The organism is Dyella sp. EPa41, from assembly GCF_016586165.1.
Classification (GTDB): Bacteria; Pseudomonadota; Gammaproteobacteria; order Xanthomonadales; family Rhodanobacteraceae; genus Dyella.
This window is the reverse complement of sequence record NZ_BCPR01000025.1, coordinates 1-54,941: the sequence shown is the minus strand read 5'-3', so window position 1 is coordinate 54,941 and position 54,941 is coordinate 1. Positions and strand designations below refer to the sequence as shown.

Annotated in this window: 54 protein-coding genes and 4 tRNA genes (1 of these 58 running past the window's edge); 30 read left to right on the top strand and 28 right to left on the bottom strand. The window is 67.0% G+C overall.

Annotated elements, in window-relative coordinates; all coding sequences use genetic code 11:
• The 5 genes from cheD to JMF82_RS10240 form a co-directional block, all read left to right on the top strand.
• Positions 1–45, top strand: partial view of a chemoreceptor glutamine deamidase CheD gene (cheD, locus tag JMF82_RS10260; RefSeq protein ID WP_201314425.1) — the 3' end only. Its footprint begins 615 nt before the window's first position; 45 of the gene's 660 nt are visible here — the last part of the coding sequence; its start codon lies off the left edge, out of view; the stop codon is at positions 43–45.
• A gap of 73 nt (positions 46–118) precedes the next feature.
• Complete coding sequence (locus JMF82_RS10255; protein ID WP_201314424.1) at positions 119–1,216, top strand: chemotaxis response regulator protein-glutamate methylesterase; 1,098 nt, start codon at positions 119–121, stop codon at positions 1,214–1,216.
• A gap of 15 nt (positions 1,217–1,231) precedes the next feature.
• The gene (locus JMF82_RS10250) at positions 1,232–2,419 is read left to right on the top strand and encodes a methyl-accepting chemotaxis protein (RefSeq protein WP_201314423.1); all 1,188 of its coding nucleotides are present in this window, start codon (positions 1,232–1,234) and stop codon (positions 2,417–2,419) included.
• 149 nt (positions 2,420–2,568) lie between these two features.
• Positions 2,569–2,871, top strand: coding sequence for an STAS domain-containing protein (locus JMF82_RS10245; RefSeq protein WP_201314422.1), 303 nt, complete (start codon positions 2,569–2,571; stop codon positions 2,869–2,871).
• Positions 2,872–3,288: 417 nt separating this feature from the next.
• Positions 3,289–3,666: a cupin domain-containing protein gene (locus JMF82_RS10240; RefSeq protein WP_201314421.1), complete on the top strand. Its 378-nt coding sequence runs from the start codon at positions 3,289–3,291 to the stop codon at positions 3,664–3,666.
• Positions 3,667–3,747: 81 nt separating this feature from the next.
• On the opposite strand, the gene JMF82_RS10235 is transcribed toward JMF82_RS10240, so the two are convergent.
• From JMF82_RS10235 to JMF82_RS10190, 10 genes are all read right to left on the bottom strand, one after another.
• Positions 3,748–4,803: a M48 family metallopeptidase gene (locus tag JMF82_RS10235; protein WP_236585398.1), complete on the bottom strand. Its 1,056-nt coding sequence runs from the start codon at positions 4,801–4,803 to the stop codon at positions 3,748–3,750.
• A gap of 5 nt (positions 4,804–4,808) precedes the next feature.
• Complete coding sequence (locus JMF82_RS10230; protein ID WP_201314419.1) at positions 4,809–5,990, bottom strand: YjgN family protein; 1,182 nt, start codon at positions 5,988–5,990, stop codon at positions 4,809–4,811.
• A 112-nt stretch (positions 5,991–6,102) separates the two neighbouring features.
• Positions 6,103–7,299, bottom strand: a complete 1,197-nt coding sequence (locus JMF82_RS10225) for a GGDEF domain-containing protein (protein WP_201314418.1) — start codon at positions 7,297–7,299, stop codon at positions 6,103–6,105.
• Between the two features lie 204 nt (positions 7,300–7,503).
• Positions 7,504–7,866 (bottom strand): hypothetical protein, encoded by a 363-nt coding sequence (locus tag JMF82_RS10220; protein WP_201314417.1) that lies wholly within the window; start codon positions 7,864–7,866, stop codon positions 7,504–7,506.
• A 96-nt stretch (positions 7,867–7,962) separates the two neighbouring features.
• Complete coding sequence (locus JMF82_RS10215) at positions 7,963–8,541, bottom strand: NUDIX hydrolase (protein WP_201314416.1); 579 nt, start codon at positions 8,539–8,541, stop codon at positions 7,963–7,965.
• Between the two features lie 85 nt (positions 8,542–8,626).
• Positions 8,627–9,592: a DMT family transporter gene (locus JMF82_RS10210; RefSeq protein WP_201314415.1), complete on the bottom strand. Its 966-nt coding sequence runs from the start codon at positions 9,590–9,592 to the stop codon at positions 8,627–8,629.
• A gap of 354 nt (positions 9,593–9,946) precedes the next feature.
• On the bottom strand, positions 9,947–10,771 hold the full coding sequence (locus JMF82_RS10205; RefSeq protein WP_201314414.1) for an AraC family transcriptional regulator: 825 nt from the start codon (positions 10,769–10,771) through the stop codon (positions 9,947–9,949).
• Positions 10,772–11,108: 337 nt separating this feature from the next.
• The gene (locus JMF82_RS10200; RefSeq protein WP_201314413.1) at positions 11,109–12,011 is read right to left on the bottom strand and encodes a 5'-3' exonuclease H3TH domain-containing protein; all 903 of its coding nucleotides are present in this window, start codon (positions 12,009–12,011) and stop codon (positions 11,109–11,111) included.
• The gene (locus tag JMF82_RS10195; RefSeq protein WP_201314412.1) at positions 11,999–12,568 is read right to left on the bottom strand and encodes a nitroreductase; all 570 of its coding nucleotides are present in this window, start codon (positions 12,566–12,568) and stop codon (positions 11,999–12,001) included. Before JMF82_RS10195 ends, JMF82_RS10200 begins: the two co-directional genes overlap by 13 nt.
• A gap of 72 nt (positions 12,569–12,640) precedes the next feature.
• Positions 12,641–13,054 (bottom strand): cytidine deaminase, encoded by a 414-nt coding sequence (locus JMF82_RS10190; RefSeq protein ID WP_201314411.1) that lies wholly within the window; start codon positions 13,052–13,054, stop codon positions 12,641–12,643.
• Positions 13,055–13,418: 364 nt separating this feature from the next.
• Here JMF82_RS10190 and JMF82_RS10185 point away from each other — a divergent pair, with 364 nt between their 5' ends.
• Positions 13,419–14,519, top strand: coding sequence for an NAD(P) transhydrogenase subunit alpha (locus JMF82_RS10185; protein ID WP_201314410.1), 1,101 nt, complete (start codon positions 13,419–13,421; stop codon positions 14,517–14,519).
• Between the two features lie 52 nt (positions 14,520–14,571).
• Here the strand turns inward: JMF82_RS10185 and JMF82_RS10180 are convergent, their stop codons facing one another.
• Genes JMF82_RS10180 through JMF82_RS10170 form a run of 3 tightly spaced genes read right to left on the bottom strand, consistent with a single transcriptional unit; the run spans position 14,572 to position 16,093 of the window.
• Positions 14,572–15,126, bottom strand: a complete 555-nt coding sequence (locus JMF82_RS10180; RefSeq protein WP_201314409.1) for a DUF3106 domain-containing protein — start codon at positions 15,124–15,126, stop codon at positions 14,572–14,574.
• Positions 15,127–15,128: 2 nt separating this feature from the next.
• On the bottom strand, positions 15,129–15,512 hold the full coding sequence (locus JMF82_RS10175) for a hypothetical protein (RefSeq protein WP_201314408.1): 384 nt from the start codon (positions 15,510–15,512) through the stop codon (positions 15,129–15,131).
• Complete coding sequence (locus JMF82_RS10170) at positions 15,509–16,093, bottom strand: RNA polymerase sigma factor (RefSeq protein WP_201314407.1); 585 nt, start codon at positions 16,091–16,093, stop codon at positions 15,509–15,511. Before JMF82_RS10170 ends, JMF82_RS10175 begins: the two co-directional genes overlap by 4 nt.
• Positions 16,094–16,231: 138 nt before the next feature.
• Here JMF82_RS10170 and JMF82_RS10165 point away from each other — a divergent pair, with 138 nt between their 5' ends.
• Both JMF82_RS10165 and JMF82_RS10160 read left to right on the top strand, forming a co-directional pair.
• Positions 16,232–16,537, top strand: a complete 306-nt coding sequence (locus tag JMF82_RS10165) for an NAD(P) transhydrogenase subunit alpha (protein WP_130620959.1) — start codon at positions 16,232–16,234, stop codon at positions 16,535–16,537.
• Positions 16,537–17,967 (top strand): NAD(P)(+) transhydrogenase (Re/Si-specific) subunit beta, encoded by a 1,431-nt coding sequence (locus JMF82_RS10160; protein ID WP_201314406.1) that lies wholly within the window; start codon positions 16,537–16,539, stop codon positions 17,965–17,967. The genes JMF82_RS10165 and JMF82_RS10160 overlap by 1 nt, the downstream gene beginning before the upstream one ends.
• Positions 17,968–17,974: 7 nt before the next feature.
• Here JMF82_RS10160 and JMF82_RS10155 read toward each other — a convergent pair whose 3' ends face one another.
• Positions 17,975–18,412, bottom strand: a complete 438-nt coding sequence (locus tag JMF82_RS10155) for a hypothetical protein (protein WP_201314405.1) — start codon at positions 18,410–18,412, stop codon at positions 17,975–17,977.
• A gap of 212 nt (positions 18,413–18,624) precedes the next feature.
• Between JMF82_RS10155 and sufT the strand changes: the two genes are divergently transcribed.
• From sufT to JMF82_RS10135, 4 genes are all read left to right on the top strand, one after another.
• Complete coding sequence (gene sufT, locus JMF82_RS10150) at positions 18,625–19,182, top strand: putative Fe-S cluster assembly protein SufT (protein WP_201314404.1); 558 nt, start codon at positions 18,625–18,627, stop codon at positions 19,180–19,182.
• 242 nt (positions 19,183–19,424) lie between these two features.
• Complete coding sequence (locus tag JMF82_RS10145; RefSeq protein WP_201314403.1) at positions 19,425–19,643, top strand: YdcH family protein; 219 nt, start codon at positions 19,425–19,427, stop codon at positions 19,641–19,643.
• Between the two features lie 69 nt (positions 19,644–19,712).
• Positions 19,713–20,843 carry a polyphosphate kinase 2 gene (ppk2, locus tag JMF82_RS10140; RefSeq protein ID WP_201314402.1) on the top strand — a complete coding sequence of 377 codons (1,131 nt, stop codon included), beginning with the start codon at positions 19,713–19,715 and terminating at the stop codon, positions 20,841–20,843.
• A gap of 759 nt (positions 20,844–21,602) precedes the next feature.
• Positions 21,603–24,248: a protease pro-enzyme activation domain-containing protein gene (locus JMF82_RS10135; protein WP_201314401.1), complete on the top strand. Its 2,646-nt coding sequence runs from the start codon at positions 21,603–21,605 to the stop codon at positions 24,246–24,248.
• Positions 24,249–24,323: 75 nt separating this feature from the next.
• On the opposite strand, the gene JMF82_RS10130 is transcribed toward JMF82_RS10135, so the two are convergent.
• From JMF82_RS10130 to JMF82_RS10110, 5 genes are read right to left on the bottom strand one after another with little or no spacing between them, the layout of a single operon-like run.
• On the bottom strand, positions 24,324–24,815 hold the full coding sequence (locus JMF82_RS10130) for an asparaginase domain-containing protein (protein WP_201314400.1): 492 nt from the start codon (positions 24,813–24,815) through the stop codon (positions 24,324–24,326).
• A gap of 57 nt (positions 24,816–24,872) precedes the next feature.
• Positions 24,873–26,519: an acyl-CoA dehydrogenase family protein gene (locus JMF82_RS10125; protein ID WP_201314399.1), complete on the bottom strand. Its 1,647-nt coding sequence runs from the start codon at positions 26,517–26,519 to the stop codon at positions 24,873–24,875.
• Between the two features lie 60 nt (positions 26,520–26,579).
• Positions 26,580–27,047, bottom strand: a complete 468-nt coding sequence (locus JMF82_RS10120; RefSeq protein ID WP_201314398.1) for a cupin domain-containing protein — start codon at positions 27,045–27,047, stop codon at positions 26,580–26,582.
• A 45-nt stretch (positions 27,048–27,092) separates the two neighbouring features.
• A complete protein-coding gene (locus JMF82_RS10115) occupies positions 27,093–27,851 on the bottom strand; it encodes a methyltransferase (protein WP_236585396.1) in 759 nt (252 codons plus the stop codon).
• A gap of 12 nt (positions 27,852–27,863) precedes the next feature.
• On the bottom strand, positions 27,864–28,862 hold the full coding sequence (locus tag JMF82_RS10110) for a transporter (RefSeq protein WP_201314397.1): 999 nt from the start codon (positions 28,860–28,862) through the stop codon (positions 27,864–27,866).
• Positions 28,863–29,031: 169 nt separating this feature from the next.
• On the opposite strand from JMF82_RS10110, the gene JMF82_RS10105 reads away from it, so the two are divergent.
• Positions 29,032–30,516: a PLP-dependent aminotransferase family protein gene (locus JMF82_RS10105; protein WP_201314396.1), complete on the top strand. Its 1,485-nt coding sequence runs from the start codon at positions 29,032–29,034 to the stop codon at positions 30,514–30,516.
• A 91-nt stretch (positions 30,517–30,607) separates the two neighbouring features.
• Here the strand turns inward: JMF82_RS10105 and JMF82_RS10100 are convergent, their stop codons facing one another.
• Together JMF82_RS10100 and wrbA are read right to left on the bottom strand one after the other, a co-directional pair.
• Entirely contained in the window at positions 30,608–30,955 is a 348-nt protein-coding gene (locus JMF82_RS10100) for a DUF2069 domain-containing protein (RefSeq protein WP_201314395.1), read from the bottom strand.
• Positions 30,952–31,554 (bottom strand): NAD(P)H:quinone oxidoreductase, encoded by a 603-nt coding sequence (wrbA, locus tag JMF82_RS10095; RefSeq protein WP_201314394.1) that lies wholly within the window; start codon positions 31,552–31,554, stop codon positions 30,952–30,954. Before wrbA ends, JMF82_RS10100 begins: the two co-directional genes overlap by 4 nt.
• A 133-nt stretch (positions 31,555–31,687) precedes the next feature.
• On the opposite strand from wrbA, the gene JMF82_RS10090 reads away from it, so the two are divergent.
• The 3 genes from JMF82_RS10090 to JMF82_RS10080 are packed head-to-tail and all read left to right on the top strand — an operon-like array spanning position 31,688 to position 33,710.
• The gene (locus tag JMF82_RS10090) at positions 31,688–32,965 is read left to right on the top strand and encodes a YihY family inner membrane protein (protein WP_201314393.1); all 1,278 of its coding nucleotides are present in this window, start codon (positions 31,688–31,690) and stop codon (positions 32,963–32,965) included.
• On the top strand, positions 32,962–33,441 hold the full coding sequence (locus JMF82_RS10085; protein ID WP_201314392.1) for a TlpA disulfide reductase family protein: 480 nt from the start codon (positions 32,962–32,964) through the stop codon (positions 33,439–33,441). Before JMF82_RS10090 ends, JMF82_RS10085 begins: the two co-directional genes overlap by 4 nt.
• A 2-nt stretch (positions 33,442–33,443) precedes the next feature.
• Positions 33,444–33,710: an acylphosphatase gene (locus JMF82_RS10080; RefSeq protein WP_201314391.1), complete on the top strand. Its 267-nt coding sequence runs from the start codon at positions 33,444–33,446 to the stop codon at positions 33,708–33,710.
• 13 nt (positions 33,711–33,723) lie between these two features.
• On the opposite strand, the gene JMF82_RS10075 is transcribed toward JMF82_RS10080, so the two are convergent.
• The 5 genes from JMF82_RS10075 to hemA all read right to left on the bottom strand — a co-directional run bounded on the left by JMF82_RS10075 (position 33,724) and on the right by hemA (position 42,253).
• Entirely contained in the window at positions 33,724–36,531 is a 2,808-nt protein-coding gene (locus tag JMF82_RS10075) for an EAL domain-containing protein (protein WP_201314390.1), read from the bottom strand.
• A gap of 206 nt (positions 36,532–36,737) precedes the next feature.
• Positions 36,738–37,514, bottom strand: coding sequence for a polyphosphate kinase 2 (gene ppk2, locus JMF82_RS10070; protein WP_201314389.1), 777 nt, complete (start codon positions 37,512–37,514; stop codon positions 36,738–36,740).
• Positions 37,515–37,654: 140 nt separating this feature from the next.
• Positions 37,655–39,763: a tetratricopeptide repeat protein gene (locus JMF82_RS10065; RefSeq protein WP_201314388.1), complete on the bottom strand. Its 2,109-nt coding sequence runs from the start codon at positions 39,761–39,763 to the stop codon at positions 37,655–37,657.
• Between the two features lie 60 nt (positions 39,764–39,823).
• Positions 39,824–40,903 carry a peptide chain release factor 1 gene (gene prfA / locus JMF82_RS10060; protein WP_201314387.1) on the bottom strand — a complete coding sequence of 360 codons (1,080 nt, stop codon included), beginning with the start codon at positions 40,901–40,903 and terminating at the stop codon, positions 39,824–39,826.
• 75 nt (positions 40,904–40,978) lie between these two features.
• Complete coding sequence (gene hemA, locus JMF82_RS10055) at positions 40,979–42,253, bottom strand: glutamyl-tRNA reductase (protein ID WP_201314386.1); 1,275 nt, start codon at positions 42,251–42,253, stop codon at positions 40,979–40,981.
• Positions 42,254–42,628: 375 nt separating this feature from the next.
• On the opposite strand from hemA, the gene JMF82_RS10050 reads away from it, so the two are divergent.
• The 8 genes from JMF82_RS10050 (at position 42,629) to ychF (ending at position 50,333) form a co-directional block, all read left to right on the top strand.
• On the top strand, positions 42,629–44,368 hold the full coding sequence (locus JMF82_RS10050) for a tetratricopeptide repeat protein (RefSeq protein ID WP_236585395.1): 1,740 nt from the start codon (positions 42,629–42,631) through the stop codon (positions 44,366–44,368).
• Positions 44,365–44,994 (top strand): lipoprotein insertase outer membrane protein LolB, encoded by a 630-nt coding sequence (gene lolB, locus JMF82_RS10045; RefSeq protein WP_201314385.1) that lies wholly within the window; start codon positions 44,365–44,367, stop codon positions 44,992–44,994. Before JMF82_RS10050 ends, lolB begins: the two co-directional genes overlap by 4 nt.
• Positions 44,995–45,173: 179 nt before the next feature.
• A complete protein-coding gene (gene ispE / locus JMF82_RS10040) occupies positions 45,174–46,568 on the top strand; it encodes a 4-(cytidine 5'-diphospho)-2-C-methyl-D-erythritol kinase (RefSeq protein WP_201314384.1) in 1,395 nt (464 codons plus the stop codon).
• 17 nt (positions 46,569–46,585) lie between these two features.
• Positions 46,586–46,662 (top strand) — tRNA-Gln (locus tag JMF82_RS10035).
• Between the two features lie 55 nt (positions 46,663–46,717).
• Positions 46,718–47,656 (top strand): ribose-phosphate diphosphokinase, encoded by a 939-nt coding sequence (locus JMF82_RS10030; protein WP_201314430.1) that lies wholly within the window; start codon positions 46,718–46,720, stop codon positions 47,654–47,656.
• 106 nt (positions 47,657–47,762) lie between these two features.
• The gene (locus tag JMF82_RS10025; RefSeq protein ID WP_201314383.1) at positions 47,763–48,413 is read left to right on the top strand and encodes a 50S ribosomal protein L25/general stress protein Ctc; all 651 of its coding nucleotides are present in this window, start codon (positions 47,763–47,765) and stop codon (positions 48,411–48,413) included.
• A 45-nt stretch (positions 48,414–48,458) separates the two neighbouring features.
• Positions 48,459–49,043, top strand: a complete 585-nt coding sequence (gene pth / locus JMF82_RS10020; RefSeq protein WP_201314382.1) for an aminoacyl-tRNA hydrolase — start codon at positions 48,459–48,461, stop codon at positions 49,041–49,043.
• Between the two features lie 198 nt (positions 49,044–49,241).
• Positions 49,242–50,333 (top strand): redox-regulated ATPase YchF, encoded by a 1,092-nt coding sequence (gene ychF / locus JMF82_RS10015; protein ID WP_201314381.1) that lies wholly within the window; start codon positions 49,242–49,244, stop codon positions 50,331–50,333.
• A 47-nt stretch (positions 50,334–50,380) separates the two neighbouring features.
• Here ychF and JMF82_RS10010 read toward each other — a convergent pair whose 3' ends face one another.
• Together JMF82_RS10010 and JMF82_RS10005 are read right to left on the bottom strand one after the other, a co-directional pair.
• A complete protein-coding gene (locus JMF82_RS10010) occupies positions 50,381–50,773 on the bottom strand; it encodes an STAS domain-containing protein (protein ID WP_201314380.1) in 393 nt (130 codons plus the stop codon).
• Positions 50,770–53,088 carry a SpoIIE family protein phosphatase gene (locus JMF82_RS10005; protein WP_201314379.1) on the bottom strand — a complete coding sequence of 773 codons (2,319 nt, stop codon included), beginning with the start codon at positions 53,086–53,088 and terminating at the stop codon, positions 50,770–50,772. Before JMF82_RS10005 ends, JMF82_RS10010 begins: the two co-directional genes overlap by 4 nt.
• Positions 53,089–53,255: 167 nt before the next feature.
• Between JMF82_RS10005 and JMF82_RS10000 the strand changes: the two genes are divergently transcribed.
• The 6 genes from JMF82_RS10000 to JMF82_RS09975 form a co-directional block, all read left to right on the top strand.
• Complete coding sequence (locus JMF82_RS10000) at positions 53,256–53,741, top strand: GNAT family N-acetyltransferase (protein ID WP_236585394.1); 486 nt, start codon at positions 53,256–53,258, stop codon at positions 53,739–53,741.
• A 76-nt stretch (positions 53,742–53,817) separates the two neighbouring features.
• Complete coding sequence (locus tag JMF82_RS09995) at positions 53,818–54,306, top strand: acyl-CoA thioesterase (protein ID WP_201314378.1); 489 nt, start codon at positions 53,818–53,820, stop codon at positions 54,304–54,306.
• A gap of 106 nt (positions 54,307–54,412) precedes the next feature.
• Positions 54,413–54,498, top strand: a tRNA-Tyr gene (locus JMF82_RS09990).
• Between the two features lie 30 nt (positions 54,499–54,528).
• Positions 54,529–54,602, top strand: a tRNA-Gly gene (locus JMF82_RS09985).
• Between the two features lie 26 nt (positions 54,603–54,628).
• Positions 54,629–54,704, top strand: a tRNA-Thr gene (locus JMF82_RS09980).
• A gap of 63 nt (positions 54,705–54,767) precedes the next feature.
• Positions 54,768–54,941 (top strand): GTP-binding protein (locus tag JMF82_RS09975; protein ID WP_236585397.1); only part of this gene is annotated, 174 nt, incomplete at its 3' end.

Sequence of the window (54,941 nt, the reverse complement as noted above, 5' to 3'; positions counted from 1 at the left end):
CGTTTGGCAAACGATCCGATAAAGGGAGAGGTGGAGCTGTTCTGACGCGCAGGCGCAGCGGCTTCCCGGCAGTAACCGGCCCAGCAGGGGCCAGCACGACGGGCGAGATTTCAAAGCGATGGAAAGAGTACGTGTCCTGGTGGTCGATGATTCCGCACTCGTGCGGAAGCTGCTATCGACCATGCTTTCGTGCGATCCGGGCATCGAGGTCGTCGGCACGGCCGCCGACCCGCTGATCGCCCGCGAAAAGATCAAGCAGCTCAACCCCGACGTGCTCACGCTCGATGTCGAGATGCCGCGCATGGACGGCATCACCTTCCTCGAGAACCTGATGCGCCTGCGTCCGATGCCGGTGGTGATGGTGTCGTCGCTGACCCAGGAGGGCGCGGAAGTGACCCTGCGCGCGCTGGAACTTGGCGCGGTGGACTTCTTCACCAAGCCGGGCAACGACCTCGCCAGCACCTTCGCCGAAGGCGCGCAGGAAATCTGCGCCAAGGTGAAGCTGGCCGCGCTGGCGAAACCGCGCCAGCGCACCGCGGTGCGCAAGCTCGACGTGCCGCCGCGCCTCTCGGCCGATGCCGTGCTGCCGCGCGCCCAGACCGCCGGCACGCGTGGTGGCAGCCCGATCATCGCCATCGGCGCATCCACCGGCGGTACCGAAGCGATTCGCGTGGTGCTGGAGGCGATGCCGCCGGACGCGCCGCCGATCGTGATCACGCAGCACATTCCCGCGGCCTTCAGCGGTCCGTTCGCCGCACGCATGGACCACTGCTCGGCCATGCGCGTGTGCGAAGCGCGCGATGGCCAGCCGATCCAGTCGGGCCATGCGTACATCGCCCCCGGCAGCCAGCACCTGCTGGTGATGTGGGACGGCGCGAAATACGTGTGCCGCCTGCACAACGGCCCGCCGGTGAACCGCCACAAGCCCAGCGTCGACGTGCTGTTCCGCTCGATGGCCGCCAGCGTCGGCCGCGCCACCGTGGCCGCGCTGCTCACCGGCATGGGCGACGACGGCGCGCGCGGCCTGCTCGAACTGCAGCAGGCCGGTGCGCGCACGCTGGTGCAGGACGAAGAGTCTTCCGTGGTGTGGGGCATGCCCGGCGCCGCGTGGAAGCTCGGCGCCGCCAGCGAGAAGCTTCCCCTGGACCACATCGCCGCGCGCCTGCTCGCGCTGGCCCACCAACCCATCCCCCGTGCCGCCGTGCCGGCCGCCTGATTGTCGGATAGACCCATGGATGCCTTCCTTTCCTTCCTGCGCGTGCGCCCCGTGATCGGCCTGGTGGCCAGTGCCGTGGCCTTGCTGCTGACCCTCGTCTGGCCGTCTGCCTGGCTGGCACCGGTGCTGATCGTGCTGCTCGCGGCCGTATGGATCGTCGAGATGCGCCGCGCCGTTCCGGCCGAGGTCGAACCGGTGCTGGAAGAGTCGCTGTCGCACCACGCTCCCGTGCGCGAAGCGCTGGAAGAAGTGCGCAGCTCACTGGTCGACGAACTCGGCCACGCCACGCGTGAACTGCACCAGGCGCTGGAGCTGCTGCGCGACGCGGTGTCCGAACTGGGCGGCGGTTTTGACGGCCTCTCGCGCAAGACCGGCATGCAGCAGTCGCTGTTGCGCCAGATCATCGACGCGCAGAAAGAGGGCGTGTCCGTGCAGGATTTCGCCGCCCGCACCGGCGACCTGCTGGAGCACTTCGTGCACATGGTGGTGCAGATGTCGCGCGAAAGCCTGCGCATCGTCTATCGCATCGATGGCATGTCCAAGGAAATGGACGCGGTGTTCGGCCTGCTGAAGAACGTCAACACCATTGCCGAGGAAACCAACCTGCTGGCGCTGAACGCCGCCATCGAAGCGGCGCGCGCCGGCGAGTCGGGTCGCGGCTTCGCGGTGGTCGCCGGTGAAATCCGCAACCTGGCCAGCCATTCCAACCAGTTCAACGAACAGATCGGCAGCCACGTGGAGCGTGCCCGCACCGCGATGGAGCAGCTGCGCGGCCTGGTCGGCACGATGGCTTCGCAGGACCTGAACGTGGCGTTGTCGGCGAAGGGCGGCATCGACGCGATGATGGCCCATGTGACCGAAAGCGATGCGCGCACCAGCGCCGTCGCCGACCAGGTGGTCGAGATCAACCGCGGCCTCGGCAGCGACGTGTCCACCACCATCCGTTCGCTGCAGTTCGAGGACATCCTCAGCCAGCTCATCAACCAGACGCGTGTCCGCCTGGTCGAGCTGCAGGACATCACCACCGAATGCACGCGCGATATCGAGGAGCTGGCCTGCAACCCCATCGATGCGGAATCGCTGCAGCAGCGCGCCGAACGCGTGCGCAGCCGCCTGGCCATCCAGCGCGAAAAGGCACGCCTGCGCTCGCGCGGCCCGGCGCTGCAGAACTCGATGGATGCGGGCGAAATCGAACTGTTCTGATCTTGAAGGCCGGAAAGGTGCTGCTGCACTTTCCCGGCTCGCTCGAGTCCGGTGCCTGACCGGACTTGGCTCCGCCAAATCAAGCGCAAGGTGTTTGATTTGCGAGCGATCCATCCATGGGTCGCCGTTCTTACCTAGGAAACGCCCCGATGAGCCTGACCGTCCACCACGATCCCGACCTCGATTGCGTCACGCTGCAGCTGGGCGAGCGCTTCGACTTCAGCGTGCACCGCGCCTTCCACGACGCCTGCCTCGGCGGTCCCGCCGCGCGCAGTTACGTGATCGACCTGGGCGAAGTGTCCAACATGGACAGCTCCGCCCTCGGCATGCTGCTGCTCCTGCGCGAACACGCCGGCGCCGACCGGGCCGAGATCCGCATCGTCAACGCCGACACCGGCCTGCGCGGCACCCTGCGCGTCGCCGGCTTCGACAAGCTGTTCGTGCTGCACTGAGCGAACACCCGCCCCTTTGGCGGCACGCGGTGCGCGACCGCAAGGCCGGACGTCATCCTTGCGCAAGGTTTTCGCGGGTCGATGGCGTTCCCGCGGGAAGCCGCTCGTGCTCGGCCGTTTGCCCAATTGACGCTAGGAAACCCCGGGCGTAATTTCCCGCGCGCCAGCCTCGCCGCTGGCGCGTTCGTGTACGCGCGCTTCGCCGCTCCGCCCTGCGGCTCGCGCAGGCACATGGCGACATGTGCGAGCCATCGCTTGTCGATTTGGCAGTCTGGCAGCGAGATCGATCCATGCGGGGGCATGGCGCGGATGCCGTTGGGTCCGCAGGGCAAGGGAGACGCCCATGACCGGCCTCCGACGTTTCAGCTCCCATCGGCGGCCATCGACGACCTCATCGAACAGCTGGAGGGACGTGTCATGGCAAAGATTGTTCAACGCAGTCTGAAGTGCGCGCTGGTCCTGCTTGCCGTTGCCTGCACGGGCGCGGTGTGTGCCCAGGACATGGTCAAGGTGGCGCCGAAGAACACCAAGGTGCTGGTGGACAACGACCAGGTGCGGGTCATCGAGGTATCGCTGAAGCCGGGCGACAAGCTGCCCATGCATTCGCACCCGGCAAATGTCGTCTATTTCGTCACCGGCGGCAAAACCAAGACCACGCTCGCCGACGGCAAGGTGACCGAAACCGAGCACAAGGTCGGCGAAGCCCTATGGAGCGAGCCGGTGACGCATAGCAATGAGAACACCGGTACCAGCGCAGCCAAGGCCCTGGTGGTCGAGCTGAAGACGGCCAAATAGCGCAAGGCGTCGTGAAGTGCGGTGCCGGTCGGCGGCGACCTCGTCGACCGGCGCCGCGACGGCACGCCCCGGCGCACGCCTTCAACGGCTGGCTACGCGCGGGGCCCGGGCGGCCTGGAATCGCCGTGACGCCGCATGAGCGCGGGCGATGCGTTCGGCGGTCAACGGATGGCTGGAGGCATAGCGGGCCTGCCCGGCCTTCCATTCGGGATGGGCGCGCTCCAGCGCCTGCATGGCGCGCACGAAGGCCTCAGGGTCGATGCCATGGCCGGCCAATGCATCGAAGGCAAAGCGGTCCGCGTCTTCCTCGAAGCCACGGCTGTAGTGGCTGTCGACGAGAAACATCGGGATGCCCGCCGCCACGCCGCCCATCGAGGTCACGTCGCCCATCAGCATGCTGGCCACGATCAGCACGCCCGAGCTTCGCAGCACCTGGCGGAGCATGTGGCGGTTGGCTTGGTGCCCGAGCTCGTGGGCGATCACGGCGATGAAGGCGTCGTCATCGGGCAAGGCCGCGGCCAGTTCGTCGGTGAACGCGATGGTGCCGCCGGGCAGGGCAAACGCATTCGCACCGATGGCCTTTGCCTGGTAGAACTTCAGGCGCACGCCGGGTGCATCCGGCATGCCGTTGGTGAAGCGCCAGAACACCGCTTGCAGATGCGACTGTCGATCGGGCGGCAACGTCGTGGGCATCAGCATGCGACCCTCCAGTGCCGCGAGCGATTGCTTGCCCATCGCGTTTTCAACCGATGCCGGCATGTGCGTGGCGATGCGATCCGCCGCCCACGGCAGGCCGTACTCGAACAGGCCAAACAGCGACGCCACCACGACGATGATGCCGGCCAGTGCCGCCATCCAGCGGCGCTCCAGCCAGTCCACCATGCGCTCGACCAGGTGATGGCGCGCAAACCAGTCCGCTGGCAGCGCATCGTGGTCGATCTGCAGGTGGCCGCCATCGCCCAGGTGCAGCGTGAACGGCACGCCGGTCACCCGCGCGCTTGGCTCGATGGCCAGCCACGGCGCACTCCACTCCCGCGTGTCGCTCGCACTTCGCCAGCGCAGCACGCTTTCGTCGCGCCACGCCTCGACCCGCGTGGCGTGCGTGGAGCGGCCGTCGAAATAGATCGCCTGAACCATCGTCGTCACAGGCCGATGTCGATGCCCAGCAGGCTGTCCATTTCGGTGGCGGTGGCGCCGATTTCGCCATGGGCAAAGGCGTCGCGGACGAAATCGCTGAGGTCGCCTTCGCCGATCACCTGCAGGTGGTTCGCGCGATAGCGTGCCGTGCGGACACGCGCCCACGGCAACGCGAGGCCGATGGTGGAGAGCACCGCCAGCGCATTGGTGACATACAGGCCGAGCATCGGCCAGTACGCCAGCGTGGACCGGAAGCGGTATTGGCCCAGCCGCGCCTGGTTGTAGAGCAGGTTGGTCATGCGCGTGTGTACGAAGGTCCACACGCCGAGATAGGCCGGCGCCATCACCGCGTACACGCCCAGGATGAAATACGGCGAGGGCATCTTCGGATTGAATGCCTGCGGATTGCCCTTGTTGATCAGGACGGCCGCCGTCGAGAACAGCGCGATGCATGGCAGGAACCACACGAGGGATACGCCTGCCGCCTTGATGTACACGCCGTAGTAGTTGCCGATCTCGCTGTCGAAACGGAACGATTTCCCGCCGAAGTGATGGTTTTCCACCAGCCACTCCTGCTGGTTTCCCTTGATCCAGGGATAGAGGCCGGTGAATGAGGCAAAGGCCAGCAGCATGCCGATGCCGGGATGTCCCGCCGCGGTAGCCAGCACGATCGCCAGGAACGGGATGCCCATCAGGAAATAGACGCCCAGATACCACTTGTAGGCGCCGCCGTAGTCGTCGCTGAAATAGAAGCGCAGGCCGCGCCATGAGGAATAGCGCGCGCGGAACATCATGCTCTTGACGATCAGCCAGGGCATGAAGCCGGCCACCATCAGCGCCGCCACGCCCTGCAACGGTGCCGCGATGCGTCCTGCGAACGCATAGATGGCGAAGATGAGCACCGTCAACAGGCGACCCTTGAGGATGGGCAGCGGCCGCGCGAGATAGTCGAACGGCGAGCCGCCCAGCGTCGTGTTCGAATACATGTAGCGCCGCGTGCGCACCGTGGCCCACGCCGAATAGATGCCCAGCGTCACCAGGCTCAGCGCCACGTTGACGATCCAGATGCGGAAGTAGTCGCCGGCGTTGCCGTGGAAGCGGAGGCGGTGCACCTCCGTCGTGTCTCGTGCGGGAATAACGTCCAATTCGGGCAGGTACACGCCCGAGGCCATGGTCTCGTCATGCATGCTCTGGATCCCCTTCAGGCTTCCCCCCGGAAGCGAGGGCAGCATAGCCGAGAAGCTGGCCGGGGTAGGGGGCGAGACCTTGCGATCCTGTAAGGGAACCCTGATGCCGTTGTCAGCAACGTGAGTTGCCGGCTTCCACCAGGCGCAGGTCATCCGCTTCGGCGGAGCTGACGCCATTGCGGCCCTCGAACTTGGTCCGGTACATCGCCTCGTCCGCCTGTCGCACCAGTTGCTCGAAGCGCACGCCCGGCCGGGCCATCGCCACGCCGATGCTGGCGGTCACGGGAATGTCCTGGTTGTCGATGCGCGCATGCGACAGGGCCAGGGCCTGGCGCAGACGCTCGGCCACGGCCAGGCCCTGGGCATGGTCCGCACCGGGGAGGGCAAGCACGAATTCCTCGCCGCCGTAACGGGCGGCCAGATAACCCGGCCACTCGGTGACTTCGCGCAGGATGGTGGTGACGTGCCGCAGCACCGCGTCGCCGGCGTCATGGCCCCAGCGATCGTTGATCTGCTTGAAATGGTCGAGGTCGAAGATCAGCAGGGCGAACGGCTGCTCCCGCTGCTGGCAGCGTTCGAGGCTGGCGCGCCCCTCGGCCACGATGGCACTGCGGTTCAGCAGGCCGGTCAGCCCATCGGTGTGCGCCGCCTGGCGCAGGTCGACCATCAGGCGCTCGGTGATCAGCTGCAGCAGCGCGAAGTAGGAGGCCAGGCCGGTCAGGATGCCGATCACGTAGGTGGCGGCCACGGGCGTGCCGGCCAGCATGATGTCCTGGCCGGCGTTCGGCGCTAGCGGGATGAGCGCGCGCAGCAGGTAGAACGTGCCGTTGCAGATCATCACCGCCGCGGCAATGCGGCAACTGATGCGGATGTCGCGCTTGCTGTAGCGAAGCAGCAGATAGGCATAGGCGAAATTGAACGACATCGCCTGCAGGCTGCCGATCACCAGTCGCGTCCCCAGGCTGGGCACGGCGTAGGCAAACCAGGCCATGCAGAACGAGTAGGCGACCACCAGCGCCGCCGGCCAGTGCAGGCGCAGCGGCAACCCCAGGTGCATGGCGATGCCCTTGAGCGTGAGCATGTTGGCGGTGACCAGGAGGGCGTTGCCCACCACGATCGAGAGCAGGTCGGGGATGTGGTTGCGCAAGCCGATCAGGGTGACGCCCACGGTGCTTATCCAGATGCCGGCCACCCAGATGCGCAGCACGACCTGGTTGTGCAGGACGGTCATCAGCGACGTGAAACCGATCGAGGCACCTATGCCCATCAGCAGGCTGACTAGGGTCAGGGTCGGTATGTCCAGATGCATGGGTCTCCCTGGTGCCATCCCTCGATGGACGCTGGGCTGCGTGAAGGCCGACGGGATGATCGGTGTCCGCCGGTCAAGCCTGGTTATCGACCGCAGCTCTCGAAACTTGAACTGCGTCACAAAACAACGAGGGTGCCATTGGAGCGCGGACAAAAAAAGAGGCCCCGAGCGGGGCCTCAAGCAAGACAAGGTATGAAAGAAGGCTTACCAGGTACGCACGTCGGCGATGCCGACGGTGTAGGACTGCATGTCCGGGTCGAAGCGGAACAGGCGGCCCAGGTCGAATTCGACCGACTGGCCCGGGGCGATGTTGGTGGTACCGGCCGGCCAGCCCTTCTTGGACTGCAGGACCTTGCCGGAACCGTCCTTGGCGTCGATGGCGACCTGGGCGGCGGCCGGCTGGGCGCAATGGTTGACCAGCTGGCCGGCAAGGCTCAGGCGGGCGCCCATGCCGCTGCCGACGAGCTTCATCTTGAAGCCTTCAACGGCGAAGTCGGTAGGAGCGCAGGCGGCGTGGGCGGCCAACGGAGCGAACAGGAGCAGCGCGGAGGCGATCAGGGTCTTCATGGGCGGAATCCGTCGATGGGGTCAGGTCGAAAAGAGGAACGACATGACAAACATCGGCGGTCCCGCCGGATTCTTTAGCCCACCCGGTCGGGCCGTTCAGGTTCGCGGGCGCAGCTCGGTGTGTTCGATGAACCAGAGGCCGGCAAACAGCTTCGGGTCGATCGAGTAGCCCTCGGCCGCGCGCGCGAACAGCCAATGCCCGGCCTCCTGGCGTGGCACCTCGTGCACCACGATGTTCTCGGTTTCGTCACCGCCGCCGGGTCCCACCTTTTCCAGGTCCCAGGCGCGCACGAAGGCGATCATTTCCGTGCTCATGCCCGAGGACGACGGGCCTTCATGCACGAAGTCGAGGCGTCCGCAGCGGTAGCCGGTTTCCTCTTCCAGTTCGCGGCGCGCGGCCAGCAGGGCGTCCTCGTCGCCGTGCGCATGCAGGTCGCCGACCAGGCCGGCGGGCATCTCGATGGTGTTCTTGAGGATGGAGACGCGGTACTGCTCCACGAACAGCACGTTGTCCTCGGGCGTGACCGCCAGGATGATCACCGCGCCGCCCGGGTTGTTGCGCTCGGCGAACTCCCAGCGGCCGCGCTTGCGCAGGCTCAGCCACTTGCCGACGTAGAGGGTTTCCACCGGCGCACTGGCGTCGTCGGGAACAGGGCTGCGTTCGGGTGAATTCATGGGCATGGCCGCAGGCAACAAGGAAACCACCATGGTGCCGTGACCATGTGGCAGTCACAACCTCATCGATGCACGGCCATGCGGCTCAGCCTTCGGCCGGTACCTCGACCGGACGCGGCCGGATCCGCACCGCCCACATCATGCCGATCACCAGCAGCGCGACGCCGGCCAGCGTCAACGATCCCGGCGCCTGGCCGCGCAGCGCAAACGCATAGCCCAGCGCGGCCAGCGTCTCGAACACGATCAGCTGGCCCGCCAAGGCGGTGGGCAGGCGCTGGCTCGCGGCGTTCCAGCACAGCGTACCCAGCCAGGAGGCGAACAGCCCGATGGCCGCCATCAGGCCAATGAAGCGCAACGGGTGCGGACCGAACGGCATGGCGAAAGGCTGCCTGCTCGCCCCCATGAAAATCCACAGCAGCACGTAACCGGCCAGCGCAAGCGGCAGCGTGGCAAGCCCTTGCGCCGTCGCCCAGGTGCGCGGGCGGCGGTCGGCGTGATGGCGCAGCCAGTCGGCGTTGCGCAGCGGATACCAGGTCCAGCACACCACCGCGCCACAGGCGAGCAAGGCGCCCTGCACGTAGCGTGTGACATCGACCGCGGCCTGCCGCTCCATCGCCATGAGCTCGGCCCGGTTCACGCAGGCGATGCCGGTGGCGATCAGCAGCAGAGAGGGCGCAAGCCAGGCCCACGGGAGGCGCCCGTCGCGGCGCGCATTGCGAAGGTTCGCGCAGATGGCGATCACCACCGGCAGCGTGCCGATGATCATGGTGGGTAGCGGCGCCCCCGCACGCTGGATCGCGCTGGCGAGGCACAGGTAGTACAGCAGGTTGCCGACCGCGGCCAGTTTCAGCGCCTCGATCCAGTCGGCGCGACGGAGCTGCCGCAGCGCCTGGTGGTCCACCCATGCCAGCGGCAGCGCGATCAAGCCGAAGGCCAGATAGCGCCCCACCGACTGCAGCGCCGCCGGATAGTCCGGCAACAGCAAGGGGCTGACGAATACCAGGCCCCACATCAGGCCGGCGGCAAGTGCGTAGAGAATGCCTGTCCACATGGCAAGCAGCGTGCCGTACTGCGGGAGGGGCGTCTTGTACCAGATTGCTCCGAAGGCTGCCCTCCCTGTAGGAGCGCACCCAGTGCGCGACCGCGGAGTCACGGCGTCACCGCTCCATAGGCTTTTTCGCGCACTGGGTGCGCTCCTACAAAGAGCGGTGGGGGCCTGCCGAGCAGCGCCTTCAACCGCATGGAGCTGCCCGAAACGCAGTCGTTCGCGCAGCTCGTCCATCCTGGCGGCTGCCCAAGGCCGAAAACTGTAGGAGCGCACCCAGTGCGCGACCGCGGAGTCACGGCGTCACCGCTCCATCGGCTTTTCGCGCACTGGGTGCGCTCTTACGAAGAGCCGTCCGGCCTACCGCTGCAATTCCCTTTGGTATCTCGCGGGCGTGACGCCATAGCGTCTGGCGAACGCCCGCGTGAGATGCGCCTGATCGGCAAGGCCCACTGCGGCAGCGATATCCGCCGGACGTCCACCTCGCGCCAGTTGCCGCTTCGCTTCGGCCAGCCGGAACGCCATCAGCATCTGCTGCGGCGTGGCGTGGTGGCGGGCCTGGAACTGCCGCAGGAAGTGGAATGGGCTCAACCCGGCCACGTGGGCCAGCTCGTCCAGCGTCAATCGCTGCGAGAGATGCGCGTGCAGATAGTCCACCACCGGCGCAAAGCGGACGCTGCCGCCGTCCATTGCCTTGCGCGGCACGCGGGCATGTCGCCGAAACAGCGTCAGCAGTTCCAGCAGCAGGCTGTCGAAGGCCAGCGGCTCGCGCGCCTGCCACAAGGCATCCAGCAGCACGGTCACGCGCCGTGCGCCGGGCAGGTCTTCGCGCACGACGTCGTTGAACCACCAGCCGGGTTCGCCGGTGACATCGGCGACCGCCTGCGGCTCGATATAGACCATCCGGTAACGCCAGCCGTCTTCGGTTTCGGCGTGGCCGGTATGCAGCTCGTCGGGGTTCATCATCACCACCGAATCCGGTGGCGCGAGATGCTCGGCGCCGCGATAGCGGAAACGTTCCACGCCCGACTCGATCGCGCCCAGCCCGAAGCCATCGTGCGTATGCGGCTCAAAGGCATGCCGCACGATGTGCGCGCGATAGAGCTCCACGCCATCCCGGTGCGAGGCCAGCCTGAACTCGGCCGCATCGCGTCGGGAAGTGAGTTGGGAGGGGACGCCTTGCATGCGCCCATGCTACCGCGCCCCGCCGGTTCCCTGCGTCGGCCGAAAAACTGTAGGAGCGCACCCAGTGCGCGACCGCGGAGTCGCGGCGTCACCGCTTCATAGGCTTTTCGCGCACTGGGTGCGCTCCTACAAAGAGCGGTGGGGCCAGCGGATGAAGCAGGGCCTTCAACCGCATGGAGCGGCCCGAAACGCAGTCGTTCGCACAGCTCGTCCATCCTGGCGGCTGCCCAAGGCGAAAAACTGTAGGAGCGCACCCAGTGCGCGACCGCGGAGTTGCGGCGTCACCGCTCCATAGGCTTTTCGCGCACTGGGTGCGCTCCTACAAAGAGCGACGGGGCTAGCCGGTGAGCAGGGCCTTCAACCGCGTGCGCGTCAGCGGCCCGAAACGCAGTCGTTCGCACAGCTCGTCCATCATGGCGGCCTCGCCACGGCGACGCAGCAGGGCCTCGGCTTGTTCGGCCACCGGCGCATCCAGCGCGATGCGCGTGAGCTGCCGGTACAGGCGCGCGCTGTCGGCGTGCTCGCGCAGTTTCGCCGCGCAACTGGCCGCCCCCCGGATGCGCAGGAAGGGCACTTCGTCCACGCGCTCCAGCAAGGCATCCAGGCTGCCGAAATGCGAAAGCAGGGCGGCGGCCGTCTTGGCGCCGATGCCGGGCACGCCGGGAATGTTGTCGACCGCATCGCCGCACAGGGCGAGGTAATCCGCCACCTGGTGCGGATGCACGCCGAGTTTTTCCAGTACGCCCGCCGGACCCCAGCGCAGATTGCGCGCGTAGTCCCACTGTTCGTCGAATTCGCCCAGCAGCTGGCCGAAGTCCTTGTCGGCCGACACGATCACGCTGCGGAAACCATGGCCACGCAGGCTCCACAGCGCGCTGCCGATCAGGTCGTCGGCCTCGTAGGTGTGGTCGATCAGCACCGGTATGCCCAGTGCCTCGGCCACTTCGCGGCACAGCACGAACTGGCGTTCCAGATCCGGCGGCGGCAACTCCCGGTTGGCCTTGTAGGCCGGATAAATGGCATTGCGGAACGACGTGGTGAGCGATGCGTCGAAAGCCACCGCCAGATGCCCTGGCTTCACCCGTTCCAGCAGTTCGCAGAGGAACCGCGTGAAGCCATGCACGGCATTGACCGGGTGACCGTCCGCGTCGTGGAACTCGTCCGGCATTGAATGCCAGGCACGGAACACGTACAGGCTGCCGTCGATCAAATGGACGGCTGGACGGCTCATGGCGTCCATGCGCGCACCACGTCGTCGAGTTCGGGGCGTTCGCGATCGGGCACCTCGATCTGCGGCGTACCGATGTGCACGAAGCCGATCACATGCTCGTTGTCCGCCAGGCCGAGAATGCCGGCCGCCTCGCGGTCGTAGGCAGCCCAGCCGGTAAGCCACTGTGCGCCGTAGCCCAGGGCCTGCGCGCCCAGCAGCAGGTTGTAGGCGACGCAGCCGGCGCTGAGCTCCTGCTCGATCACCGGTACCTTGCTTGCGGCGTCGACATGAGCGACCACCACCACGACCAGCGGGGCGAAGTCGTACCGCGTGCGGTCCTTCTCGCGCTTGGATTCGGGCATGTCCGGGTTCACGCGCAGCGAGAGCCGGGCGAGCCGTTCTCCAAACGTGCGCTTGGCGTCGCCGCGCAGCAGCACCAGCCGGAACGGCACCAGCTTGCCGTGGTCCGGCACGCGAACAGATGCCTGCAGCAAGGCCTCGAGCTCGTCGCCACCCGGGCCGGGTTCGCCAAGTTGGCGCGAAGGCGCCGAATGGCGCTGCTGAAGCAGGGAAAGGGGATGGGGCATGGCGGACATCGGGTGAGGCAAAGCCGTCATGCTAATCCCCCCGGCGACGGGAGGCGAATCCTTCGCCGCGTCTCAGCGGGCAGTGGCCAGCTTGAACGAGCCAGGCAGCAGCGCTTCCACCGTGGTTGCCTGCACGGCGCCCGTGAGATTGCCCAGCCACACGGGCATGCTTTCATCGCACAGCTCGGCCATCACCTGGCGGCAGGCGCCGCAGGGGCTGATCGGGCCTGGCGTATCGCCGGTCACCGCCAGCGCGAGGAAATCGCCCGGCTTGCAGCCGGCCGCCACGGCTGCGAACAACGCGGTGCGCTCCGCGCAATTGCACAGCCCATACGAGGCGTTTTCCACGTTGCAGCCGGTGAAATGCCGGCCGTCGCGGGTGAGCAGCGCGGCGCCGACGAGGAAGCGGGAGTAGGGCGCATAGGCGTTTTCGCGCGCCTGGCGCGCGAGGTTCAGCAGGACATCGGAAACAACGACTTCAGTCATCGGGATCTCCATGGCGGGACCCCCATCGCCACGGCCGACGGATGCGACTTCGTTGCCGGTGGCGCGTCAGTTAACTCCGACCCGGCGCCAGCCGCAAGTGGCCGGCGGTTCATGCATGGACGCATCGCTCAGGGCAGCACCGGGCAAGTATCGCCATCGCCATGATGTCTGGAAGGCCAGCAAGGCGTGTCGAGCGGCGCCGGGAAGATCGGCCGCGGCGGCCTTTCGGGTTATCACTCCGGAGGCCCTCCACCTGCCGTCGAGCCGACGGACAGGCGGCCCGCGGACAGCCGGGGTGGTGACGATGGTGATACTTGCCCGGTGTTGCCCTAGGATGCATGGACCTTTCCGCAGGGGATGCACGATGTCGATCACCGTGGCTGCATTGCGCGAAACCGCCGCCAGCGAACGCCGGGTAGCCATCACCCCGGAAGTGGCCAAGAAGTTGCGCGGCAAAGGTGTACGCGTATTGCTCGAGCACGGTGCAGGCGCTGCCGCGGGTTTCCCCGACAGCAGCTATGCGGACGCCGATTTCGCGGATGCCGATGCCGTGCTCGCGCAGGCCGATGTGCTCGCCTGCGTGCTGCCGCCGGACGACGCGACATGGGAGCGCCTGCGCGAAGGCAGCATCGTGGTCGGGCAGTTGCGCCCCTACGGCGCCGCCGTGCGCATCACCGCGATGGGCAAGCGCCGCCTTACGGCATTCGCGCTCGAGCTGCTGCCGCGCACGACCCGCGCGCAGGCGATGGACGTACTCAGTTCGCAGGCGGCCGTGGCCGGTTACCGGGCGATGCTGATCGCGGCCGAGTCGGCGCCGAAGTTCTTCCCCATGCTGACGACGGCGGCCGGCACCATCCGTCCTTCGCGCGTGCTGGTGGTGGGCGCCGGCGTGGCGGGTCTGCAGGCCATCGCCACCGCGCGCCGCCTGGGCGCGCAGACCGAAGGCTACGACGTGCGCCCGGAAACGCGCGAGCAGGTGGAGTCGTTGGGCGCCAAGTTCGTGGAGCTGGGCGTGAGCGCTGCGGGCAGTGGCGGCTACGCCCGCGAGCTGTCCGCGGAAGAGCGCGCGGCGCAACAGCAGGCATTGGCCGAGCACTTGAAGTCGGTCGACGTGATCGTCACCACCGCGGCGGTGCCGGGCCGGCCGTCGCCTAAGATCATCACGGCCGCCATGGTCGAGGGCATGAAGCCCGGCGCCCTGATCGTCGACCTGGCCGCGGAGGGCGGCGGCAACTGCGAACTCACGCAACCGGGCCAGCGGGTGGAGCACCAGGGCGTGACCATCCTCGGCCCGTTGAACCTGCCCGCGGGTGCGCCGCTGCATGCATCGGAAATGTATGCGCGCAACGTATACAACTTCCTCGAGTTGCTGGTGAAGGGCGATACGCTGGCCCCCGATTTCAACGACGAGCTGGTCGCCAAGAGCTGCGTGACGCGCAATGGCGAGCTGCATTTCCAGCAGTAGTCCGTTGCCTTCGGCATCATGAAAAAACCCCGCTTTCGGCGGGGTTTTTTCTTTAGTGCCTGGGACCACCCGGGGGCGGCGGTGGCGGCATGCCATGCGGTCCGGGGCCGCCCATCGGGCCGCCGCGCATCTCCTTGTGCCAGCGCCGCAGCAGCTGGTCGCGCTGGTCCGGCGGCAGCTCCTGGAAGTGCTGGAACGCGGCATGCAGCTGCTCGCGTTCTTCAGGCGGCAGCTGCTGGAAGCGGCGACTGTTCTCGCGCGCTTCTTCCTGCTGCTGGGGCGTCATCTTCTGCCAGCGGTCGATGCGCTCGCGGATCTCGCGGCGCTGGTTCGGCGGCAGCGACTGCCATTGCTGTGCCCGCTCCAGCATGCGCGCCTGGCGTTGCGGCGGAAACGAATCCCACTTGTCGGCCAGCGGCGAAAGGATGTCGCGCTGGTCCGGCGTCAGGCTTTTCCATGGACGGGGACCCGGCGGCGAGCCAGGCGGCGGAGGTGGCACGAGCCCCGGCGAAGGCGGAGGAGGGGCGTTTTGCGCGAGGCTGGACGAGGCGAAGCCGCCCAGCCCGATGACCAACAACAGCGTCAGAAACACACGACTTCGACGCATGGTCACCGGCTCGCCTGACTGTTGCCGTTCTTGGCCAGCCATCCGTAGAAATCCAGGTTCTGGTAAAGGGCCGGATCGGCCGCTGCCGCATCCGGCGGCAGCTCGCCATCGGCTTCGGTCATCGGCGAAAGGCCGGCTGCGGCACCGCCGGTCGGGCCCTGGACGGGCGAGGACAGCATCAGCGCGGCAAAGGCGATGGCCGCGAAGGCACCCGCCGGCAACAGCAGTTGCAGCAGTCGCTGGGCCAGCGACGAGCCATCGGCGCCTGCCAGCGCGGCACGCCGTGCCGCGCGCAGCCGTGCGGCGGCCGCCGGGTCGAGCTGACGCGCCGCCTCGCGGTAAAGCTCGCGGGCGCGGCGTTCCAGATGGTTGTCGGGCGCATTCATCGCCAGTCCTCCAGTTGGTCGCGCAGACGTTGCAGCGCGCGCGACAGATGTGTTTTTACGCTCCCTTCCGAACAGCCCATGGCCTGCGCGGTTTCCGCCACGTCCAGGCCTTCCAGCACGCGCAGCATGAAAGCCTCGCGCTGGCGCTGGGGCAGCAGTTTCACGGCCGCTGCCATGTCCGCATACGACTGCGAGTCGTGCAATCGTTCCAGGGGGCCCGGCCCCGTATCGGCCGGCTCCCAGGCCGGCAGGTCCTCGCCGTCTTCGTCCCGGCCGCCCAGCCAACCGACCACGATCGAACGCACCTTGCGCCGACGCTGCAGGTCCACGATGCGCCGCCGCAGGATGCCCCAGAACAGCGGGGTCCATTCCTGCGGTGGCTTGTCGCTGTAATGCTTGACCAGGCGCAGCATGGCGTCCTGCACGGCGTCGAGCGCGTCCTCCCGGTGGCCGAGGTTCAGCTCGGCCATGCGGAAAGCTCGGCGCTCGACCTGCGCCAGGAAAGCGTCCATCGAAACAGGCACCGCACGAACGTCTTCGGCCAGCAGTTCGGCGTCGAGAGTGGATACGGCGCTGGTCATGGCGTCATCGTCCGCTTCGCCGGATCGGGCATGCTGAGACTCCATCGGTACGTCTCTGTGCATCAACGTCCGAGGCTCGCACGGGTTGACCCGCACCCGTATGATGCGGGGACAACGGTGTCCTGGCGGGGAGGGGTCATGATCGACGGGTTCCTGGCGCTTTACATCTTCATGCTGGCCGCTTTCACGGGGTACGAGATCATCGCCCGGGTACCGGTGATTCTCCACACGCCGCTGATGTCGGGTTCCAACTTCATTCACGGCATTGTGCTGGTCGGCGCCATGATCGCGCTAGGGCATGCGCAGACCCCGTTCGAGATCGCCATCGGCTTCCTGGGTGTACTCCTTGGTGCCGGTAATGCGGCCGGCGGTTACGTCGTCACCGAGCGCATGCTGGAGATGTTCAAGTCCAGCAAGCCCGCCGCCGGCAAGGAGGCGAAGTAATGGCCTGGCTGCCGATCGTGATCAAGGCCTGTTACTTCCTCGCTGCCCTTCTCTTCATCCTCGGTCTCAAGCGCATGAGCTCCCCCCGCACGGCGCGGGGCGGCATCGTGTGGGCCGGCGTGGGCATGCTGGTGGCGGTGATCGCCACCTTCGCCCTGCCGGACATGCATAACCGCGGGCTGATCCTGGCCGCCGTGCTGATCGGCGTGGCGGCCGCCTGGTGGTCGGGGCGCCGGGTGGCGATGACGGCCATGCCGCAGATGGTGGCCCTCTACAACGGCATGGGTGGCGGCGCCGCGGCGGCCATCGGCGCCACCGAGCTGTTCAGTTATGCCGGCGCGGCGGTCACCCTGCTGGACGGCGGCGAATTCACCGCCAGCGGCACCGCGACGCCGGGAACGGCCCAGCTGGCGCTGGCCGTGCTCGGCGCCCTGATCGGTTCGGTGAGCTTTTCCGGTTCGCTGATCGCCTTTGCCAAGCTGCAGGGCTGGCTGGACAAGCGCTTCGTGTTCCCCGGCCAGCGCGCGGTGAACATGCTGGTGCTGGCGGGTGCGGTCGTGCTTGGCGCGATGATCGCCGGCGGCCAGCTGTCGATGCCGCTGATCGTGGTGTTCTTCGTACTTGCGCTGATGTTCGGCCTGATGATGACGCTGCCCATCGGTGGCGCCGACATGCCGGTGGTGATCTCGCTGTACAACGCCTTCACCGGCCTGGCCGTGGCCTTCGAGGGCTTCGTGCTGCAGAACGAGGCGATGATCATCGCCGGCACCGTGGTGGGCGCGGCGGGTACCTTGCTGACCCAGCTGATGGCCAAGGCGATGAACCGCTCGATCGGCAACGTGCTGTTCGGCAGCTTCGGCGCCACGGCCGGTGAAGCGCAGGCCATCGGCGGCAGCCAGAAGCCGATCGAGGCCAGCGATGCCGCCGTGATGATGGCCTATGCCGAGCGCGTGGTGATCGTGCCGGGCTACGGCATGGCCGTGGCGCAGGCGCAGCACAAGGTGTGGGAGTTCGCCAAGCTGCTGATCGAGCGAGGGGTGAAGGTGAAGTTCGCCATCCATCCGGTGGCGGGACGCATGCCCGGCCATATGAACGTGCTGCTGGCGGAGGCGGGCGTGCCCTACGACCTCATCGCCGACATGGACGACATCAATCCGGAATTCCCCAACACCGACGTGGCGCTGGTGATCGGCGCCAACGATGTGGTCAACCCGCTGGCCAAGACCGATCCCTCGTCGCCGATCTACGGCATGCCCATCCTCGATGTGGCGGATGCCAGGCAGGTGATCGTGGTCAAGCGCGGCAAGGGCACCGGCTTCGCGGGCATCGAGAACGCGCTGTTCTATGCGGACAACGCGCGCATGCTCTACGGCGATGGCCAGGCCGCGGCGAGCCAGCTGGTATCGGAACTCAAGTCGCTGGAAAGCTGACGGGCGCTCAGGCGTCCGTCTTTGCCCTTGTCGCCCGGCCGGCGGCAAGGGCGGCCAGGCCCATGCCGATGGCGTACCAGACATCGTCCGTCGGCATGCTGCCGAGTTCGGCGAGCTGCAGCAGCAGGCCAAAACCGGCGGTGCGCAGCGTGTCGACCAACCCCAGGCCCATCAGCCCTGCGATGCGCGCGGCCGCGGTCAGCAGGTTCACGTAGAGCGCCGCCGTCAATGCGGCCATGGCCGCCAGCAGGGCGGCGCCGGGACCCGGTGGGCGCACCCAGTGGCGAATGGCCTTGCCGAGCAGCCAGCCGACCAGCACCGCCAGCCAGGGCAGCGGACGCTGCAGGTAAAGCGTGGGCACCATCCACACGGCGCCGGCGGCCAGGCCGAGCATGACGGCGCTGACAGCGGCGAGGAGCCAGGCGAACGCGACCCGAGCGTTCATGAAAGGCAAGGGAAAAGCAGGGCGGCGGGCACGGGTTCTTCTCTGGCGTAAAACCCCCATCATAGCGCGGCGCCGGATTGGGGCGTCATGGCGTGGTCCGGCGGTCTTGAGTTCGGTCCGGTCTGGCCTGATGTGGGGAATGTGCGGCCGGGAGGCGGCATACTATGTGGTTTGGCGCGCCCCTTTCACCGCGCCCATCGATGAGATTCGGCATGAGCGGTTTCAGTCTTAGCAGCGAACCCTTCACCCTGGAGCGCGACTGCCAGGCGGTCATGGTGCCGCAGGGCGAGACGGTGAGCTTGCCCGCGGGGCAGGTGGGCTATATCACCCAGGCGCTCGGCGGCAGCTTCACGGTGTACGTGGAGGGCAACCTGTTCCGCATCGCCGGCAACGACGCCGACGCCCTGGGCAAGGAACCGCCCCCGCCGATCGAACTGGCGGTGGACGCCAGCGATGCCGACGTCGAAGCGCTGGTGTGGCAGCAGCTGCGCACCGTGTTCGACCCGGAAATTCCGATCAACGTGGTCGAGCTTGGCCTCGTCTACGACGTGAGCATCGAGCAGATCGAGCCGGAGAAGCGCAAGGTCTACGTGAAGATGACGCTGACCGCGCCGGGCTGCGGCATGGGCGACATCCTCGTCGACGACGTGCGCACCAAGCTGGAACTCATCCCCACCGTTGCAGAGGCCGACGTCGACCTCGTGTTCGATCCGCCGTGGAACCACTCCATGATGTCGGATATCGCGAAGCTCGAAACCGGCATGCTTTAAGCCGCCTCTTGCTTTGCAGGAGCGCACCCAGTGCTTGCCTTTGTAGGAGCGCACCCAGTGCGCGATAAGCCTGCGGAGCGGTGAATCCGTTGCACCGCGGTCGCGCACTGGGTGCGCTCCTACCATGCCGCACGGCTGCCTGAGCGCGGCAAGCGCGCCGCACGTACCTGCCTCACATCAACACCCTCGGCTTCCATCGACGGCAGACTGCTACGCAGTCTGACCCAAGTCATGGAGAGCACATGTTTCCTGAGTTCCGCGATCTGATCACCGAGCTGAAGGGCCGTGATCCTCACTTCTCTCGCCTGTTCCATCGCCACAACGAGCTGGACCAGGAAATCAAGAACATGGAAATGGGCATCGCGCCCGCCGGCGCGCTGGCCATCGAGCAGCTGAAGAAGGAAAAGCTGCTGCTCAAGGACCAGCTGTACGTCATCCTGCGTCGCGCATCGGCGGCCTGAGCGCAGCATCTGTCCTGCGCACGCCGCATGCGCGGCGCCTTCCCTCAACCAAACATTCGGGGTGACGAGATGTCGTCAACCATGCTTCCGCACGTGTCCGAAACGGACAACATGACGGATGCCGGCGTCGTAGCAGACGATGCGGCGTCCATCGATATCGCTACAGCGCCGGCACGCGGCAGCCAGGCCGCCGAGCGCCGCCGCGTCGACGACGCCATCGCGTCGGCGCAGGCCGAGATGGCCGACAGCACGCAGGACATACTGGTGCAGGCGGCCACGCACGACGCGGATACCTTGCTCGACAGCGTGAGGACCATCCTCGATGGCCTGTCGCCCGACGATGCCACGCGCTTTCGCACCCTGGTGCTGGAGGGCGACCCGAACCTTCGGCATGGCGGCAGTCGCCATCCGGACGAGGAACTCTCGCCGGGATGGCGCAAGGGCGAGTATCCGTATCGGCAGAAGATGTCGCGCCGCAATTACGAGAAGCAGAAATACCGGCTGCAGGTCGAACTGCTGAAGCTGCAGGCATGGGTGCGCGAGACCGGCCAGCGCGTGGTGATCCTGTTCGAGGGGCGCGACGCGGCGGGCAAGGGCGGCGCCATCAAGCGCTTCATGGAACACCTCAATCCGCGCGGCGCGCGCGTGGTCGCGCTGGAGAAGCCCACCGAGGCCGAGCGGGGCCAGTGGTATTTCCAGCGCTACATCCAGCACCTGCCGACGTCCGGCGAGATCGTGCTGTTCGACCGCAGCTGGTACAACCGGGCAGGCGTCGAGCACGTGATGGGTTTCTGCACGCAGAAAGAGTACGAGGACTTCATGCGGCAGGTGCCGGAGTTCGAGCGGCACCTGGTGAACAGTGGCATCCACCTTTTCAAGTTCTGGTTCTCGGTGAGCCAGGAAGAACAGCGGCGCCGCTTCGGCGAACGGAAGTTGCACCCGCTGAAGCAATGGAAGCTCAGCCCCGTGGATCTTGCCTCGCTCGACAAGTGGGAGGCCTATACGTGGGCCAAGGAGGCGATGTTCGCGCACACCGACACGGCGGACTCGCCGTGGATCGTCATCCGCTCCGACTGCAAGAAGCGCGCACGCCTCAACGCCATGCGCTACGTCCTCAATCGGCTGCCGTACGCCAATCGCAATGGCCAGGTGGTTGGCTTGGCCGATCCGCTGATCGTGGGGCGCGCGTTGTTCGGCTGATCGGTTTTCTTTTTGCGACACGAAGGGCGCGGTGAACCATCGCGCCCCTTTTTGTGCGTGAGGCACACGGAATGATGAAGCGCTCATCTCGCGAGCCACGAAACCCGCGAAGGAGCGACAGCGAAATTTAATATCGATTTATCTATGTCAAATGCCGATGTGATCCAGGTCGCCAAATGCGCGCAACTTCTTTCGCGCCACGTGGTGGCATGGCGCCGTTGCCGTGTCGCGTTGCGCGAAAAAATTGAGATCGAGTGAAATGAAGCAGGTCGCCATTCTCCGATTCTGCTGATACGAACGTGCCCGTCCGGGCTGCTCGCGCAAGTCCTTGAATCGAAGCTTTTGCGCGCGCGTGAGCGCATCCGAAAGCCTGTCGCAAGAAACGCAAAATATGGCGTTTCAAACTGGAAAATCCGCATCAATTTGCTTGTTTGGGTGCCTGTCGCGAAAACCCTTCGCCAGCGTTGACGCTCCGCATTTTCTTGATTAGCGTCAATTGATCCGACGACGGGAGGGTTGACGGATGGTCCATTGGCGACGCCAACACCGGCATTCGATCGCGTGAGCGTCGTTTAGCGAGTCTGCGCCAGCACACAACGTTCCAGGGATGGCAGGGGGAAGGCGAGTACTGGCGCCTATCGGATCGCAAGACAGTCACCAGAGCTGAGGCCGCGTCCACCGCGGCAACCAAGGTCCATGCGGCGCCATAACGCGCGGCACGGGACGGTTTTGTCCTCAAAAAATGTCAAGGAGACAAGAATGACTGTTCGTATCGATTTGCGGGGAAAGGCAGTACGAAAGGCGCTGCTGCCGCTGGCCGTATCGTTCGCGATGGCCGGAGGCGCCGCGCACGCGGCGGGCGTCGACGCGTGGGTGGGCACGCGCACCCATGCCGCGATGACGCGCAGCGTGGCGCCAGCCACGGCGGCGACGACACAAGCGGCGTGGACGTTGAGCCTGCATGGCGCACCCACCGTGGATGCCGCCACGGTGGCGCCGCTGGAAGCCAGCAAGCCCATGCATGTGGAGGTCAGTTTGAACCTGCGCAACGTGGATGAGCTGGAGGCGTTCCTGCATGCGGTCAATGATCCGGCAAGCTCGCAGTACCATCATTTCCTGACGCCTGCGCAGTTCAAGGCACGCTACGCGCCGACGGACGCGGATGCCGCGAAGGTCGCCGCGCACCTGCGCCAGTCCGGCTTTACCAACGTGCAGGTGGCCTCCAACAACCTGCTGGTGTCGGCGGACGGCAATGCCAACACGGTGAACGCCGCGTTCCGCACCACCATGCGCACGTTCGCCTATGGCGGCAAGCAGCGCATCGCCAACGATGCCGACGTGCAGGTGCCGCAGGCGCTCGGTGGCATCGTCGATGCGGTGCTCGGCCTGCAGAACGTCAACGTGCCGCACACCATGCACCGCATCCTCGGCCCGGTGCAGCCGCATGCCGGCGCCAATCACGTGGGCGTGCAGGCGACAGCCAGCCAGGTGTCGCACAGCCCGACCGATTTCCCGGCGATCTATGACGCGGGTGGCACGCCCACGGCATCCGCCACCACGGTGGGCATCATCACCTGGGGCGACATGACCCAGACCATCACCGACCTCGGCACCTTCACCAGCAATGCGGGCATGGGCACGGTGAACACGCAGGTGGTGAAGACGGGCAGCAACACCTACGCGGACGATCCCAATGGCGATGGCGAGTGGAACCTGGACAGCCAGACCATCGTTGGCACCTCCGGTGGCGTGGGCAAGCTGATCTTCTATTCCGCGCCGAACTGCTCGAACGACAGCTGCCTTACCGACGCGGCCATCACGGCGTCGTACAACCGCGCCGTCACCGACAACGTGGCGAAGGTGATCAACGTGTCGCTGGGCGAGGACGAATCCGCCGCCAACAGCTCCGGTACGCAGGCGGCCGACGACAAGATCTTTGCCCAGGCCGTGGCGCAGGGCCAGACCTTCTCGATCGCGTCGGGCGACGCGGGCGTCTACCAGTGGTCGAATGATCCGACCGAAGGCGCGCCGGGCTACGTCACCAACTCCGCCGGTACGGTGGAGATCTCGCTCAGCCACTACTCGGTGAGCGAGCCGGCGACGTCGCCGAACGTGGTCGCCGTGGGCGGTACCACGCTGAGCACCAGCGGCACCACCTGGACCGGCGAAACCGTGTGGAACGAAGGCCTGGCCGCCGTTGACCCGAGCAATGGCGACAACAACAAGCGGCTGTGGGCCACGGGTGGCGGCGTGAGCCTGTATGAAACCGCACCCAGCTGGCAGACCACGGCATTGGGTTCCTCGGTGACCAAGCGCCAGGTGCCAGATCTCGCGTTCGATGCGGCGCAGTCCACCGGCGCGAACATCATCATCCAGGGCCAGACCTATCAGATCGGCGGCACCAGCCTGGCTTCGCCGATCTTCGTGGGCATCTGGGCGCGCATTCTCTCGGCCAACGGCAACACGCTGGGCCTGCCGACGCAGAACATGTATGCGCATTTCCCCTCCGATGCGACGCCGCTGCATGACGTCACCTCGGGCAACAATGGCTACAACGGCTACGGTTATACGGCCAAGGCGGGCTTCGACAACACCACCGGCTGGGGCAGCCTGGACATCGCCAAGTTCAACAGCTACGTGACCCAGTACTGGGGCGGTGGCGGTTCGACCGGCGGCACGCCGACGGCGAACTTCAGCTTCGTCACCAGCGGGCTCACGGCGACCTTCACCGACAGCTCCACCGACAGCGGCGGCACGATCTCCTCGCACGCATGGACCTTCGGGGATGGCGGCACGTCCTCGGCCACCAGCCCCAGTCATACCTACGCCGCGGCCGGCACGTACAACGTCACCGAGACGGTGACGGACAGCGCGAGCGGCAAGACCTCGAGCAAGACGTCGTCGGTGACGGTGACTTCCAGCGCGCCTTCGCAACTGCTGGGCAATCCCGGCTTCGAGACCGGCACGGCGAGTCCATGGTCGATGAGCACCAGCGTGCTGTGCAGCAACAGCACCTGCAGCGGCGAGACGGCGCACGGTGGTACGTGGTTCGCTTGGCTTGACGGTTACGGGCAGTCGCACACCGATACGGTGTCGCAGAAGGTGACCATTCCCAGTGGCAAGACCACCGCGACGCTGTCGTTCTACCTGCACGTCGACACGGCGGAGACCACCACGACCACGGCGTACGACAAGCTGACGGTGCAGGTGCTCAACAGCAGCGGCACGTTGCTGAAGACGCTGGCGACCTATTCGAACCTCAACGCGGCGTCGGGCTATGGCCAGCACACGTTTGACCTCAGTGCCTATATCGGCCAGACGGTGACGATCAAGTTCACCGGCACGGAAGATTCGTCGCTGCAGACCTCGTTCGTGCTGGATGACGCAAGCCTGATCGCCCAGTAATCCGCGAGCGTTCGATGCAAAAAAAGGCCCGGTCAGCGATGACCGGGCCTTCTCGTGCAAACGGGTCGCGCAGGCTCAGCCGGCCGATTCCTCGAAGCGGTTCGCCTCACGGTTCTTGCGCACCTTGGACGGATCCCACACGCGGCCGTTCATGGTGATGTAGACGCCATCGGGCAGCGTCTGCACGGCGGCGACCGCGCAGCCGATGTTGAACACGGCATCGGAGCCCTGGAAACGCGCCGGATTGAGCGCCCCGGTGAGCACGATCACCTTGCCCTTGATCTGGGCGAGCTCGCGCGCCGTCTCGACCATGGTGTCGGTGCCGTGCGTGACCAGCACATGGCGATGCGGCTGCGCCTCGATGGTGGAACGCACCAGCGCGCGATCCTCGTCGGTGATGTGCAGGCTGTCCTTGCGCAGGATCGGGATCACGTCGAACTGGAAGGCCACGCCGAGCTGACCGAGGATCTCGCCGATCTGCGGCGCGCCGATCTTGTAGTCCGACTTGTCGTCGAAGTAGATCTTGTCGATGGTGCCGCCGGTGGTGACGATGGTCAGATGCTGCATGGTCGGGAACCGCAAGGTGGGGAAGCGGCCATTTTAGCGGGTGCCGGCCTTTCCTGCTCAGTGGGGGCCAAGCAGCAGGGCGGTATCGGTGGCATCCGTGGCGCCCAGCCGCGACAGCCCGTGCGCCACGAAGCGCCGCAGGGCCGCACCGCTGCGGGCGCCACCGTGAGGCGCCGCCCAGGTGTCGTGCCGGGCCAGCAGGGCCGCTGCGGCGCAACGCGCCAGGGTGAATGCCAGGCCGCGCGCGCTCGCTTCCAGCGCATCGCGCTGCTTGGCGTGTTGGTCCAGGTGGGCGGTGGCGGCATCCAGCGCCGCGTGGATCGCCTGCCGCGCGTGGGCGTTGATGCTGTCGGCCAGCCAGCCTTCGATCGCCGTGCGCAGCGCGCCGAGGTTGTCGCCGGCCAGCGCACGCAGGCTGTCCAGCGACAACACGTTGGTGGTGCCTTCCCAGATCGCGTAGACCTGCGCATCGCGCAACAACTGCGGCAGCCCGGTGTCCTCGATGTAGCCGGCGCCGCCGAAGCATTCCAATGCTTCGGAACACAGCTTCACCGCCATCTTGCCGGTCCACAGCTTGGCCAGCGGCGTGAGCAGGCGCAGCAGGGTCGCTTCATGCGGTTGCGCCGTGCGGTGCTCGACGCGGCCGAGCAGGTGCGCCACCTCGAAGGTGAGGGCGAACGCGGCCTCGAATTCGGCCTGCATGTCCGCCAGCGTCTGCGCGTGCAGCGGTTGCGCGATCAGCGGTTTGCCGAAAGCCTGGCGGCGGGTGGCGTAGTCGCGGGCCAGCGACAGTGCGCGGGCCATGCTCGCCGTTGCGCATACGGCGTTCCAGGTGCGCGTGATGTTGAGCATCGGCGCCACCTGCCGCACGCCGTGGGCGAGTTCGCCCAGTGGCCATGCCGGCAGGCCGTCGAGATGGATTTCCGCGGTGGGCAGCTCGTGCGTGCCGAGCTTGTCCTTGAGCCGGTCGATGGTCAGCTCCGGCTTGCGGCGCGCACCATCCATGGTTTCCACGTAGAACAGCGCGAGCGCAGACGCGCCCTGGTCCGCGCCTTCCGGACGCGCGAGGCCGAGTGCGACTTCGCCCACCACGGCCGAACTGAACCACTTGCGTCCATACAGGCGCCACTGGCCGGAGGCATCCTGGCGCGCCACGGTTTCGGTGTTGCCGACATCGGAACCCCCGTGGTTCTCGGTCATCCACTGGCCACTGAGCCAGAAGGTGGAGGCGTCGCGGCTCAACAGGTGCGGCAGCGCGCGATCGATCAACGCCTGGTTGCCCGAGGCCTTCAATGCGGTGGCGGCGCCGTCCGTCATCGCCAGCGGGCAGCTGTAGAACTCGCTGGCCAGGTGATAGAGATAGACGCGGGCGAATTCCTCCAGGCGCGCGTGTTCGCTCGGTTCATGGCCGGCGGCAAGCACCGCGTGCCGCGTGGTGACGTGCGGGCCTTCCTGCCAGGCCTCGGTCAATTCGATGCGGTCGACGCGGTTGCCCCAGGCATCCCACTGCGTGAGCACTGGCTTGCGTCGCGTGGTACGGCAGGCGCGCTGCCAGGCCATCTGCGCGTAGTCGCCGAGTGCCTGCAGGTCAGGGTCCAGCGCGGCGCGCCGCGCGGGCGGCAGGGCGCGTTCCAGCATGGCGTGCAGCAGGCGGTCTTCGCGGTACGGATGCGCGAGCTGCGGCGGATCTTGCACGAATCCCATGGTCGGCCCCCGGCGGATCGGTCGCTGCGAGTATAGGCACGATGCCGGCGATGCGCGGGCTCAGCCTGGCCGGATCGCCCCAAGATCGACCAGGTCTGCCTGGTCGCCATGGACGTACAGGCGCAGCTGCCGATGCGGGTAATCGCACACATCCTGCGCCAGTCGTTGGCCCATCACCAGCAACACGAGCGGTTCGTCGCCGCTGTTGGTAAGCACGTGCGCCGGCCCGTTGCCGGCGAAGCCGAGGAAATCACCGGCGCCGACGGCGTGCGGCTGGTCGTCGATGAGCGCGGTGCCGCGCCCCGACAGCACGTAGACGCATTCTTCCTCGTACAGGTGCCGGTGGTATTCGCTGGAATCGTGGCCCGGCTGCAGCTCGATGCGATGCACGCCGATCCGCGTGAGCCCCGTGGCATCGCCCAGCGACTTGCGATGCCGCACCCCGTTCGGATTGAGCGGATGGATGCTGAGCGTGGCGGGCATGGCCTCGATGTCGTCGGCCTTGAGCAGCTCGCGGGGTGCGGTCATCGCGATGGTCCTGGGCTGGGGAAACCCAAGCCTATCGCGACGATGTCAGGGCTTGGTGAACTTCAGGATGAAGCGATCGGTATGGCTGCGGATGGACGGATCGCGGATGCCCAGCGCGTGCGTGTCGGCAGGGTTGCGCAGCGCGTTGCTTTCGCCTTCGTAGTGGAAACCGGCGGCGGTGAGTTCCGCCTTGACGGTCGCGGGGTCGATGCGATGCAGGTCGTCGGTATGGCTGGCGCCCGTGCCGGCAGCGGCCGCATGGTCCAGCACGATCAGGGTGCCGTGGGGCTTGAGGGCATTGAACAGCGCGGCGTCGACCTTGGCGATGTCCGGCGGGCCCATGAACGGGTCGTGCAGGTCGTGATAGTTCTGCGAGGTCCAGATCACGTCGACCTTCTCGGGCAGGCTCATCGCCGACACCGGCTGCACCAGCACCACGACGTTGGCGTAAGCGGGCGTGCCCGCGAAGCTGCGCAGACTCTGCAGGCCCTTGGGCGCCGCCTTGTCCATCTCCGCCGGCTGCAGCGCGTAGACCTTGCCGTCCGGCCCGGCCAGCTTGCTGAAGAGGCGCGTGTAGTAGCCCTTGCCCGGCATCAGGTCCACCACCTTGTCGCCAGGGCGGATATCGGCGAAGGCGAGCACTGCCGCCACGTGCCGGCTGTCGTCGAGCGCGCGGTCTTCGGCGGGGCGTCCAGGATCGGCGATCGCCAGGCCGATGCGCGAAGGCAATGCCACCGCGGCCGCCGCGGCGACGGCGAAGAACGAACAGCAAGCAAGCAGGGTCATGCGCGACGGACGACTCATGGCGACACTCCTCTAGTGGACGTAGTTGAGCGCGATCGCCGGCGTGATCGAGGACGGCGTGTGATGGCCGCCGAAGATCACCCGGGTACCCAGCAACACGCCGATGTTCGGCGTCCAGTTGTATTCGATGGCCGGCGCCACGCCCCAGTAGTCACTCGTACCGGAGTTCATGTGCAGGTCGCGTGGCAGCGGTGGGCCGCCGAACGGATCGACGACGTCTTCGCCGGTGACGCGCGTGTTGCCGTTGTGGTTGTAGAGCGCATCCAGCGCGAGCACCCAGCGTTGCGTGAGGCTGTATTCCGCCGCCAGGTCGATGCCGTAGCTGTTGCCGGGCCGGGCATGGCCACGAAAGCTGTCGCTGGTGCCGTACACGCTCGTGCCGTGCACGTCGGTACCGCCAGAGTAGGACGCCGTGAGGTTCAGGCGCAGGCGCAGGATGCGTCCGTTCGGCATCCACAGGTAGGTTTGCGCGTTGAAGCCCAGCGTCGTGGTGTACACGCCGCTGCCCATGCCGTCGGCGGGGCGGTTGCCCAGTCGGTCGTACTTACCGGTGGGGAGCGTTTCCTGCAGCATGATGGCGGTGCTCGGCACCCAGCTGTCGTCATGGAAATGGGTGAACTGATACTGCGCCTGCAGTACGAAATCGCCCAGACCCACGCCGCTGCTGTGGGGTCCGCCATCGACCCGGTTGTAACCGAACACCGGGATCACGCCGACGCTGAAGTTGTTGGCGAGGCCGTAGACCAGATAGGTGCGCGAACCGTAGCTGTTGGCATGCGGGGTGCGCACGTCGTAGAGGTAGGGCTCGGCAAGGAAGTGCCCGGGCGCGCCCGTCTCCGGCGAGTTCGCCATCATGGGGCCCGTCCACCAGGCGTCTTCGCGCGATTGCCAGTAGACGTCGTCCGCGGCGGGGAGCGCGCCAGCGGGCGACGAAAGCAGTTCCAGCAGGCAGGCCAGCGCGAAGAGGGCCAGGCGGGACAGGGTGGGGACGACCGGTTGATGGGCCTTCACGAGCACTTCCATGGGCGGGACGGGCGCCAAGCTATGTCTCTGGGCGGTCGTCTGAAATATCCACTTTGCTAAGATTTGATATGACCACTTGAGGCCCATGGCGGTGTCGTCTGGAGGCGGCCCGCAAGGAGACGACGCCGGGCATGCCCGGTGCCATCCGGAGATTGCGATGACCCGTGCGAGCACGAGCTTCCTGCCACCGGTCGCGGTGGACCCGGCGTCGGATACGCCGATGTACCAGCAGCTGTCGGACTGGTTTCGCCGCGCCATCCTCGATGGTCACCTGCGGCCCGGGCAACCCGTGCCCTCCACCCGTCATCTCGCCGGCGAACTGAGCATCTCGCGCATCCCGGTGCTCAGTGCGTACGACCAGTTGCTGGCCGAGGGGTACCTGGAAACCTTCACCGGTTCGGGCACGCGCGTGGCGAGGGCGATACCCAGCATGGCGCCGGCGGCGAAACGCCAGCGGTCCCTTGATGAAGCCAACCCGCCGCCCGCTTCGCGGCGCATCTCCCGCCGCAGCGGGCAGTTGGCGTCACCCGAGCAGACCTGGCTCGACAGCCTGGGTGCGTTCCGCGTGGGCATGCCGGCGTTGGACCGTTTTCCCACGCCGGTATGGGCGCGCCTGGTGAATCGCCACGCGCGGACCTTGAGCGTGGAGGCGATGAGTTACGGCGATCCCGCGGGACACTGGCCGTTGCGCGAAGCGGTGGCGAGCTACCTGGGCATGTCGCGTTCGGTGCGCTGCGATGCCTCGCAGGTGTTGATCACCACGGGTTCGCAGCAGGCGCTGCAGATCTGCGCGCACGTGCTGCTGGATGCCGGCGATCGCGTGTGGATGGAGGATCCGGGCTATCCCGGCGCGCACCAGGCGTTTCGCACCGCCGGCGTGCCGATGGTGCCCGTGCCGGTGGATGGCGACGGCATCGACGTGGAAGCCGGCCTACGCCGTGCGCGCGGCGCGCGCGCGGCCTACATCTCGCCGTCGCACCAGTTTCCGCTGGGCACCACCATGAGCGCCGCGCGGCGCATGCAACTGCTGGCCTGGGCCGAGCGCGACGATGCCTGGATCATCGAGGACGACTACGACAGCGAGTACCGCTTCGGCGGCAAGCCGGTGGCGTCGCTGCAAGGCCTGGATACCGCCGGACGCGTCGTCTACGTGGGCACCTTCAGCAAGGTGATGTATCCGGCGCTGCGCCTGGGTTACATGGTGGTGCCGAGGGATCTCGTGCCCGCGTTCCATGCGGGGCGCGATGCGATCGACACGTTCTCCTCCACGCTGTTCCAGCTCGCCATGGCGGATTTCATCCGCGAAGGACATTTCGCCCGGCACATCCGCGCGATGCGCGCGCTCTACCGTGAGCGGCGCATGGCCTTGATCCGGTCCATCGAGCGATGGCTGGGCGGCAGGTTGCGCATCATCGGCGCCGACGCCGGCATGCAGCTGGTGGGCTTGCTGCCCGAGGGCACCGACGACGTGGCGCTGTCGCGCGAGGCGGCCCTGCACGGTGTATCGGTGCGTCCGCTCTCGCCGTGCTATCTGGAATCGCCCGGGCGTGCCGGCCTGATCCTCGGCTATGGCGGCGTATCGCCGGCGCAGATCGACGAGGGCGTGCGCCGGCTCGGCAAGTGCCAGGCGTTCTCCCTGTAGGAGCGCACCCAGTGCGCGAAAAACCTGCGAAGCGGCAACGCCCAACGCTGCGGTCGCGCACTGGGTGCGCTCCTGCAGGAAGAGGGCTCGTTTACGCGGACCGCTTGCGCTTCACGCCGGCACCGAGCGTGCCGATCAGCGTCACGGTGAGCACGATCTCGATCCAGCCCAGCCAGCGCTCGCCCGGCGCGCTCCACGCCTCGCTGATCCCATGGCTGAAATAGAACAGGCTGAGGATGCCGACCCACAGCAGGGCCCGACGCATGTCGCGCCACGCGAACAGAGGCAGCAGCAACGGAATCACGGTGATGGCGAGCACCAGTGCCATGGGCATGTGCTGCGCGGGAAACAGCCATCCGTGCCATGCGAGCTGCAGCAGCACCAGCGCGCCCCAGGCGGCGAGGCCGAGGCGATAGGTGGGCGCGATGGGCGTGCTCATGCGGCGGCGACCAGGCGGCGCGCGACATCGGCGAGGCGCCGGCCCAGCGCGCGGGCGAGTTCGCGTTCATGCTCGGTGATGCTGTTGTCGCCCGTCGGCCCCGCCACGTGGCTGGCGCCGTACGGCGTGCCGCCGCTCAAGGTCGCCGTAAGCGCGGGTTCGGTGTAGGGCAGGCCGACGATCAGCATGCCGTGGTGAAGCAGCGGCAACGCCATGGTCAGCAAGGTGGATTCCTGGCCGCCATGCATGGTGCTGGTGGCGGTGAACAGCGCGGCAGGCTTGCCGGCGAGCGCGCCACTGGCCCATTCGGCGCCGGTGGAATCGAGGAAGTACTTCAGCGGCGCCGCCATGTTGCCGAAGCGGGTCGGGCTGCCCATGGCCAGGCCCACGCATTCGGCCAGGTCCTGGCGCGTCACATAGGGCGCGCCTTCTTCGGGCTCGGGCGGTTGGGCGACTTCGGTGACGGGGGCCACCGGCGGCACCTGGCGCAGCCGCGCGCGCATGCCGGGGATCTCTTCCACGCCGCGCGCAATGAAGCGCGCGAGCTGCGCGGTGTGGCCGGTGCGGCTGTAGTAAAGGACCAGGATGTCGTGGCTCATGGTTTGGGCGATGGCTTGTGATCGGTTAGTGTACCGGCCGATGACGCTCGTGTAGCCCGCCGGTTCACGCATGCCCACCCCGGGTGGATGCCAGGACGGGCACCGTTGCATGGCGCCTTAGAAGGGAACCCCCATGGCCTTGCGTTTCGATCGCGATCGCACCCGCAGTTTCAGCCACTTCCTCTGGCAGCGGTTCATCGACGACAAATGCTTCGAGACCGCCGGTGCGCTGTCCTACACCACGCTGGTGTCGCTGGTGCCGCTGATCGTCGCCTCGCTGGCGATCTTCGCCGCGTTTCCGGCGTTCGCCGACGCGCGCAGCACATTGATCGAATTCGTCTTCAGCAACTTCGTGCCCGCGGCCGGCGAGCGCGTGCAGGAATACCTCAACGGCTTCGCGGAGAACGCCAGCAAGCTCACCGGCATCAGCGTGCTGGTGATGTTCTTCAGCGCGGTGTCCATGATGGTGAGCATCGAAGACCGCATGAACCGCATCTGGCGCGTGCAGCGCCAGCGCAGCTGGGTGTCGCGCGTGCTGTTGTACTGGGCGGCGCTCACGCTCGGTCCGGTGCTGGTCGTGGGCGGGTTGGCGGTGGCCTCGTATGCGACGGCGCTGCCTATCCTCAACGAGGCTGCCGGCACGCTGGGGCTGGGCCAACGCCTGTTGGCGATGCTGCCGTTCATCGTCACCTTCCTCACCCTCATGCTCATCTACCTGGTGGTGCCCAACCGCAAGGTACGACCAAAGGACGCCGCCATCGGCGCCTTGCTCGGCGCGGTGCTGTTCGAGATCGCGCGCTGGGGTTTCGCGCGTTTCATCCATCACGCGCACACCTACCAGCAGGTGTATGGCGCGGCGTTGGCGGCGATCCCGATCTTCCTGCTGTGGATCTACCTCTCGTGGGTGATCGTGATCCTGTGCGCGTCGGTGGCAGCCTCGCTTTCCGCATTCGACTACGAGCCACCCCGGACCTGCCTGCCCGAAGACGCGGCCTTGCTCGGCCTGCTGCTGGTGCTGGGACACTTCATCGACGCGCATCGCGAGGGTGCGCAGCTTGACCACGATCGCGTGCGCCGCCGGGCGCCGCAGCTGGGCTACGGCGTCATCGCGAATTATTTCGCCGACCTGGAGCGTGCCGCCGTGATCCGCCGCGTGGAAGGCGGCGGCTGGGTCTTGTGCCGCAGCCTCGACAACACCGATTTGCTGCGCGTGTATGCTCATTGCGACTACCGCATCCCGCTGCGCCCCTCCAGGGACGCGCAGGAATACGGCCTGGAGCTGCCGCCCGAGCTGGTGGCGCTGCTGGACAGCGCGGCGCAATCGCTCGATGACAGCCTGCGCACGCGGCTCGACGTGGCTTACCCGCCGGTATCGCCGGCAACGAATGCATCCGAGGATCACCATCCATGACATTGCTGAAACCGCTGGCCGCGCTCGGTCTGGTGCTGGCGTTTGCCGGCAGCGCGCAGGCCGCGATGCCCGAGCAGCCCGCGCTCAAGGTCACCACGCTCGACGGCAAGCCCTACGACCTGGCCAGCCAGCGCGGCAAGTGGGTGATCGTCAACTTCTGGGCCACCTGGTGCGTGCCGTGCATCAAGGAGATGCCCGACATCTCCCGCTTCGCCGCCGCGCACAAGGACAAGGTGAGTGCCATCGGCCTCGCCTACGAGGACAGCGAGAAGGCCGATATCCAGGCCTTCCTGGTCAAGCATCCGGTGAGTTATCCGGTCGCGCAGGTCACGTTGGACAAGCCGCTCACTGACTTCGACGAGCCGCGCGGGCTTCCCACCACGTGGCTGATCGGTCCGGACGGCAAGGTGGCCAAACGCTTCGTGGGCCCGGTGACGGAGGCGTCGCTGGGCCAGGCCATCGGCCTGGGCAAATAGCCATGGCCGCCGCGCGCTTCCTCGTCAGCGGCAGGGTGCAGGGCGTGTTCTATCGCGCCAGCACCCGTGAACAGGCACTGGCGCTGGGGTTGCGCGGCCACGCGGAGAACCTGCCCGACGGCCGCGTCGAAGTAATCGCCAGCGGCACGGATGCCGCGCTGGACGCGCTGGAGTCGTGGCTGTGGCGCGGACCTTCCGGCGCGCGCGTGGACGACGTGCGGCGCGAGCACTGCGAGGCGCCCGTCGCCGACAGCTTCCACACGCGCTGAAGCGGCCGGCCGCTCATGCGGCGGCGGTGCTGTCCGAGGGCATGAACGGGCGCGGCGCGGCGACGACGAAACCCTGCGCGAAATCGATGCCCAATCGCCGCACTTCCTCCAGCAGGGGCCCCGAACTCACGCATTCGGCAATGGTGAGCTTGCCGGTGGCATGGCCCAGCTTGTTGATCGCTTCCACCATCGCGTAGTCGATCGGGTCGTGCAGCATGTCCTTCACGAAGCTTCCCTCGATCTTCACGAAGTCCACCGGCAGGTGCTTGAGGTAGGTGAACGAGGACATGCCGGCGCCGAAGTCGTCGAGCGAGAAGCGGCAACCCAGCGCGCGCATGTCCTCGATGAAGGCGATGGCGCGCGAGAGGCTGGAAATGGCCGCGGTTTCGGTGATCTCGAAGCAGATCGTCGAAGGCGCGATGCCGAGCAGGGCGAACTGTTCGCGCAGGTAGGCCGTGAAATCCACGTCGCACAACGACGTGCCGGACAGGTTGATGGAGCACAACGGCGGCGCGGCGGCCGGATCACGCGCCGCCAGCGTGCGCAGGCCGGTAAACGCCGCCTGCACCACCCAGCGGTCGATCGACGGCATCAGGCCATAGCGCTCGGCGGCGGGAATGAAGGCGCGTGGCGGGATCAACGTGCCGTCCTCGTCACGCATGCGCAGCAGCAGCTCGAAGTGCCTTCGTTTCCGCGGCTGCCGCAGGTCGACGATGTCCTGCGCGTAGAGCACGAAGCGATGGGTGGACAAGGCGCGCTGCAGCCGCGCGACCCAGCACATTTCCGACTGCCGCACGACCACTTCGTCGTTGTCCAGGCGATACGCCTGCACGCGGTTGCGGCCTTTTTCCTTGGCGAGATGACAGGCGGCGTCGGCGGCGCCGAGGATGTCCTCGGTGGTGGAGCGGGCCGCGTCCATGCTCACCATGCCGATGCTGGCGGAGATCACGAAGCTGTGCTGCCGATAGGCGAAATGATGGTCGCCGATCGCGGTGCGCAGGCTCTCGGCCACGACCCGTGCCTCGGCTTCGTCGCACTCTTCCAGCAACAGCACGAACTCGTCGCCGCCAAGCCGCGCAACGGCGTCCGACGCGCGGACCACCGAGCCGAACAGGGTGGCCACCTGGCGCAGCAGTTCATCGCCGGCGGCATGGCTGCAGGTGTCGTTGACCACCTTGAACTGGTCCAGGTCCACGTAAAGCACGGCGAACGACGAACCGCTGGCCTGCGCGGCGTGCCGGGCGTGGGCAAGGCGCCGTTCGAATTCGCGGCGATTGATCAGGCCGGTGAGTGGATCGTGGCTGGCCTGGTAACTCAGTTGCGCGGCGTGTTCGCGCTCGCTGCTGACGTCGCGCATCACCAGCACCACGCCGCTGGTGGCGCCCTGGCGATCGCGGATCGGCGTGACGGTGAGGTCCACCGCCACCGACCAGCCGTCGGCATGCGCCAGCAGCAGCTTGTCGGGCGAGCCCCAGGCCGCCTGTCGCTGCAGCACCTGGCGCACCGGATCGGGAATCGGCTGGCGATTGGCCTCGCTCACGAAACCGCAGAGGGATGCCACCGGCAACCCGTGCGCCAGTTCCATCGACCACCGGGTCAGGCGCTCCGCGCTGGGGTTGAGGTAATCGATGCAGCCATGCGCATCCGTGGTGATCACCGCGTCGCCGATCGACTGCAGCGTCACCTCCGCGCGTTCCTTCGCGGCAAACAGCAGGGCGTCGGCTTCACGGCGTTCGGTGATATCGGTGACGGAGCCGGCCGTGCGCACGGCCATGCCGCCGACGGCGCGGGTGGACGCGCCGCGCGCGTGATACCAGCGAATGCGCCCGTCGGGACGCGGCACGCGAAACTGCAGGTCCAGCGGACGGCCGCGGCGCACGTGGGCCACCACGGCGCGCATGGCGACCACGCGGTCCTGCGGATGCAGCCATCGGAAGACGTCCATCCCGTGCGCCGGGCCCTGTTCGTCGGGCATGCCGAGCATCTGGCGCAGGCGTGGCGAAAGATAGACCTGTCGACTGCCGCGATCCCAATCCCACAGGCCGTCGTTGCTCCCGGCGACGGCCAGGCGGTAGCGATCGTCGCTGGCGCGTAGTTCCTCGACCATGCGGGCGCGCTCTTCGAGCAGGCGACGGACGCGACGCGCAGCCACCAGCACCAGCAAGGCGCCGATCGCGCAGAGCGCCACGCGCAACAGCATGGCGGTCTCCCGCGATGCCTTGCCCAGCGCATCGGAAAAGGCGTACTCGAGCGGAGTGAGGCGTGCATCGAGCACGCGGATGCGGTCGCGCGACTGTTCTATCCACTGGCGGTCGCGCTCGCCGGCGAGCGCCTGCCGGTGGATGTCCTCGGCCACCCGCGTCAGCTCGATGATGAGTTCATCACCCTGGGCCCAGGCGCCCACCGCGTCGCGCACGTCGGGCAGGCCACCCGCGTGGCGATACAGCCGGGCCATTCCCGGCACGTCGTCCCGGTCGATGCCGCCCCGCATGAACTCGGTATTCACCACCGACATGTCGGGCGAGGGCCGGTTCAGTTCGATGCGCGCCCGGCGATCGCCCTGCGGTATCGCGATGGCGTCGAGAAAGGCCTGGTACTCGTGCTCGGAGAACGTGGTGAGGTAATGCTGCAGTTCGGAAACGGCGACCTTCTGCGCCTTCGACCAATGGCTTTCGCCGCCCACGAAGGCGCGCGCCGCGGACAGCACGTCCAGGCTCGCCACGCACAGCAGGATCATCACCACGATCACCAGCACGAACGGACCGACGATCGCGTCGCGCTCCCGTCCGGCCAGCGTGGCCCTCGGGCCCGTTGCCGGCATACGTTCTCCCCCATGACCCCGGATGCAGGCCTTCATCGCTTATCGGCGTTGTCCGTGGCGCCTTTAGAGCCCGGGCCTGGCCGTTCTTCACCGAGCCGCCGCAAGGCCTCGCCGACGGCACGTCCAAGAGCCACCGATCCGCCTGTCGCCAGGAAGAGGGCGCTCGCCGCCCTCATCGACCTCGACGAACCGCGCCGGGTCGGTGCCTAGCCCATGGTGTCGGGCACCCACAGCGCCTTGCTGGTGACGTGCTCGGTCCTGGGCTTGCCCTTGAGCTTGGGCAGCTTGGGTTCGGGAATGGCGACGTCGTGGCGCGGTATCTGCTCCAGCAGGTGCCGGATCAGGTTCACGCGGCCGCGTTTCTGGTCGTTGTAGTCGACCACGAACCACGGCGCGTTCGGACGATGCGTCCGCTCGATCATCACGTCGCGCAGATGGCCGATTTCCTCGTACTTCCCGCGCGAGGCGATGTCGTTGCGCGACAGCTTCCAGCGCTTGAGCGGATCCTTGGCGCGTTCGGAAAAGCGTTCCTCCTGCTGCTCCTGGTCCACCGCCAGCCAATACTTGAGCAGGATGATGCCGTCGTCGGTGAGCAGTTTCTCGAACGCCGGTACCGCCGCCATGAAGGACTTGTATTGCGCCTTGGTGCAGAAGCCCATCGCCGGCTCCACCACGGCGCGGTTGTACCAGCTGCGGTCGAACAGCACGAGTTCGCCCGCGCTGGGCAGGTGTTCCACATAACGCTGGAAATACCACTGCGTGGTTTCGGTCTCGCTCGGCTTGGGCAGCGAGGCAATGCGGTAGCCGCGCGTATCCATCGACTCGGTGATGGCCTTGATGGTGCCGCCCTTGCCGGCCGCATCGCGTCCTTCGAACACCACCACCAGGCGCTGACCGCCATGCCGCAACCAGCGGTTGAGCCCCGCCAGCTCTAGCTGCAGCTCCTCCATCGCGCGGCGATAGCCCTTGTCCTTCTTGGCCATGGCGGTGATCTCCTTGAAGGGAAGAAAGGCGCATTGTCGGCGAAGCGCGCGTGCGGCAGGTGAAGGCCGCACGCGGCTGCTTCGCCGGCGAACGCGGAAGCGCCGGTCACCGGCGCCGTCCGCACTCGACAGCGGGCAGGCTAGGGCAGATCCAGATCCACCGGCTTGCGGCCGATCCGATGACGCGCGCTCATGGCCTGCACGGCGCGCTTGAAGTCGCTGGCGTAGCCCTGCATGTCGAACAGCGGGCTTTGCGTGCGCTGTTGCGAGAGGTGCTGGCGCAAGGTGGCGAGCGCCTCGCGGTCGTTGCCCAGTTGCGTGGCCATGGCGATGAATCCTTCCTCGTCCTCGCAGGCCAGTTCCGGCAGCCCCAGCTGCAGCAGCAGGCTGGTGGCGACGCGGCCGGCGAAGGTGTGGCCGGTGCAGGTCAGCACGGGGCAGCCGGCCCACAATGCGTCGGAGGCGGTGGTGTGCGCGTTGTACGGCAGCGTATCGAGGAAAAGATCGGCATGCACGTAGCGCGAGAGATAGTCCGCATGCGGCAGGCGTGGCAGGAACACCAGGCGCTCGGGCGCGATGCCGGCGGCGCCCGCGGCGTTGCGCAGGCGCTCATCGGCGCCCTCCGGGCCGCTGAGCAGCCACAACACGCTGCCGGGCACCTGCTCCAGCACCAGCATCAGGCGGGCGAAGGCGGCCGGATTCAACTTGTAGCTGTTGTTGAAGCAGGCGAACACGGTGCCTTGCTCGGGCAACCCGCATTCGGTGCGCGAAGGCGGCTCCGCCACGGCGCGCGTGCTGTCGTTGGGCTGGTAGCAGCGGGGCAGGCGGATCAGCTTTTCGCTGACCGCGGCGCGCAGGCTGTCGGGCAGCACGGTCTTGTCGGCCAGCAGGTAGTCCATCCACGGCGCGCCGGAACTGCCGGGATAGGCCAGCCAGTTCACCTGGATCGGTGCGGGACGCAGCGCGAACAGCTCGGCGTTGTCGCGGCCGGAATAGCCGTTGAGATCGAACAGGATCTCGACGCCGGTGTCGTGGATGCGCTGGGCCACCTGCGCGTGGTTCAGCGCAGACACGTCATGCAGCGTGGCGGCCGTCGCGAGCCGGCGGCGGATCGTGCCGCCATCATCCGCGGTGGTCGCGAACAGGTGCAGCTCAAGATCCTCGTCGTCGGCCAGCGCTTCGAGCATGGCCACGACCAGCAGGCCGGTGGCGTGATCGTTGAAGCCGTCGGCGACGAAACCAACGCGCACGGCGGCGTCCGGCGCGGGCTTGGCGTGCGTGAACGCCAGCTGCTTGCGCAACGGGGCTTCCTGCTGCTCTATGCCGTCGGCATAGGCCTTGGCGCAGCGCAGCTGCAGATCGGCATCGACCTCTTCGGACAGCATCACGAACGGGCTCACCGGCGAGCTGCCGTCCGCGATGACCTGCTGCAGGCGGGCGCTCAAGTCATCCAGGTCGCGCCAGTCACACAGGCGACGTCGCAGGAACACGAGCTGCCCCAGCACGGGGCCATGGTTCGGATGGAGCGCCAGTGCGCGCTCATAGGCCTTGCTCGCGGCTTCGAGCTGGCCGGCGTCTTCCATGGCCTGGCCGGCGGCGAACGGGTATTCGTGGTTTCGTGGCGCCAGCCGCTCGGCCTGCAGCCATGATTCGCCGGCTTCGACGGCCTGGCCCTGGCTCAGCAGGATTCGCCCGCGCATCGCATGGGCCGCATCGAAACGCGGATGCAGCTGCAGGGCTTCATCCGCATGCAGCCTGGCCTGGTCCGCGTTGCCCAGCTCGAGCTCGGCGCCGGCCAGGTTGAGGCGAATGCCCGGATGGGCCGGTGCGCCGTGCGTCGCCATGGCGTAGGAGTCGCGCGCGTTCTGGAAGCGGGCGGCCGCCATCAAGGCGTTGCCCAGCGTCAGCAGCACGGCCGGGTGGCCCGGCGCCATGCGCAGCGCGGCACGCAGCCGCTCGATGGCGTTGTCGGCGTCGCCGTTGGCCACCTGGGCACTGCCGAGGTTGCATTGCACCTCGACGCTCTGCGGGTCCATCTGCGCGGCTTCTTCGAGCACCGCGACGGCTTCGGCGGGTCGCTGCAGCTGCAACAGGGAAACCCCGTGCAGGCGCGCCAGCTCGGCGTGGTCGGGATAGTGGGCGCGTGCGTCGATGGCGGCCTGTTCGGCGCCGACGAAATCGCCGCGTTCGATCTGCGCGACGATCTGCTGGGCAAAGACGGTCGCGGGAGGGGTAAAGAGATCAGTCATCCGCCCAAACTAGCGCAGGGCGTGGTGGCTGCCAATCCGCGGATGTCTTACGGCTGCGGCTCAGCCGGCCGTGAGAGCCTTCAGTTCGTCCGCCTGGTTCTCGCGCGTCAGCGTATCGACCAGTTCGTCCAGGTCGCCCTGCAGCACCTCCGGCAGGCGATACAGGGTGAGATTGACGCGATGGTCGGTGATGCGGCCCTGCGGGAAGTTGTAGGTGCGGATGCGCTGGCTGCGATCGCCCGAGCCCACCTGCAGGCGGCGCGATTCGGCTTGTGCGGCCGCCTGCTTGCTGCGTTGCTCGTCGAGCAGGCGGGCCTTCAGCAGGCTGAGCGCGCGGGCGCGGTTCTTGTGCTGGCTGCGCTCGTCCTGGCACTCCACCACGATGCCGGTGGGCAGGTGGGTGATGCGGATGGCCGAGTCGGTCTTGTTGACATGCTGGCCGCCTGCGCCCGAGGCGCGGAACGTGTCCGTCTTGAGGTCGGCCGGGTTGATCTCGATGTCGTCGATCTCGTCCATCTCGGGCAGGATCGCCACGGTGGCCGCCGAGGTATGGATGCGCCCCTGCGATTCGGTTTCCGGCACGCGCTGCACGCGATGCGTGCCCGACTCGAACTTCAGTCGCGAATATGCGCCCTTGCCTTCGACGCGGGCCACGATTTCCTTGTAGCCGCCATGCTCGCCCGGGTTCTCGCTGAGCACCTCGACGTGCCAGCGGCGGCGTTCGGCGTAGCGCGCGTACATGCGGAACAGGTCGCCGGCAAAGATCGCCGCCTCGTCGCCGCCGGTGCCGGCGCGCACCTCGAGGAACAGGTTGGCCTCGTCGCGCGGGTCCTTCGGCAGCAGCAGGATCTGCAGTTCGTCGTCCAGCTCGGTGAGGCGCTGCTCAAGCCGCGCCACGTCGTCCTGCGCCATCTCGCGCAGTTCGGGGTCTTCCAGCATCGCGCGCGTTTCGGCCAGTTCGCGCTCGGCCTGGTCGCGCTCGCGCAGCGAGGTGGTGACCGGTTCGAGCTGGGCGTATTCGCGCGACAGCTCGCGGAAGCGGTTGTTGTCGGCAAGCACGTCGGGCTGGCCGAGCAGGAGGCCGATTTCTTCGTGGCGCTCGGCGAGGGTTTCCAGCTTGCGGCGGATCGATGGCGTCATGGCGAGAGTGTGCAGTGGAGACGGGAAGCGTGGGAACGGCACGTCCAGGCGTGCCCGGCTTTTCGCGTCCGGTCGCTACTCTTCGCTCACTTCCGGCTTTTCCACGATGCCATAGAGGCGGCCGGCCGCATGCAGCAGGTCCATGTCGCCGCTCAAGGCGGCTTCGCGCAGGCGCGCGCTCGGGTGATGCAGCAACTTGTTGGTCAGCGTGTTGGCGAGGAAGGCCAGCGCCTCTTCCGGCGATTTGCCGCGGGCGATCATCGCGCGCGCCTTCTCCAGCACTTCGTCGCGATAGACCTCGGCGTGCAGGCGCAGGTCCACCGCCGGATTGCGCACGGTGAGCGCACGGCGCCACGCCATGTAACGCTCGACCTGCAGGTCGATGATGGCGTCGGCTTCCCGAGCGGCCGCTTCACGCAGGCGGCGGTTGTCATCGATCACCTGGCGCAGGTCGTCGATGCCGTAGAGGAATACGTCGTCGAGCTCGCCCACGGAGGCTTCGATATCGCGCGGCACCGCGATGTCCACCATGAACATCGGTTTGCGCCGGCGCGTGGCGATGGCCTTCTCGACCATCGCGTGCGTGACGATGGGTTGGCGCGCCGCGGTGGAGCTGATGACGATGTCCGCTTCGGCGAGGTGCTGCGGCAGGTCGGCCAGCGAGACCGTGTAGCCGCCATGCCGGCTGGCCAGTTCCTGGGCATTTTCCAGCGTGCGGTTGGCGACGATCAGCCGCCGCACCTGCTTGTCGGCCAGGTGCCGCGCGGCCAGTTCGATGGTGTCGCCCGCACCGATCAGCAGCACGCAGGCTTGGCGCAGGTCGGTAAAGGCCTGCTCGGCCAGGCGCACGGCGGTAAACGCCACGGAAACGGTGTGCGCGCCGATGCGGGTGTCCGTGCGCACGCGCTTGGCGACGGCGAAGGTGTGCTGCAGCAGCCGCTCCATCGGCGCGCGCAATGCGCGGGCGTCGCGTGCCTGCTGGTAGGCGTCCTTCACCTGCCCGAGGATCTGCGGCTCGCCCAGCACCATGGAATCCAGCCCGGTCGCCACGCGGAACATGTGGCGCACGGCGGCGTCTTCATCGTGGCGATACAGGAACTCATCCAGCCTGCCCGCAGTCAACTGGTGATGGCGGCTGAGCCATGCCTGTGGGACGCCCTCCGCCCCAGCCGCGACGCTCACATAGAGTTCCGTACGGTTGCAGGTGGAAAGGATCAGGGCTTCCTCCACCCCGGGTTCCCGCGAAAGCGCCTCCAGGGCGGCCCCGGTGGAATCCGCGTCGAATGCCACTTGCTCGCGCAGGTTGACCGGCGCGGTGAGGTGGTTGAGCCCTAGGGCAATCAGCGTCATGGGTAGAGCCTGTTCAATGCCCCCACGTGGCCCGCGCCGGGATCTGTTTGCCCGCCAGCCGAGGAAGAACGACGAAGTGTATGTCGATGCACGACCGGGTGATGACGCTGGATGGAGGGCAACCAGGCCCGGCCCCGAGGGTTGGCCACGCCAAGCCGTCCGGGGGCGGCACGCTTCTCGCCCTGGCTGCCAGCCAGGCGCTTTGCCACGGTCCGCTCCCAGACGGCTTGGGGTGGCCAGCGGGAGCTACGTGGAAGCATTGAACAGGCTCTTGGGCAATTCGAGGCGGGGGGCATCCGGCAGCGTAAACTAGGTTTTGGCACCGGCCGTTCTACAGTGGTGGCGGCCAACACAGACGGATGAGCGGAGAATAGTGTGCTGAGCAGGTGGTCCAAGTTCAAGCAAGTGCGGCATTTTGCGATCGGCGGCATGGTGGCACTGGTACTGGCCGGATGCGCTTCGATGCCGGGTGGATCGAAGCACCCGATGGCCGGATCCAGCCAGCCACTGGACAAGCTCGTGGTGGTCACCCCCGACGAGGATCATGACCTGCTTGCCCAGCTCCTCGCCGGCGAGATGGCGCTCACCCGTACCGATCTCAAGACGGCTTCGGCCACCTACGGCCGGGCCATGATGCTGTCCAACGACCCCAAGGTGGCCGAGCAGGCCGCCGCCCTGGCCATCGCCGTGCGCGACACCCCGGCGGCCGAGGCAGCCATCAACCGTTGGCAGGCCCTGGGCGCCAAGCCCGCCGGGCTGGCCCAGGCCCGTGCCCAGCTGGCGCTGAGCCAGGGCAACACCGACGAGGCCCGCCGCCAGCTCGAGGTGTTGGTGGGCACCGGCGACCCGGATGCCTGGCGCCAGTTCGGCCGGGTGCTGGTCGGCGCCCGTGATCCGGCCCAGGCGGCCCAGCTGCTTGAAGCCGTCGCAACGCCCCAGCGACTGCCGGCCGACCCGCAGGCCTGGCTGGCGATGAGCGAGCTGGGCGACAAGCTCGGCCGGCACGCCTACGCCCTGCAGATCGCCGACGGCGCCGTGAAGCGTTTCGGCACGGGCGAGACCTATGCCTGGCTGGGCCAGATGAAGTACCGCGATGGCGACAAGGCCGGCGCCAAGACGCTGTTCGACAAGGCCATGGCCAAGGATCCGAAGAACACCCACCTGCGCCTGGCCTACGCCACGCTGCTGGGGCAGGGCGGCGATTACGCCGCCGCGGCGAAGCTGCTGGACAACGGCCCGCAGGACACCGACATCTACGCGATGCGCGCCGCCCTCGCCGCACGCGCCAACGACACCAAGACCATCTCGCGCCTCTATGGCCAGATCCAGCGCTCCTCCGAAGAGGTGCGCCAGGGCAACGCCTACCTGCTCGGGCAGCTCGCCGAGATGCTCGACAAGAAGGAAGAGGCGCTGAAGTGGTACGACCAGGTCGCCGATGACGACGACCACGCCTTCGACGCCGACGTGCGCAGCGCGGTGCTGCTGCAGGACCTCGGTCGCAGCGCCGAAGCCCACGAGCAGCTGGCGCAGATGCAGACCGACTATCTCGATCAGCCGGCCCTGCTGCGTCGTGCCTACGAGGTGGACGCCGAGCTCTACATGAACGAGCAGCAGTACGGCCAGGCCGAACGCTCTTTCAGCCGCGCGCTGCAGGTAACGCCGGACGATCCGGCCTTGCTTTACGGTCGCGGCCTCGCCTTTGCCGAGTCGGGCGATATCGATCAGGCAGTGAGCGATTTCCGGCACCTGTTGCAGCTCAAGCCCGACGACACCGACGCCAGCAATGCGCTGGGCTTCACCCTGGCTGACGCCAACCGCGACCTGCCGGAGGCGGAGCGGCTGATCGAATCGGCCCGCGCGGCCCGCCCGAACGATCCGGCGATCGAGGATTCCTGGGGCTGGCTGCAATACCGCCTCGGCCACCTGGATCAGGCGGAGAAAACGCTGCGCGGCGCCTGGGCGGCGCGCAAGGATGCCGACGTCGGCGTGCACCTGGGCGAAGTGCTGTGGAAGCAGGGGCGTCAGGAAGACGCCCGGCGCGTGTTCGACGAAGTGCGTAAGATCGACCCGCAAAGCGCCACCCTCCACAACACTCTCAAGCGTCTCAATCCATGAAGCTCCCCCTTCGCCTACTCGCGGCAGCGTTGCCGCTGCTGCTGGCCGCGTGCGTCCACAAGGAAGCCGTGCGCCCCGTTGCGCAGGCCGACTACGCGGTGCTGCTCGATCAACAGCGTGCGCGCGAACACCAGCTGGCCAAGGTCGATCACTGGGTGCTGCAGGGCAAGATCGGCGTGTCCGGCCAGGTCAACGGCAAGAGTGACGGCGGCAGCGGCACGCTGACCTGGACGCAGAATGGCGACAGTTACGAGTTCGTCGTGCGCGGCCCGGTGGGAGCCAAGAGTTTCCGTCTCAGCGTGACGCCCGAAGGCGCCGTGCTCGATGGCCTGGAAGGCGGCCCGATGCGCAGCCCGGATGCCGAGTCCCTGGTCGAGAAGGCGCTGGGTTGGCGCGTGCCGCTGCGCGACCTGCGGGCCTGGGCATTGGGCCTGCGCGCGGATAGCGGTCCGGCTGAGCTGAAGTTCGGTGCCGATGGCCTGCCGTCCCAACTGGCCCAGGATGGATGGACCGTCAGCTATCCCGCCTGGGATACCACGCACCCGCAGGCCGTGCCGCGCAAGGTGTTCGCCGAAAGCCCGCCCAACAAGGTGAAGCTGTCGGTGGAGTCCTGGAGCTTCCAGTAGCGCAAGGCTTTTCCTCCCCTACCGGGCGGCCCGACGGTAGTCCCCGTGGGAGAGAGGGCAGGGTGAGGGCCGATCCTGCGATCACGCTGATTTTGAGCACGCTTCACCGACGCTGTCGCGAACACCCACCCCTCACCTCGATCCTCTCCCCGGCGGGGAGAGGAGGAAAAACCAAGAGCATGACCTTCCACATCGAACGCGCCCGTCCCGACCAGGTCGATGCCCTCTGCGCCATCGAGCGCGCGGCCGTCGAACTGTTCCGCGGCCACCGCGCCTGGCGTTCCTACCGCGACGTGTCGGTACCGCCTGACGTGCTGCGCGAGGCCATCGCCCGCGGCCTGGTGTGGGTGGCGTTGATCGGCTCGGGCGAACCGGTCGGCTTCATCTGGCTGGATGCGGAGCAGGGCGGCGACGCCATCGGCGTGGCCGAGATGGACGTGCTGCCCTCGCACGGCCAGCGCGGCATCGGTGCAGCCTTGTTGGAGCATGCCTGTGGCTGGGCCCGCATGGCCGGCTATCACCGGGTCGATCTCGGCACGCTGTCCGATGTGCCGTGGAACGCGCCGTTCTACGTGAAGCACGGCTTTGTCGTGAAGGACAAGAATCTTCCCGAGTTCGCCTTCTATCGCGAGCGTGATAGCGAAAACGGCTTCCCGGACGACCTGAGGGTTTTCATGAGCCGTCCGTTGGCGCCGCCCGATCCGGCCGACTGGACGATCTGGCCGGCACCGGCCAAGGTAAACCTGTTCCTGCGCATCACCGGCCGTCGTCCTGACGGTTACCACGACCTGCAGACCGTGTTCCGCCTGCTCGACTGGGGCGACGAAATCCGCCTGCGCCCACGCCGTGACGGCGAGGTCCGCCGGTTGACGGACGTCGCCGGCGTGCCCGCCGAGACCGACCTGGTGGTCCGTGCCGCCCGATTGCTGCAAGCCCACGCGCCGGCCGGCTCGGGCGTGGACATCGAGGTGGAGAAGCGCATCCCGATGGGCGGTGGCCTGGGCGGCGGCAGTTCCGATGCGGCCACCGTGCTGGTGGCGCTGAACCGCCTGTGGGGCGCGGGCCTGGACGAGGGCGCCCTGGCCGAACTCGGCAGGCAGCTGGGCGCCGACGTGCCGGTGTTCGTGCGTGGCCGTTCAGCCTGGGCCGAGGGCATTGGCGAGAAGCTCACTCCCATGGCGCTTCCCGAGCGCTGGTACGTGGTGCTGGATCCCCACGAACACGTGCCGACCGGGGCGCTTTTTCAAGCGTCTGAATTGACACGAAATGCCCGGCCCGCCACAATTTCATCCTTTGCTTCGGGCGAAACGGTCGAGAACGCGTTCGCGCCCGTGGTTCGCGCGCGACATCCGCGCGTGGCCGCGGCGTTGGACTGGCTCGACGGCTTCGGCCGGGCAAGGCTTTCCGGCAGCGGTGCGTGTGTGTTCCTGGAGACGGATTCCCCGGAACGCGCCGAGGCCATCGCGGAGCGCTGTCCCGCCCGTTTCACGGCCCATGTGGCCAAGGGCGAGGATGTCTCCCCGCTGCTTGTCGCCCTGGCGCGCCATCGCGGCGTCGATGGAGCGGCAGGGTAGGAAAATCCAGTTTCCACTGGGGCGTCGCCAAGCTGGTTAAGGCACAGGATTTTGATTCCTGCATGCGAAGGTTCGAATCCTTCCGCCCCAGCCATTTCACACGTGGCTCATCAGGTTCTTAAAACATGACTGTCGATACGTCAGGTCCGATGCTCTTCACCGGCAACGCTCACCGCGCGCTTGCCGAGGATGTCGCCCAGCGTCTTGGCGTGCCCCTGGGCAAGGCCCTCGTCGGTCGCTTCAGCGACGGCGAGACCCAGGTGGAGATCGAGGAGAACGTCCGCCGGCAGGAAGTGTTCGTGCTGCAGCCGACCGGCGCGCCGAGCGCGGAAAACCTGTTCGAGATGTTGACCCTGGTGGACGCGCTCAAGCGCGCCTCGGCGGCCAGCGTCACGGCGGTGATGCCGTACTTCGGCTACGCCCGCCAGGATCGTCGCCCGCGCTCGGCGCGCGTGCCGATCACGGCGAAGATGGTCGCCAAGATGATCGGCACCGTGGGTGTGGATCGCGTGCTCACGGTTGACCTGCACGCCGACCAGATCCAGGGCTTCTTCGACATCCCGGTGGACAACGTCTATGCCTCGCCGGTGCTGCTGGCGGACATCTGGCGCAACCACAGCATGGATGACCTGATCGTGGTCAGCCCGGACGTCGGTGGCGTGGTGCGCGCCCGAGCGATGGCCAAGCGTCTCGATGACGCCGACCTGGCGATCATCGACAAGCGCCGCCCGAAGGCCAACGTCGCCACCGTGATGAACATCATCGGCGAAGTCGACGGCAAGACCTGCGTGCTGGTCGACGACATCGTCGACACCGCCGGCACCCTGTGTGCGGCAGCTGCGGCCCTCAAGGAGCGCGGCGCCCGCAAGGTGGTGGCGTACTGCGTGCACCCGGTGCTGTCGGGCGCGGCGCTGAAGAACATCGAGGGCTCCCAGCTCGACCAGCTGGTGGTCACCAACACCTTGCCGCTGCGGCCGGACATCGCCGCGTGCAGCAAGATCCGTCAGCTCTCGGTCGCCGAGCTGCTGGCGGAAACGATCCGCCGCATCGCCTTCGGCGAGTCGGTGAGCTCGCTCTACATCGACTGAGTTTTCCGCGGCGGGTGAGAGCCCGCCGCCGTTTCACGGCTCCTCTGGTCGCGGGGGAGTCGCACGACCGCCGCGAGGCGGTTCACTACTGATAGGCAATACCCACATGGCTACGACTCATGAAATCAAGGCTACGGCCCGTAATGACGAGGGGAAAGGTGCGAGCCGCCGCCTGCGTCATGCCGGCCTCGTGCCCGCCGTCGTCTACGGTGCCGGCCAGGCCCCGCAGAGCATCCAGATCGAACACAACACCATCCTCCTCTCCGCCAAGCACGAGTGGTTCTTCTCCTCGGTGCTCGACCTGAACGTCGACGGCAAGGTGCAGAAGGTGCTGGTGCGTGACTGGCAGAAGCATCCGTACAAGCTGCAGATGCTGCACATGGACTTCCAGCGCGTGGACGAGAACAAGGCCATCCACGTCAACGTGCCGGTGCACTTCCTGAACCAGGAAAAGTCCGCCGCCGCCAAGACCTCGGGCGTGGTGATCTCGCACAACCTGACGGAAGTGGAAGTGTCCTGCCTGCCGAAGGACCTGCCGGAGTTCATCGAACTCGACCTGGCCGACCTCAAGCCGGGCGACATCGTCCACCTGTCGCAGCTCAAGCTGCCCAAGGGCGTGGAAATCGTCGCGCTGCACCTGGGTGCGGACCACGACATCGCCGTCGTCACCGCCAACACGGTGAAGGAAGAAGTCGAAGAAGCTCCGGCCGAGGGCGGCGACGCTGCCGCTGCTCCGGCGCCGGAAGCCAAGAAGTAAGTCGCAGCGGCCCGCGTTCCTTGCGAACGCGGGCCGCTCGATCCCATGGCGGGTCTGCGACTCATCGTCGGACTGGGCAATCCCGGTGCCGAATACCTCCGAACCCGGCACAACGCCGGGTTCTGGTTTGTTGACGCCCTGGCGTCAGGGCAGGGCGAGCGCTTCGGTTTCGACGGCAAGCTGCATGGCGAGACCTGCAAGGTCCGCATCGGCGGCCAGTCGGTATGGCTGCTCAAGCCCTCCACTTTCATGAACAAGAGCGGCATCGCCGTTGCCTCGGCGCTGCGCTACTACAAGATCGAGCCCGACGAATGCCTCGTCGCGCACGACGAGCTGGATTTGGACCCGGGCACCGTGCGGATGAAGTTCGACGGCGGCCACGGCGGCCAGAACGGCCTGCGCGACATCATCGCGCACCTCGGCCATGCCAAGTTCCATCGCCTGCGGGTCGGCATCGGCCATCCCGGCCACAAGGACAAGGTCACGCCGTGGGTACTCGGCCGCCCTTCGGCCAAGGACGAGGACGCCATCGTCGACGGCATCGCGCGCGCATTGGACGTGCTGCCGCTGGCGGTCGATGGCCAGTTCGACAAGGCGATGCAGAGGCTTCACACGCCTGCGGGCGTGTGAAGCGGTAAGTCGCTCGCTGTAAAGCCGCTCGCGTTGCTCGCTGTAAGTCGCGCCTGTGGCGCTGTAAATGGGTCAAGGCGTCTGGGCTGAGCGGTCTCGGCTCTTTCCATTTACCATTTACCATTCACCATTTACAGGCGCGCAAGCGCCGACCCCACTATTTACAGGCGCCGCAGGCGCCGACTTCACGGAACTCAAATGGGCATCAAATGCGGCATCGTCGGCCTGCCTAACGTCGGCAAGTCCACCCTGTTCAACGCGCTGACCAAGGCCGGCATCGCCGCCGCCAACTTCCCGTTCTGCACCATCGAGCCGAACGTGGGTGTGGTGCCGGTGCCCGACCTGCGCCTGGACGCGCTGGCCGAGATCGTCAAGCCGCAGAAGACGATTCCCACCGCCGTGGAGTTCGTCGACATCGCGGGCCTGGTGGCCGGCGCGTCGAAGGGCGAGGGCCTGGGCAACAAGTTCCTCGCGCACATCCGCGAAGTGGATGCCATCGCGCACGTTGTGCGCTGCTTCGAGCACACCGACATCATCCACGTGGCCGGCAAGGTCGATCCGATCGCCGACATCGAGACCATCGACACCGAGCTGGCGCTGGCCGACCTCGATTCCGTCGAGAAGGCGTTGAACCGCGCCGAGCGTTCGGCCAAGGCCAACGACAAGGACGCCATCGCCAGGAAGCCGGTGCTGCAGAAGCTCGCCGCCGGCCTCAACGAAGGCAAGACCGCGCGCAGCCTGGGCCTGGACGAGGAGGAGAAGGCGCTGGTGCGCGACCTGTTCCTGCTCACGCTCAAGCCGCTGATGTACATCGCCAACGTGCGCGAGGACGGCTTCGAGAACAATCCGCACCTGGATGCCGTGCGCGCCCGCGCTGCCGCCGAGGGTGCCGAAGTGGTGCCCGTGTGCGCCGCCATCGAGGAAGAGCTCTCCCAGCTCGATGATGCCGACCGCGACGAATTCCTCAAGGACCTGGGCCTGGAAGAGCCGGGCCTCAACCGTGTGATCCGCGCCGGCTACAAGCTGCTCAACCTGCAGACCTACTTCACCGCCGGCGTGAAGGAAGTGCGCGCGTGGACGATCAAGCGGGGCTTCACCGCGCCGCAGGCGGCGGGCGTGATCCATACCGATTTCGAGCGCGGCTTCATCCGTGCCGAGACGATGAGCTACGACGACTTCATCCAGTACAAGGGCGAGGCCGGCGCCGCCGCCGCCGGGCGCCTGCGCAAGGAAGGCAAGGACTACGTCGTGAAGGATGGCGACGTGCTGCACTTCCTGTTCAACGTCTAGGCAAGAAAGCAACGGGCCGCATCGCGGCCCGTTTTGCATCCGGCGTTTCAATCCACTTCGGCGTTGTCGCCGGTGATCTGGCGCTGCATGTGGTCGAGGTACTCATCCAGTTCGCGCGAGCTGGCGAACACCTCGTTCACCGGCACCGCCTTCACGATGTCGAACACCTTGCGTACCTGCGGCTGCGGGTTCAGCAGCAAGGTGTGGCCACCGCGGGCGCGCATGCTTTTCCTGATCTTCGCGATGCTGCGCAGGCCGGCGCTGCTGATGTACTCCAGCGCGGAGAGGTCGAGCACCATCGTGCCGCCATCCACGACGCGCGGCAGCACATCGAGAATCGCGAGGTCGAATTCGCCGAACGTCTGCGCGTCGAGCCGGCCGTGCACGTGCACGGTGGTGCGCTCGGGTGACTCGCTTTGAGTGCTTAGAGTGAGCGTCATGAGGTGGACTCCGTGCGTGCAGGGTGGAGGAAGCGAAGTTGCAGGTGATTGCCTTGCTCGTCATGGCTGTAGCTGAGCTCGCTCGCCATGGCGCGGACCAGGTGAATGCCCAGGCCGCCCACTTCCTCCTGGTCGGCGAGGTCGCCGGTCAGGGTCGGTGGCGGAGCCTGCAAGGGATCGAACGGCTGTCCGTTGTGATGAAGCTCGACGAGCACGGCGTCGTCGCCCAGCCGCATGTGCAGGTCGATGGTGTCGCCCGTATCGCGGGTGCGGCCGTGTTCCACCATGTTGACCATCAGTTCTTCCAGCACGAGGCGGATGTCGTCGCGCACGTCCGGCGCCACGCCCTGCGCATGCAGGGAGGCATCGCAACGATCCAGCGTCTCGAACACGGTGTCCATCGACGCGCTGATGGTCAGGTCCAGCATGGGCACGTTCCTGTCGTCGAGGGCATGATGCCAGCTCAGCGCGAGGACGGTGATGTCGTCGGCCTGCCCGGCACCCTCCGCAAACCGGTCCACCGCGGCCAGCAGGCCGCTGGCCAGGTCGGCCGCGGTGCGCGGCGAGGAGCCCTCGAGGCACGCAAGCATGCGCTCGGTGCCGAACATGGCCTGCCGGGTATCCGTCGCTTCGGTGATGCCGTCGGTATAGAGCAGCAAGGTCTGGTCGGGTTGCAGGCGCAGCGTGCGGGACGGGTAGCTGGCTTCTTCGTCGAGTCCTAGCGCGGCGCCGGTATCCAGCTCGATCAGGCGGGCGCCCTGGCCATCGCTAAGCACCGGCGGCTCATGCCCCGCGCTGGCCATCACCAGCTCGCCCGTGAATGTATCGAGCATGCCGCAGAGCAGGCTCACGAACATGCAGCTCTCGTTGTTGCGACACAGTTCGGTGTTGAGCATCGACAGCAGGTGCTGGGGTGTTCGCGCCCTGGGCGCCAGGGCCTTGGCGAGCGTGATTGTGCGCGCCATGAACAGCGCCGCGGGGATGCCCTTGTCCGACACGTCGCCCACCATCACGCAGAAGCGCCGCTCGTTGAGCATGAAATAGCTGTACAGGTCGCCGCCCACGGCGCGTGCGGGGCGGAGCAGGGCGTGCAGTTCGAAGTTTTCGCAGTGCGCGTCGAGATAATGCTCGCCCGGCAGCAGTGCGGTCTGGATCTGGTGCGCGATGTCCAGTTCGCTGGCGAGGCGTTGCTGCTCCCTGGCATTGCGGGTGAGCTCGGCGATATGCAGCGCCAGTTCCGTGCGCATGCGATCGAAGGCATGCGTGAGCCGGCCGACCTCATCGGGAAATCGCGCCGGAGGCAGTTCGAAGCTGAGCGCGCCGCGCGCCACTTCCTCGGCGCGGGAGGCGAGCGTGCCCAGTGGCGCAAGAATGCGTCGCGTCACCGCCAGCGTGATCACCGCCAACGCCAGCGAGGCCAGCAGGCCCAGTGCCAGTACACGCACGAATGCCTGCCGGGCGCCGGCGTAGATCGTGGCTTCGGGCATCACCAGGCCGAAGCGCCAGCGGGTGCCCTCGATGGGCGTGAAATAGATCCAGACCGGCTTGCCTTTGGCCTGCGGGTTCTGGGCCACGGCGAGGCGCAGGCGGGAGGCTTCGCGCTGGGCCGCCGCCCGCAGCAGGTCGGCATGGCCACGCTGTCCAACCAGCGCGGGATTGTCGTGGACCAGGTAGCTGCCGCTGTCATCCAGCACGAAGGCGTAGGCCCCCGGCGGTTTGCTCAGGTCCTGCAGGATGCGGCTCAGCCAGTCCAGCGAGACGTCGGCGTTGATCAGGCCTACCGGATGGCCGCCCCGGCTGATCGCCACGGAATAGTTGATCAGCTCGCGCTTGCGCGACTGCGAATAAAAGTGCCGTTGCCAGCAGCCTTGCGAACAACTCAGGCCGGCGAGGAACCAGTTCTTGTCCCAATAGGGGCTGTCGTCCTTGCGCAGGTCGCGCGAATCCAGCGAACCATCCGCCTGGCGACTGACGAAGGGCGAGATGGGCGGGTTCTCAGCCATCGGCACGAAAGCCGCCGCCAGGCCGGATAGATCCGCGTTGCGGGCAAGCGCATCGCGAAGCATCACCTCGGCATCGTCGGGGCGCGGACCGATCACCGCCGCGAGGGTCTGCGCCGTATCCGCCACGCGGGCCAGGCGTTGCTCGATGCGATTGCCCGCTTCGCTCGCCAGCGCCGTGGCTTCGCCATGCGCCTGCTCGAGGATCTGCTGGCTGACGCGATAGAACAGCACGCCGCCGGCCACCGCCAGCACCGAGACGGAGCCGGCCAGCACCCATAGAGACAGCCGCGAAGCGATGCTGCGCAAGAGCATTGCGAGTCCCCCCCTTGATGCGGCCATCTAGCCACGCGCCGTCCTGCTTCGGCAAGTGATTTGGACGGCTGTTTGTGCGCCGCGTCGCTGTTCGCGCCGCGATAAGGCCATCTTGTTGTGCCGCGGTCCGGCGTGATCAGATCGTCAACATGAGGAACAGCCTCCACATGCGCCTTGCGCGCCCCGAGGACGCGCGAGTCATCGGGGTGCTGGCGCGACGGGTGGTTCGCCGATGGATCCTGCCGCAGCAACCCGAGGATGCCGCCGGACCGTTGCTGGCGGGCATGAGCGCCCAGGCGATCCGGCGCAAGATCCGCGATGGCCAGCGTTTCCATCTGGCCTTCGTGGGCGACGCCCTGGCCGGGGTGGCGGCCATTCGCGAAGACAGCCACCTGTTCCAGCTATTCGTGGGCACGCGCCATCAAGGGCAGGGCATGGCGAGAAAGCTCTGGCAGCGGGTGCTGAAAGACAGCGTCCGGCGCGCCGGCACCAGGTACTTCACCCTCAACGCCGCGGTCAGCGCCGTGCCGGTCTACCTGCGCCTGGGCTTCGAGCCGAATGCCTTGGCAAAAGCGCCGCCCGGCAAGCTCGTGACGGTTCCCATGATCTATCGCGTCCACTCGCCACGGCATCGCCCGGGGCGGCGGCGATAAGTTGCGCTGCTCCCTTCCTTCGCGGCGGGGCGCATAATTCGGGGATTCATCCCGCACGCCCTGGAGAGCCCGGCCCATGCCCGGAAAGCAGCACGAAGTGAACTTCCGTTTCCTCGCCCAGCCCTCTGACGTCAACTTCGGCGGCAAGGTGCATGGCGGCATGGTGATGAAATGGATCGACCAGGCCGGCTACGCCTGCGCGGTGGCATGGAGTGGCGCGTACTGCGTGACGGCCTCCGTCAGCGGCATCCAGTTCGTCGCGCCCATCCTGATCGGTGATCTGGTTACCGTCCGTGCGCGCCTCATCCACACCGGCCGCTCCAGCATGCACATGGCGGTGGATGTGCTGGCGCGTGACCTGAAGAAGGACGAGCACCACCTCGCCACCAGCTGCGTGATGGTTTTCGTCGCGCTCGACGCGCCCGACGGCAAGCCCACGCCGGTGCCCTCGTGGCAGCCACGCGACGAGAAGGAACGCCAGCTGCAGCAGCAGGCCATGAAGCTGATGGAGTTGTCCAAGGACATGGAGCTGCTGGTCGACCGCCAGGTGGCCGAGGGGATCTGAAAAACGTGGCCCGGGCAGCGTGAAAAAACTCGCGCGAAAGCGTCATTTTTTCCGTGACAGGTGTTGACAGCCACGGGCCTGATCCACACAATAGCCGTTCTTTGTTGGAGGGATACCCAAGCGGCCAACGGGGGCAGACTGTAAATCTGCTGGCTTACGCCTTCGGTGGTTCGAATCCACCTCCCTCCACCAGACGATTTCCGCAAAGGCTGATTCAACCAGGCGGGAGTAGTTCAATGGTAGAACCTCAGCCTTCCAAGCTGATGGTGCGGGTTCGATTCCCGTCTCCCGCTCCATTGAAGTCGTCTTAAGGTGTTTCCGTGCTCATGTAGCTCAGTCGGTAGAGCACTTCCTTGGTAAGGAAGAGGTCGCTGGTTCGATTCCAGTCATGAGCACCATCTCACCGCGGTCCGCGGGTATTTCCACTTTTCTTCATTCGACTCCATCGGGGTTTTAGACGTATGGCAAAGGGTAAATTCGAACGCACCAAGCCGCACGTCAACGTCGGCACGATTGGTCACGTGGACCACGGCAAGACGACGCTGACGGCTGCGCTGACCAAGGTGGGTGCAGAGCGCTTCGGTGGCGAGTTCAAGGCGTATGACGCGATCGACGCGGCGCCGGAAGAAAAGGCG

What these genes read in the sequence shown, in the direction of transcription:
- JMF82_RS10255 (WP_201314424.1), top strand. Translation starts at nt 119, where the DNA reads ATGGAAAGAGTACGTGTCCTGGTGGTCGATGATTCCGCACTCGTGCGG.
- JMF82_RS10250 (WP_201314423.1), top strand. Translation starts at nt 1,232, where the DNA reads ATGGATGCCTTCCTTTCCTTCCTGCGCGTGCGCCCCGTGATCGGCCTG.
- JMF82_RS10245 (WP_201314422.1), top strand. Translation starts at nt 2,569, where the DNA reads ATGAGCCTGACCGTCCACCACGATCCCGACCTCGATTGCGTCACGCTG.
- JMF82_RS10240 (WP_201314421.1), top strand. Translation starts at nt 3,289, where the DNA reads ATGGCAAAGATTGTTCAACGCAGTCTGAAGTGCGCGCTGGTCCTGCTT.
- JMF82_RS10235 (WP_236585398.1), bottom strand. Translation starts at nt 4,803, where the DNA reads ATGGTTCAGGCGATCTATTTCGACGGCCGCTCCACGCACGCCACGCGG.
- JMF82_RS10230 (WP_201314419.1), bottom strand. Translation starts at nt 5,990, where the DNA reads ATGCATGACGAGACCATGGCCTCGGGCGTGTACCTGCCCGAATTGGAC.
- JMF82_RS10225 (WP_201314418.1), bottom strand. Translation starts at nt 7,299, where the DNA reads ATGCATCTGGACATACCGACCCTGACCCTAGTCAGCCTGCTGATGGGC.
- JMF82_RS10220 (WP_201314417.1), bottom strand. Translation starts at nt 7,866, where the DNA reads ATGAAGACCCTGATCGCCTCCGCGCTGCTCCTGTTCGCTCCGTTGGCC.
- JMF82_RS10215 (WP_201314416.1), bottom strand. Translation starts at nt 8,541, where the DNA reads ATGAATTCACCCGAACGCAGCCCTGTTCCCGACGACGCCAGTGCGCCG.
- JMF82_RS10210 (WP_201314415.1), bottom strand. Translation starts at nt 9,592, where the DNA reads ATGTGGACAGGCATTCTCTACGCACTTGCCGCCGGCCTGATGTGGGGC.
- JMF82_RS10205 (WP_201314414.1), bottom strand. Translation starts at nt 10,771, where the DNA reads ATGCAAGGCGTCCCCTCCCAACTCACTTCCCGACGCGATGCGGCCGAG.
- JMF82_RS10200 (WP_201314413.1), bottom strand. Translation starts at nt 12,011, where the DNA reads ATGGACGCCATGAGCCGTCCAGCCGTCCATTTGATCGACGGCAGCCTG.
- JMF82_RS10195 (WP_201314412.1), bottom strand. Translation starts at nt 12,568, where the DNA reads ATGCCCCATCCCCTTTCCCTGCTTCAGCAGCGCCATTCGGCGCCTTCG.
- JMF82_RS10190 (WP_201314411.1), bottom strand. Translation starts at nt 13,054, where the DNA reads ATGACTGAAGTCGTTGTTTCCGATGTCCTGCTGAACCTCGCGCGCCAG.
- JMF82_RS10185 (WP_201314410.1), top strand. Translation starts at nt 13,419, where the DNA reads ATGTCGATCACCGTGGCTGCATTGCGCGAAACCGCCGCCAGCGAACGC.
- JMF82_RS10180 (WP_201314409.1), bottom strand. Translation starts at nt 15,126, where the DNA reads ATGCGTCGAAGTCGTGTGTTTCTGACGCTGTTGTTGGTCATCGGGCTG.
- JMF82_RS10175 (WP_201314408.1), bottom strand. Translation starts at nt 15,512, where the DNA reads ATGAATGCGCCCGACAACCATCTGGAACGCCGCGCCCGCGAGCTTTAC.
- JMF82_RS10170 (WP_201314407.1), bottom strand. Translation starts at nt 16,093, where the DNA reads ATGACCAGCGCCGTATCCACTCTCGACGCCGAACTGCTGGCCGAAGAC.
- JMF82_RS10165 (WP_130620959.1), top strand. Translation starts at nt 16,232, where the DNA reads ATGATCGACGGGTTCCTGGCGCTTTACATCTTCATGCTGGCCGCTTTC.
- JMF82_RS10160 (WP_201314406.1), top strand. Translation starts at nt 16,537, where the DNA reads ATGGCCTGGCTGCCGATCGTGATCAAGGCCTGTTACTTCCTCGCTGCC.
- JMF82_RS10155 (WP_201314405.1), bottom strand. Translation starts at nt 18,412, where the DNA reads ATGAACGCTCGGGTCGCGTTCGCCTGGCTCCTCGCCGCTGTCAGCGCC.
- sufT (WP_201314404.1), top strand. Translation starts at nt 18,625, where the DNA reads ATGAGCGGTTTCAGTCTTAGCAGCGAACCCTTCACCCTGGAGCGCGAC.
- JMF82_RS10145 (WP_201314403.1), top strand. Translation starts at nt 19,425, where the DNA reads ATGTTTCCTGAGTTCCGCGATCTGATCACCGAGCTGAAGGGCCGTGAT.
- ppk2 (WP_201314402.1), top strand. Translation starts at nt 19,713, where the DNA reads ATGTCGTCAACCATGCTTCCGCACGTGTCCGAAACGGACAACATGACG.
- JMF82_RS10135 (WP_201314401.1), top strand. Translation starts at nt 21,603, where the DNA reads ATGACTGTTCGTATCGATTTGCGGGGAAAGGCAGTACGAAAGGCGCTG.
- JMF82_RS10130 (WP_201314400.1), bottom strand. Translation starts at nt 24,815, where the DNA reads ATGCAGCATCTGACCATCGTCACCACCGGCGGCACCATCGACAAGATC.
- JMF82_RS10125 (WP_201314399.1), bottom strand. Translation starts at nt 26,519, where the DNA reads ATGGGATTCGTGCAAGATCCGCCGCAGCTCGCGCATCCGTACCGCGAA.
- JMF82_RS10120 (WP_201314398.1), bottom strand. Translation starts at nt 27,047, where the DNA reads ATGACCGCACCCCGCGAGCTGCTCAAGGCCGACGACATCGAGGCCATG.
- JMF82_RS10115 (WP_236585396.1), bottom strand. Translation starts at nt 27,851, where the DNA reads ATGAGTCGTCCGTCGCGCATGACCCTGCTTGCTTGCTGTTCGTTCTTC.
- JMF82_RS10105 (WP_201314396.1), top strand. Translation starts at nt 29,032, where the DNA reads ATGACCCGTGCGAGCACGAGCTTCCTGCCACCGGTCGCGGTGGACCCG.
- JMF82_RS10100 (WP_201314395.1), bottom strand. Translation starts at nt 30,955, where the DNA reads ATGAGCACGCCCATCGCGCCCACCTATCGCCTCGGCCTCGCCGCCTGG.
- wrbA (WP_201314394.1), bottom strand. Translation starts at nt 31,554, where the DNA reads ATGAGCCACGACATCCTGGTCCTTTACTACAGCCGCACCGGCCACACC.
- JMF82_RS10090 (WP_201314393.1), top strand. Translation starts at nt 31,688, where the DNA reads ATGGCCTTGCGTTTCGATCGCGATCGCACCCGCAGTTTCAGCCACTTC.
- JMF82_RS10085 (WP_201314392.1), top strand. Translation starts at nt 32,962, where the DNA reads ATGACATTGCTGAAACCGCTGGCCGCGCTCGGTCTGGTGCTGGCGTTT.
- JMF82_RS10080 (WP_201314391.1), top strand. Translation starts at nt 33,444, where the DNA reads ATGGCCGCCGCGCGCTTCCTCGTCAGCGGCAGGGTGCAGGGCGTGTTC.
- JMF82_RS10075 (WP_201314390.1), bottom strand. Translation starts at nt 36,531, where the DNA reads ATGCCGGCAACGGGCCCGAGGGCCACGCTGGCCGGACGGGAGCGCGAC.
- ppk2 (WP_201314389.1), bottom strand. Translation starts at nt 37,514, where the DNA reads ATGGCCAAGAAGGACAAGGGCTATCGCCGCGCGATGGAGGAGCTGCAG.
- JMF82_RS10065 (WP_201314388.1), bottom strand. Translation starts at nt 39,763, where the DNA reads ATGACTGATCTCTTTACCCCTCCCGCGACCGTCTTTGCCCAGCAGATC.
- prfA (WP_201314387.1), bottom strand. Translation starts at nt 40,903, where the DNA reads ATGACGCCATCGATCCGCCGCAAGCTGGAAACCCTCGCCGAGCGCCAC.
- hemA (WP_201314386.1), bottom strand. Translation starts at nt 42,253, where the DNA reads ATGACGCTGATTGCCCTAGGGCTCAACCACCTCACCGCGCCGGTCAAC.
- lolB (WP_201314385.1), top strand. Translation starts at nt 44,365, where the DNA reads ATGAAGCTCCCCCTTCGCCTACTCGCGGCAGCGTTGCCGCTGCTGCTG.
- ispE (WP_201314384.1), top strand. Translation starts at nt 45,174, where the DNA reads ATGACCTTCCACATCGAACGCGCCCGTCCCGACCAGGTCGATGCCCTC.
- JMF82_RS10030 (WP_201314430.1), top strand. Translation starts at nt 46,718, where the DNA reads ATGCTCTTCACCGGCAACGCTCACCGCGCGCTTGCCGAGGATGTCGCC.
- JMF82_RS10025 (WP_201314383.1), top strand. Translation starts at nt 47,763, where the DNA reads ATGGCTACGACTCATGAAATCAAGGCTACGGCCCGTAATGACGAGGGG.
- pth (WP_201314382.1), top strand. Translation starts at nt 48,459, where the DNA reads ATGGCGGGTCTGCGACTCATCGTCGGACTGGGCAATCCCGGTGCCGAA.
- ychF (WP_201314381.1), top strand. Translation starts at nt 49,242, where the DNA reads ATGGGCATCAAATGCGGCATCGTCGGCCTGCCTAACGTCGGCAAGTCC.
- JMF82_RS10010 (WP_201314380.1), bottom strand. Translation starts at nt 50,773, where the DNA reads ATGACGCTCACTCTAAGCACTCAAAGCGAGTCACCCGAGCGCACCACC.
- JMF82_RS10005 (WP_201314379.1), bottom strand. Translation starts at nt 53,088, where the DNA reads ATGCTCTTGCGCAGCATCGCTTCGCGGCTGTCTCTATGGGTGCTGGCC.
- JMF82_RS10000 (WP_236585394.1), top strand. Translation starts at nt 53,256, where the DNA reads ATGCGCCTTGCGCGCCCCGAGGACGCGCGAGTCATCGGGGTGCTGGCG.
- JMF82_RS09995 (WP_201314378.1), top strand. Translation starts at nt 53,818, where the DNA reads ATGCCCGGAAAGCAGCACGAAGTGAACTTCCGTTTCCTCGCCCAGCCC.